Source organism: Bradyrhizobium sp. 14AA, assembly GCF_054185205.1.
On the sequence record NZ_JAVAYM010000010.1, the window covers coordinates 225,485 to 274,682 of the forward strand.

Below are 49,198 nucleotides of genomic sequence, written 5' to 3' on the forward strand. Positions count from 1 at the left end.
CAGCCTGGTAGTAGGCTTCGGGAATCGACTTCAGGCCGGCATAGCAGAGCAGCGCGACGAGGCTGGTCCAATGCCAGACGTCCATCACGATGACGGTCACCCACGCGTCGACGTCGTTGGAGACGTAATTGTAGTCGAGGCCGATATGGTTGAGGACGTACCCCATCAGACCGATGTCGGGGCGGCCAAAGATCTGCCAGATCGTGCCGACCACGTTCCACGGAATCAGAAGCGGCAGCGCGAGGATCACGAGGCAGGCCGCCACCGTCCAGCCCTGGCGCGGCATCGACAGCGCGACGACGATGCCCAGCGGCACCTCGATGGCGAGGATCACCAGCGAGAAGAACAGGTTGCGGCCGAGCGAAGCGAGAAAGCGGCCGCCGAGATCGGTCGAGGGATCGAGCAGCTCCTTGAACCAGCCGACGCCGTTCCAGAAGAACTGGTTGTTGCCGAAGGTGTCCTGCATCGAATAGTTCACCACCGTCATCAGCGGCAGCACCGCCGAGAAGGCGACGACCAGGAACACCGGCAGCACCAGGAACCAGGCTTTTTGGTTGACGGTCTTGTCCATCAGGCGGCCCCCTCCACCAGAAGGCTGTCGGCATAGACGTGCACATGCGACGGATCGAATTTCAGTCCGGCCGTGCCGTCCGAACTCGTGAATCCCGCCGGCGCGCGCGCCGCGAGCTTTGCATCACCGAGGCGCGCCCGCGCAAAACGGATGCGGCCGAGATCGTCGAGGCGTTCGATCTTCGCGGTGAGCAGGCCAGGCGTGGGAGCCACGACCTCCACGAATTCGGGACGAACGCCGATCTCGATCTTCGCGCCATCGGGCAGACGATCGTAGCTGCGGTTGAGCGCGATGACATGGCCGCCGATTCGCGCCTCGCGTCCCCTCACCTCCGCCGGCAGGATGTTCATGCCGGGCGAGCCGATGAAATAGCCGACGAAGGTATGGGCCGGCTTGTCGAACAGCTCGGCCGGCGTGCCGCTCTGCACCACGCGGCCGTCATGCATGACGACGACGGTGTCGGCGAAGGTCAGCGCCTCGGTCTGGTCGTGGGTGACATAGATCATCGTGAGGTCGAGCTCGCGATGCAACGCCTTCAGCTTGGAGCGAAGCTGCCATTTCAGCTCGGGATCGATCACGGTGAGCGGCTCGTCGAACAGGACCGCGGCGACGTCGTTGCGCACGAGGCCCCGGCCGAGCGAGATCTTCTGCTTGGCGTCGGCCGTGAGCCGCGTCGCCTTGCGGTTCAGATAGGGCTCGAGGTCGAGCAGGCGGCCGATCTCGGCGACACGCCTGTCGATATCGGCCTTCGGCACGCCGCGGTTCTTCAGCGGAAACGCCAGGTTCTCCCCCACCGTCATGGTGTCGTAGATCACCGGAAACTGGAACACCTGGGCGATGTTGCGCTTCTGGGTTGACAGCGGTGTGATGTCCACGCCGTCGAACAGGATTTTCCCCCGCGACGGCGTGATGATGCCGGAGATGACGTTGAGCAGCGTGGTCTTGCCGCAGCCGCTTGGGCCGAGCAGCGCATAGGCGCCGCCCTGCCGCCAGGTCATGGTCACCGGCTTCAGCGCAAAGGTGTCCTGCGGCGCGTCATTGCCGCCATAGGAATGGGCGAGATCGACGAGGTCAATGCGGGCCATGGCGCACCTCCCTCAGGATTGACCGGGAGCCGCGACCAAACGGTCGGCAGCATCGAACACGAAGACATCATTGGGATCGAGCACAGCGTCGATAGTCTGACCGGGCTCGAACTCGTGCACGCCGTGCAACACCGCAACCCAGTTCGATCCGTCGCGGGTCAAATGCACAAAGCTCTCCGAACCGGTGATCTCGGTCACCGTCACCGTGGCATGGAAGGCATGGCGATCGGCCTCGCCATTGGCAAGCGCAAGCTGATGGGCGCGGAATCCGACGCGATAGGTACCGTCGGCCAGCGATGAATAGAGGCCCGAGGCCGGCGACGCAGCACCACCGGCATATTGCACGGAGCCGTTCCTCTTCTCGATCCCGACGAGGTTGAGCGGCGGATCGGAAAACACCTGCGCGACCCGCAAGCTCTGCGGCCGGCGATAGACATTGGCGGTCTCGCCCATCTGGAGCGCCTGCCCCTCCCACATGCACACCGTGTTGCCGCCGAGCAAAAGTGCCTCGGTCGGCTCAGTGGTGGCATAGACGAAGATCGCGCCCGAGGCCTCGAAGATGCGCGGCAGCTCGGCGCGCAGCTCCTCGCGGAGCTTGTAGTCGAGATTGGCGAGCGGCTCGTCGAGCAGCACGAGATCGGCGCCCTTCACCAGCGCCCTCGCGATCGCGGTGCGCTGCTGCTGGCCACCGGAGAGCTGGAGCGGCGTGCGCTTGAGGAACGGCTCGAGTCGCAGCAGCTTTGCCGCTTCCGCCACGCGCGCCTCGATCTCATTGCGCGGCTTGCCCTGCACGCGCAGGGGCGAGGCGATGTTCTCGTAGACGGTGAGCGAGGGGTAGTTGATGAACTGCTGATAAACCATGGCGACGGAGCGCTGGCGGACGTCGGCGCCGGTGACGTCCTTGCCGTTGACCAAAACCTTGCCCGTCGTCGGCTTGTCGAGGCCGGCGAGCAGCCGCATGATCGAGGTCTTGCCCGACAGCGTCGGCCCGAGCAGCACATTGAGCGTGCCGCTCTCCAGCGTCAGCGAGACGTCGCGGATGTGCTCGACGCCCTCGACGGTCCGGGTCACGTGATCGAGTGTCACGGTCATGAGCGTCCTCCCGCTTCCAGCAGGCGACTTTGCGGCACGGCGTGGGTAGCAATCCAGTCGTTCAATGCAGCGATCTCATCGGCAGATAGTCGCAGGCCAAGCTTGGAACGTCGCCAGACGATGTCCTCGGCGGTGACGGCCCATTCATTGGCCATGAGGTAGCGGACCTCGCGCTCGGTCAGTGTCGCGCCGAAAGCCTGGCCGAGGTCGGCAGCGGATTTCGCGTCTCCCAGCAGCTTGATGGCGCGGGTGCCGTAGGCGCGCGCGAGGCGCCGCGCATGCTCGTGGCTGAGGAAGGGATAGCCGCGCTGGAGCTCGGCAATCAGGCCGTCGACGTCGGACACGCTCATGTCGCCGCCGGGCAGCGGCCATTTGCCGGTCCAGCCCTCGCGCGCTTTCGCGCTGCGAAGATAGGGCGCAAGCCGCTCCAGCGCCTCTTCGGCGAGGCGGCGATAGGTCGTGATCTTGCCGCCGTAGATCGAGAGCAGCGGTACGCCGCCGGGCGTGTCGAGCTCGAACACGTAGTCGCGGGTCGCGGCCTTGGCTTCGCTGGCACCGTCGTCATAGAGCGGGCGCACGCCGGAATAGGTCCAGACCACGTCCTCCGGCGTCACCGGCTTGGCCAGATATTCGCTTGCCGCGGTGCAAAGATACTCCATCTCCTCGGGCGTTGCCTTCACCTTGGAGGGATCTCCGTCATAATCGCGGTCCGTGGTGCCGATCAGCGTGAAATCGTCCTGGTACGGGATCACGAAGATGATGCGGCCGTCGGCGTTCTGGAACATGTAGGCGCGGTCGTGGTCGTAGAGCTTCTTGACCACGATATGCGAACCCTGCACCAGGCGGACCTTGGCTTTCGCGTTGACGCCGGCGCCACGGCCGAGCACCTCCTCGACCCAGGGACCGCCGGCATTGACCAATGCCCGGGCCTGGATCTGCGAGCGCGCGCCGGTCAGCGTGTCGACCATGCTCACTGTCCAGATGCCGTCGGATTGCTTGATATCCGTCGCGCGGGTGCGGGTGCGGATCTCGGCGCCCTTGTCGGCGGCGTCGCGCGCGTTGAGCACGACGAGGCGGGCGTCATCGACGAAGCAGTCAGAATATTCGAACGCGCGGCTGTAGCGGTTCGGGATCAGCGGTTTGCCGACCTCGTCGCGCTTCAGATCGACCGAGCGGGTCGCGGGCAGCAGGTGCCGGCCGCCGATATGGTCGTAGAGGAAGAGGCCGAGGCGCAGCAGCCACGCCGGTCTGAGGCCTGCGTGATGCGGCAAGACGAAACGCAAGGGGCGGATGATGTGGGGGGCGATGCCCCAGAGGATCTCGCGCTCGATCAGCGCCTCGCGGACCAGCCGAAACTCGTAATATTCGAGATAGCGCAGGCCGCCATGCACCAGCTTGGTCGACCAGGACGACGTCCCGCTCGCCAGATCGTTCATTTCGCACAGGAAAACCGTGTTGCCGCGGCCCACCGCGTCGCGCGCGATGCCGCAGCCGTTAACACCGCCTCCAATGATGGCGAGGTCGAAAATACGCTCCAACAGACGCATCCCCCGGCGACCGCCCGTTCCTCCGAGCGGTTACTTTCGTTTTTGATTAGATCACACCGAAAAACGAAAGCAAGACGAAAGAGAAGCGAAAGGAAGCGAAACCGGAACTTTTTCAACGTCAATTCGGCGGAGAAACCAGCAGCGTAACGGGCAAGTTTGAAGGCAAACGGCTCGATTACACGGCATGAGCGGTTCGGCCCGCATCGCCCAACACGCTGAAGGCTTGAATGTAGCAACATGTCTACATATTGTTTGGCCAGCAATGGCGAGGAAGCGCTGACGATGGTGACCACCCTGACCAGCCGAGAATTCAACCAGGATACGAGCGGCGCCAAGAAGGCGGCCTCGCAGGGACCCGTCTTCATTACGGATCGCGGCCGGCCGGCCCATGTCCTGCTGACGATCGAGGATTATCTCCGCCTGAGCGGCGGGCCCATGAGCCTTGCCGAAGCTCTGGCGCAGGCAGACGCAGACTTCGACTTCGATCCGCCTCGCATCGCGGGCGAAATCTCCAGGCCCGCCGATCTCGACTGATGTTTCTGCTGGACACCAATGTCATCTCAGAACTGAGGCGACCGGATAAGGCTGATCGCAACGTCCTCGCTTGGGCCAACGCGGTGCCCGCTGCGAATTTCTTCATGTCCGCCATCTCGATTCTTGAAATTGAACTTGGCGCGCGCCTGATCGAGCGCAAGGACGCGGTGCAAGGTGCGATCCTGCGCGCCTGGATCAACGATCACATTCTGGCCCGCTTCGAGGGGCGGATCCTGGCGATCGATACGGCCGTGGCGCAGCGTTGCGCTCAACTTCACGTTCCCAACCCGCGGGCTGAGCGCGACGCCCTCATTGCAGCGACCGCGCTTGTTCACGGCTTGACGGTCGTTACGCGCAATGTGGGGGATTTCGAACCGACGGGCGTCCCGCTGCTCAACCCGTGGAACGCTACATAAGCCCTATCGCAGCCGCACCACCGGCGCGGCCTCGGGCGCTGCATCCTGTGCCTCGCCCTGCACATCATCCACGTCCGCGCCCTTGGGCATGGCCTCGACCACTTCGATGCCCTTGCTGTGGCAGATGGTGGCGAGGCGCTCGGGCAGCTCCTGGTCGGTGACGAAGGTCTGGATCTGGGTCATGTGTGCGATGCGCACCGGCGCGCTGCGGCGCAGCTTGGTGGAATCCGCGACCAGCATGACGCTGCGGGCATTGGCGATGATGGCCTGCGCGACCTGCACCTCGCGATAGTCGAAATCCAGCAGCGCGCCCTCCTCGTCGATCGCGGAGGCGCCGATGATGGCGTAATCGACCTTGAACTGGCCGATCAGCTGCGTCGCGGTCGAACCGACCACCGCGCCGTCGGCGCGCCGCACCGTGCCGCCGGCGACCACCACCTCGATGCGGGGATGGCGGTAGAGCAGCATGGCGACGTTGAGATTGTTGGTGATGACGAGGAGATCCTCGTGCGAGGTCAGCGCGCTCGCGACCTCTTCCGTCGTGGTGCCGATATTGATGAAGAGCGAGCAGCCGTTCGGGATCAGCGAGGCGGCGGCCGCGCCAATGGCCTTCTTCTCATCGGCAGCGACGAAGCGGCGCGCCTCGTAGGCAAGGTTTTCCACGCCGGAAGCGATGATGGCCCCGCCATGGACGCGGGTCAGCGAACGGCGCTCGCAGAGATCGTTGAGATCCTTGCGGATGGTCTGCGCCGAGACCTCGAACCGGCGCGCGAGCTCCTCGACCATGACGCGGCCCGAGGCCCGCGCGATGTTGAGGATTTCGGCCTGGCGATGGGTTAATCCGGTCACGGCATTGGCCTCAAATCAGGAAGCTGCATGGTGCGGCGGTTCGCGCCTTCGGTCAATGCGCGCGCCGATCACGGTTAACGGATGAAGATCCTCACCACCCCATCGCGGCGGCAAGGCGCGCGAGCAGGTCCGGATCGTCGTAAGCGCCGGCGGAGGCGACCGCGCCGGCGGCAACAAGGTCAGCATGACCGAGGGTGGTGCGCATCCCGATGGTCGGAATGCCGGCGGCCGTTGCCGATTGCACGCCGGTGCGGGAATCCTCGAACGCGATCGAGGCCTCTGCGCTCGCACCGGCGAAGCGCAAGCCTTCCAGATAGGGCAGCGGATGCGGCTTGCCGTGCGGCAGCTCCTCGCCGATCACGATGGCCTTGAACCGCGCGGTGATGCCGAGGCCCGAGAGCAGCAGCTCGGCGTTGAGGCGCGGCGCGTTGGTCACGGCCACCATGGGAATGCCGGCGGCGTCGGCACGCTCGAGCAGCGCCATCAGGCCCTGTAGCGGCGCGATCTGCCCCGCCACCAGGTCGCGAAAGATCGCCTCCTTCTCGTCGAGGATCGCGACGCGCCGGTCCGGCGATTCGTCGGGCAGAAATCGCTCGCCGATCGACACGTTGGAAAAGCCCTGGAGCTCGCGCTTGAAGCGCTCGTCATCGACGACATGACCCCACGGGGCGAACACGCGATGGAACGCTTCGCGATGAAGCGGATCGGTGTCGGCCAGCGTGCCGTCGATGTCGAAAAGTAACGCCCTGCCCATCGTCCCCCTTTTCGCATCGATCATTTCCGTACTTTCCCAAATCCGCGGCGCATCGATGCGCGAGACGTATCAATATGGCCTCGATCGCGCAATGACGCATGCAGATGACGACGACGTGGCACTCGACAAAGTCGCACGCGGCTGCAACACTCGCTCCAAGATCAAAAAGGAGGAAACGATGACGATCAACCGACGCGATCTGGCTCTCTCGACCCTTGCCTCGACTCTTGCCGTCTCCGCGCTCGCTCTCGCGGCGCCGGCACTCGCCGCCGCCTCGGCGGATGAAGAGGCCGTGGCGAAGAAGGTCGAGGCCTTCCGCCTCGCCCAGATCGCGGCAGATCCCAAGGCGCTCGGCGCGCTGTGTGCGGACGAGGTGAGCTACAGCCATTCCAGCGGCAAGGTCGAGGACAAGGCGACCTTCGTCACCAACGCCACCGACGGCAAATCGAAATTCCTGTCGATCGACTATCAGGACCGGACCATCAAGGTCGTCGGCCCGGCCGCGATCGTGCGCTTCCACTGGGTGGCGGAACAGGAGATGGCGGCCGATGGGAAGAAAGTGCCGACCAACCTTCACATCCTGATGAACTGGCAGAAGCAGGGCGACGACTGGAAGCTGCTCTCGCGCGCCGCAACCAAGTTGTGATGTGACCGCTTACCCTCTCCCCTCATGTCCGCCGAAGCCTTGGCGGATGCGGGAGAGGGTGGCTTCGCGAAGCCGTGTGGGCGGCAAAAAATTCCGACCACGCTTCGCGCGTCGAAATCACGGGCGGCAGGCGCTTACGCCGCCTCCTTCACATCGCCGTTAATTAGCTTGCGCGCGGCGCGCTCGGCTTCGCGGGCGTTGCGGAAGAGCTGGCCTTCGAGACGGTTGAAGCGATGGGATGACGCGAAGAAGCAGTAGCCTCCAGAAGAGCGAACGACGATCCCCGCGGTCTGTGAATCGACTTCGATGATGTAGCTGTCCGGCATGGTCCGTGGTTTCCTCAATGCGGGCCAATAACGGCACTCCTGCCCAAAGGTTCCTGGGCATTTGAGGCCGTTTCCACCCCCGAATCGACACGCAATTGAGTACGCCGGGACCTCATCCGTTTTATGACTTGTTCTTGGCGAAGCCGCGACGCGATGACTCACGTGCGCCGCGTTTGGCAGCGCTGCACGTCTTCGTGAGATGGGGCAGAGCGTCGCGCGCGATTACGTCGCGATCCCCGTGTCGGTCGGGCGAACCGGCTGCGGCCGGCCGTGTTCGTCGATCGAGACGTAGGTGAAATTGCCGTCGGTGACGAGGAACGGATGCTGCTCCCCGCGACGCAGCGCCCACGCTTCCAGATGCACGGTGATGGAGGTGCGGCCGACGCGGACGAGGTGAGCGTGAACCGAAACGAGATCGCCGACATAAACGGCCTTGCGAAAATTCATCGCCTCGATCGCGACGGTCACGGTGCGCGACTTCGCGACTTTCGACGCGAACACACCGCCGCCGACGTCCATCTGGCTCAGCAGCCAGCCGCCGAAGATGTCGCCGTTCGCGTTGGTGTCGGCCGGCATCGCCAGCGTGCGGATGCAGAGATCGCCGCTCGGCCCGGTATTCGCCTGTTCGCTCATGCCTCTCTCACTTGAGATTGCTCACTTGAGATTGCTCACTTGAAATTGTCCCAACCCGCATCCGGCGCGAAGCGGTCGCCGAATCGCTCGGCCAGCGCGCGCAAGGTGGATACGACATTATCCACGCCGCGTGTGCGCGCATAATTCAGCGGGCCGCCGCGGAACGGTGCATAACCCGTGCCGAAGATCATGGCGCCGTCGACCGCATCGGGATCGTCCACGACGCCCTCGCGAAGCGCCGCGACGCAGACGTTGGACATCGGCAGCACCAGGCGGTCGATCATCTGATCGGTGACGCGCGGGCCGGTCTCGGGCAGCGGCGCCTTTTCCGCCTTGCCATCCTTCCAGGTGTAGAACCCCTTGCCGGTCTTGCGGCCGAGCTCACCCCTGGCGACCTTCTCGCGCAGCCAGGCCGGCGTCGGCGGCAGGAGGTCGCCGAACTTGGTGCGCAGCATGTCGCCGACATCGAGGCAGATGTCGAGCCCGACCTGATCGGCGAGCTCGATCGGCCCCATCGGCATGCCGAACTGTTCGGCGGCCGCGTCTATCAGGCGCTGATCGGTTTTCTCGTCCAGCATCACCATCGCCTCCAGCATGTAGGGCGTCAGCGCGCGGTTGACGAGGAAGCCGGGTGAACTCTTCACGGCGAGCGGCAGGCGGTCGATCGCGCCGACGAAAGCGAGCGCTTCTTTCAACACCTGCGCATCATTGCCGTCATGGCTGACGAGTTCGACCAGTTGCAGCCGTGACACCGGATTGAAGAAATGCAGACCGACCAGGCGTTCCGGCCGTGCCAAACTCGTGCGCAGATCCTGCAGCGGGATGCTGGACGTGTTGGTCGCCAGGATCGCACCCGGCTTCATCCGCGGCTCGAGCTCGGCATAGACCTTCTGTTTCAACTCCAGCTTTTCCGGCACCGCCTCGATGATGAGATCGGCGTTGCGGACGCCCTCCCCGTCCATGTCGGGGATCAGGCGATCGAGCGCGTCCCGCACCTCGGTCGGCTTGCGGATGATCTTGCCGTAGAGCTCGGCAGCGCGCTTCACCGCGCCCGCGATCGGCTCTGCCTTCATGTCGGCGAGCGAGACGCGCAGCCCCTGCCCGGCGCACCACGCCGCGATGTCGCCGCCCATGGCGCCGGCGCCGATGACGTGCACGTGCTTGATCGTATTGCCGCTGCCCGCCGTCTTCTTCATCTGCTCGCGCAGGAAGAACACCCGGATCAGGTTCTGCGCGGTCGGCGTCACCATCAGCTTGGCGAACGAGGCCTGCTCGGCCTTCAGCATCGCGGCCTTGCTGCCGCCATGGGTCTCCCAGAGATCAATCAGCGCGTAAGGCGCGGGATAGTGCTCGCGGGGCGCAGCTTTCGCCGCCTCCGCGCGCATGCGCTTTGCGAGCAGCCCGCGCACAGGACCCAGATTGGCCGCACGCGCGAGCAGGCCGGGTTTGGCCCGCTTCAGCCTGCCGAACAGCACGTCCTTCACGGCGTTACGGACATGGCGCTCCTGCGTCACGGTATCGACGAGGCCGAGCGATTTGGCGCGGCGCGCATCGATGGTGCGGCCGGTCAACATCAGCGCCATCGACTGGGTCGGATTGACCAGCGCGGTGAAACGCGCGGTACCGCCGAGGCCGGGATGCAAGCCCAGCATCACCTCCGGGAAGCCGAAGCGCGCACCGTCGATGGCAATGCGTGCCTGGCAGGCCAGCGCAACCTCGAGCCCGCCGCCGAGGCAGAAGCCGTGGATGACGGCGACCGTCGGCAGCCTCAAGGCCTCCAGGTGGTCGACCACCGCATGCGCGGCGCGGATGCGCGTCTCCACCATCTCGGGATCGCTGGCGCCGCGGAATTCATTGACGTCGGCGCCGGCGATGAAGCCCGACGGTTTTGCTGAGCGGATCACGAGGCCTGCGGGACGCTCGGTCTCGATCGCCGCGAGCGCGGCGTCGAACTCCTCCATCACGTCCGAGGAGAGCGTGTTGGCGCTTGTCTCGGCGCGGTCGAACAGCAGCCAGGCGACACCGTCGGCATCGCGCGTCAGTTTGAAGTGCTTATAGGGACCGTCGGTCGCCGGCTGAGGCCCGAGCGAGAGCACGCGGTCGCCGAGCGCGGTCATGATCTTCGAATCCATGGTCACACCGCCTCGATCAGCATGGCGCCGCCGAGCCCGCCGCCGATGCATTCGGTGGCAATTCCGCGCCGCGTGCCGAGCCGTTTCATCGCATTGACGAGATGCAGCACGATGCGGTTGCCGGAGGTGCCGACGGGATGACCGAGCGAGATCGCGCCGCCATCGACGTTGAGCCGCTCGCGATCAATCTCGCCGGCGGCGCCATCGAGCCCGAGAATCTCGCGGCAGAATTTGTCGTCGTTCCAGGCAGCGAGGCAGCCGAGCACCTGCGTCGCAAAGGCCTCGTTCAGCTCCCAGGTCTCGACATCCTTGATGGTGAGGTCGTTGCGCTGGAGCAGCGGCGTCGCCGACATCACCGGACCGAGCCCCATGATGCTGGGATCAAGCGCGGCCCAGTGGCTGTCGACGATCACGGCCTTCGGCATCAGCCTGTGCTTTGCGACCGCCGCATCAGACGCCAGGATCACCCAGGACGCTCCGTCGGTGATCTGCGAGGAATTGCCGGCGGTGACCTGGCCCCAGGGGCGCTCGAACACCGGCCGGAGCTTTGCCAGCGTCTCGGCCGTCGAGTCCGGACGCACGCCGTCATCATGCTCGAAGAACTTGCCGTCGCGCGAGAATGCGGTCTCGACCTCGCCCTTGAGAAAACCCGCGCCTTGCGCATGGGCGAGCCGGCGATGGCTCTCGGCAGCGTAAGCATCGGACTGTGCGCGGGTGATGCCGAAGAGATGGCCAACCACTTCGGCGGTCTGTCCCATGTTCAGATCGGTGACGGGATCGGTCAGCCCGCGCTCGAGACCGATGATCGGCTTGAGATCGCGCGGGCGAAGCTTGAACGCGGCGGCTAGCTTCGCGGCCACGCCCTTGGCGGTGGCAAGACCGGCGAACCAGCGCACACCGGAATTCGGCCAGACCAGCGGCGCGTGGCTCAATGCTTCGGTGCCGCCGGCCAGTATCATGTCGGCATGACCTTCGCGGATGTAGCGGTAGGCAGTGTCGATCGACTGCATGCCGGAGCCGCAATTGATCTGCACGGTGAAGGCGACCATGTCCTCGCCCATGCCGAGCCGGAGCGCCGCGACGCGGGCCGGGTTCATCTCGTCCGCGATGACGTTGACGCAACCCAGTATGATTTGGTCGAAGCTTTCAGGCGAGAACGGTTGGCGCGCCAGCAGCGGCCGTCCGCATTGCACGGCGAGATCGACCGGCGTGAACGGCCCCGGCCCGGAGCGCGCTTTCAGAAACGGCGTCCGGCTGCCGTCGACGATGAATACCGGTCGTGCCATCAGCTCGCCGCCCTTTGTTCACCGAGTTCCTGGAAGAACTGATGCACGTCGCCGGTTTTCTTGTAAATCGGCGACAGCACGTCCGGCGCAAAATCGTCGACTTCGATCACTTTTGTGACGGCTTCGCGGGCCGCGGCAAGCTGCTCGCCTTCCGCCTGCGTGATCACGCCCTTGGCGACGGCGTCCTTACAGTCGCTTATATGTGCGGCCCGCATGCGCTTGGCGATCGCATCGGTGCCCGCCACCAGCTTGAACGCGCGCTCCAGCCGGGCAAAGCCGCCGTCGTCGTCGACATGGGCAAGATCCGGCGTGAGGCGCTCGCGTGCCGCCGACGGCTCCAGCACGAGACCTGCGCATTGATGCACGACGCGGTCGGACGGACCGAGCACGCGGGCGCCGAAGGGCTGGACCACGAGCTTGAGGAAGCCTGCGACGAAGCGGTTCGGCAGATTGGCGAGGATTTCGGCAAGCCGGTTCTCGATGGTCCTGAAACCGGTCGCCATGCACCATTCCAGCGCCGCAAAATCCTCCTTCTGCCGGCCCTCGTCCTGCCAGCGCTTCAGCGCGGCCGAGAGCAGATAGAGCTCGGACAGGATGTCGCCGAAGCGCGCGGACAGCATCTCCTTGCGCTTGAGCGCGCCGCCGAGCGTCAACAGCGCCATGTCGGCGCAGAGCGCGAAGGCCGCGGAATAGCGCGAGAGCTGGCGATAGAACGGCGTGGCGTCGCCCGCATCAGGCGCCAGCGCGAAAGCGCCGAAGGTCCAGCTCAGGCCGAAGGCGCGGAACAGCGTCCGGAAGCTGTGGCCGACATGTTTCCAGAACGCCGTGTCGAACGCGGTGAGCCCGCGCTCGCGATCGGTATCGGCGAGCGCATTCATCTCGTCGAGCAGATAGGGATGGGCGCGGATCGCGCCCTGCCCGAACACGATGAGGTTGCGGGTGAGGATGTTGGCGCCCTCGACCGTGATGCCGACCGGCACGGCGCGGTGCAGATTGCCGAGATAGTTTTGCGGGCCGTCGATCACGGCCTTGCCGCCGTGGATGTCCATGGCGTCGTCGACCGCGGTGCGCATCCGCTCGGTCGCGTGCAGCTTCATGATGCCGGAGATGACGGCAGGATGAACACCGGCATTCAAGGCAGCGCAGGTGAGCCGCCTTGCCGCGTCGAGCTGATAGGCGGTGGCGACGATGCGCGCGAGCGGCTCCTCGACGCCTTCGAACTTGGAGATCGAGATGCCGAACTGCTCGCGGATGCGGGCATAGGCGCCGGTGGTGCGCGCGGCATAGGCGGCACCGGCCGCCGACAGCGACGGCAGCGAGATGCCGCGGCCGGCGGCCAGCGCGGTCATTAGCATCTTCCAGCCCTGCCCAAGGCGGGCCTCGCCGCCGATGACATAGTCGAGCGGAATGAAGACGTCGCGGCCCCAATTCGGGCCGTTCTGGAACACCTGCATCGACGGCAGATGGCGCTGGCCGATCTCGACACCGGGCAGATTGGTCGGGATCAGTGCCACGGTGATGCCGAGCTCTTCCTGGGGGCCGACGAGATGATCGGGGTCATAGGCCTTGAAGGCGAGGCCGAGCAGCGTGGCGACGGGGCCGAGCGTGATGTAGCGCTTGTGCCAGTTGAGCCTGAGGCCGATGACCTCGCGGCCCTCGAAATTGCCCTTGCAGATGATACCGGTGTCGACCATCGAGGCGGCGTCGGAGCCGGCTTCCGGACTGGTGAGGCCGAAGCAGGGAATGTCGCGGCCGTCGGCAAGGCGCGGCAGCCAGCGCTGCTGCTGCTCCTTCGTGCCGAAGCGCATCAAGAGCTCGCCGGGTCCGAGCGAGTTCGGCACCATCACTGTCACCGCAGCAGCGATCGAGCGGGTCGAGATCTTGCGCACGACTTCCGAATGCGCGTAAGGCGAGAAGCCGAGGCCGCCAAACTCCTTCGGGATGATCATGCCGAAGAACTTTTCGCGCTTGACGAAGTGCCAGACGTCCGGCGGCAGGTCGCGCCATTCCCAGAAGATCTTCCACTCGTCGAGCATGGCGCAGAGCTCGTCGACGGGACCGCTCAGGAACGCCTGCTCCTCGTCGGTCAACTTGGCCGGCGCGATTTTCAGCAGCTTCGTCCAGTCGGGATTGCCGGTGAAGAGATCGGCGTCCCACCAGACGTCGCCCGCCTCCAGCGCCTCACGCTCGGTGTCGGACATCGCCGGCAGCACGCCGCGTGCCCAGGAGAAGATCGGCTTTGTGATGTTGTCGCGGCGGAAGCTCATGGCGGACCTCATGCATCGGCGCGGTTACAGGGCATTTTAGCGGAAAGTGGCCGGCGGCGGTGAAGAGTTCGGCGGCGACATTGACGCGGCCGGGCGGCCCCGGACCATAACGGCCGGGGCGCGGGGGCAGTTCCGGGAGGGGGAAGGTAGCGGGAGGAGGCCGTAGCCCGGATCAGTCCGGCCGGATCATCTCGAACATGTTTTCCGGCTTGATCTCGAAGTAGTCGCCGCGGCGCCCCGCACGCACGATCGGGCGGGCGGCGGCGGTCTGGTAGACGCCGTCCTTGATCATGGCCCTGTCGATGTGGACGGCGACGACCTCGCCCAGCGTCAGCCAGGCGTCGGCCGCCTTGCCGTCGGCGCCCTTGAGGCGGACGATGTCGGACACCTTGCACTCGAAGGCGACCGGGCTTTCGCCGACGCGCGGCACGTTGACGAGCTTGCCCGGCACAGCGGTCAGGCCAGCGAGCTTGAACTCGTCGACCTCGGGGCCGACATGCGCGGCGGTCGCGTTCATGTGCTTGGCGAGATCCATGGTGGTGAGATTCCAGACGAACTCCCTAGTCTGCTCCATATTCGACACCGTGTCCTTCCAGTTGGTGGAGGAGAAGCCGATGATCGGCGGCACGTAGCAGAAGGCGTTGAAGAAGCTGTAGGGCGCGAGGTTGACGTGGCCCTTGGTGTCGCGGGAGGAGATCCAGCCGATCGGCCGCGGCGCAATGATGGCGTTGAAGGGATCGTGCTTGAGGCCGTGGCCCTTGGAGGGCTCGTAGAAGTACAGGTCTTTGTCGGTCACGCTGGCGCTCCACTCTCCGTCATTCCGGGACGATGGGTCAGGACCGCGAAGCGCGGCCTGGAGCATCGAACCCGGATCTCGAGATTCTCAGGTGCGCAATTGCGCACCGGAGTTCGATGCTTCGCATCGCCCCGGAATGACGGCAGGTGGGCTTATAAAAGAAAACCGCCCGCCCCGTCAGTGGCGCGGGGACAATCCCGCGATGACGAAATCGATCATCTGGTCGATGGTCGGGCCCGGCTTGGTGGCACACTGGGCGATCATCTGGGGATGGAAGAAGCGTATCATCGCGGTGCAGGCGCACAGCGAGGCCAGCTGCAGGTCGGGCGCCTCGAACTCGCCGGAGGCCGTGCCTTGCGCGATCATCTGGCCGATCACCCCGGCAACGCACTCCATATGGGCGACGCAGACGTCCCAGTCCTCCTCCATCGCGATCGCGACCATCTCGTGCAGCTTGTTATCGCCGACATAGCGCTCGGTGTTCATGCGGTGGATGGTGGTGAGCAGCTCGCGGAAGCGCGGGAGTACCGGACCGGGCCGCGCCACGATCGCTTGCGCCTCCAGCTCGACCTCGCCCATCAGGCCCCGCGCCACCGACTGGTGGATCGCCTTCTTCGATTCGAAGAAGCGATAGACGTTGGCGGGGCTCATCCTGAGCTCCTTGGCGATGTCCCCCACCGTGGTCTTCTGGTAGCCGATCTGGCGGAACAGCCGCTCGGCCACCTCGAGAATACGATCCCGGGTGTCGCCTTCGATATGTTCGGCAACCAGTGTCATCTGTCAGGACTCGTCAATCAGCACTTCTTCTCACTTATTCAGCCGCTTCAGCAAGCGGAATTGCATGCGGGTCATCGCTCCCATGCTGCGGCGCGGCAGGCTGCTCGGGGGTGCCGGCCTCGTCCAGGCTCTTGCGGAACCAGAGGGCGTAGAGGCCCGGCAGGTACAGCAGCGTCAGGAAGGTCGCGACAAACAGGCCTCCCATGATCGTGATCGCCATCGGGCCCCAGAAGGCCGAGCGTGACAGCGGGATCATGGCCAGGATGGCGGCGAGCGCCGTCAGCACCACCGGACGGGCGCGGCGGACGGTTGCCTCCACGATCGCCTCGCGCCGGGTCAGGCCGTGCGAGACATCGGTCTCGATCTGGTCGACCAGGATGACGGCGTTGCGCATGATCATGCCGGCGAGCGCGATCAGGCCGAGCAGCGCCACGAAGCCGAACGGCGCGTTGGCGACGTTGAGGCCGAAGGAGGCGCCGACGATGCCGAGCGGCGCGGTCAGGAACACCAGGATCAGGCGTGAGAAGCTCTGAAGCTGGATCATCAGCAGCGTCAGCATCACCATGACCATCAACGGGAAGAGGATGAAGATCGAGGCGTTGCCCTTGGCGGATTCCTCGAAGGCGCCGCCCGGCTCGATGCGGTAGGCCGGCTCGAGGTGGTCCTTGATCGCCTTCAGCTTCGGCGTGATCTGGTTGGTGATGTCGGGCGCCTGCACGCCGTCGACCACGTCGGAGCGCACGGTGATCGCCATGTCGCGGTTACGCCGCCACATAATCGGCTCCTCGTGGGCATATTCGATCTTGGCGATCTGCTGCAGCGGCACGGCCACGCCATTGCGCGAGGTGATGGTGAGGTCGCCGACGCCGCCGAGGTCGAGGCGTTCGGACGGGATCGCACGGGCGACCACGCCGACCTTCTCGATGCCGTCGCGCACGGTCGTGACCTGCGAGCCCGAGATCAGCATGGACAGCGCCTGCGACACGTCCTGCGGGGTCAGGCCCATGGCGCGGGCACGGTCCTGGTCGACGACGAGCTTGAGGTAGGGCGACTGCTCGTTCCAGTCGAGCTGGACATCCTTGACGCTCTTGTTCTGCCGCATGACGTCGCGGACCTGGTAGGCGATCTCGCGCACCTTGTTGGCATCAGGGCCGATCACGCGGAACTGCACGGGGAAGCCGACCGGGGGGCCGAAGTTGAAGCGGTCGACGCGGACGCGCGCCTCGGACAGCATGCCGTCGGCAACCGCGTTCTCGATCTTGGCCTTGACGCGCTCGCGCCCCTCGACGCCCTTGGCGACGATGACGATCTCGGCAAAGGCCTCGTTCGGAAGCTGCGGATTGAGGCCGAGCCAGAAGCGCGGCGAACCCTGGCCGACATAAGCGGTATAGGTATCGATGTCCTTGTCGTCCTTCAGCAGGGTCTCGGCCTTCTTCACCGCCTTTTCAGTGACGTTGAAGGCGGTGCCTTCCGGCAGACGCAGCTGGAGGAACAGCTCGGGCCGCTCCGACAGCGGGAAGAACTGCTGCTGGACATGGCCGAAGCCGACGACCGAGGCGACGAAGATTCCGACGGTCGCGACCACCACGGTGATGCGGTGGTTGACGCACCATTGCACGATGGCGCGCAGGCCGCGATACATGCGGGTCTCGTACACCGCGTGCGGATCGTGGTTGTGATGGGCCTTCATCTCCGGCAGCAGCTTGACGCCGATATAGGGCGTGAAGATCACCGCCACGAACCAGGAGGCGACCAGCGCGATCGCCACGATCCAGAAGATGCTGCCGGCATATTCGCCGACCGCCGAATTGGCAAAGCCGATGGGGAGGAAGCCAGCGGCCGTGACCAGCGTTCCCGTGAGCATCGGAAACGCGGTGGATTCCCAGGCAAAGGACGCCGCGCGCATGCGGTCCCAGCCCTGCTCCATCTTCACCACCATCATCTCGACCGCGATGATGGCATCGTCCACCAGCAGGCCGAGGGCGATGATCAGCGCGCCGAGCGTGATGCGGTGCAGGTCGAGCGACATCATGTTCATGACGATGAAGACGATGCCGAGCACCAGCGGCACGGACAGCGCGACCACGATGCCGGTGCGCCAGCCGAGCGCCAGGAACGAGACGAACAGCACGATGACGAGCGCTTCCATGAAGGAGTGCACGAACTCGCCGACGGCGTGCTCGACCACCTTGGGCTGGTCGGCGATCAGCCGGACGTCGACGCCCTGCGGCACCGCCTTCATGAATTCAGCCGTGGCCTTCTCGACCTCCTTGCCGAGCTCGAGGATGTTGGCGCCCTTGGCGGTGACGACGCCGATGCCGATCGCGGCCTTGCCTTCCTGGCGGACGACGAAGCTCGGCGGATCGACATAGCCGTGGGTGACGGTGGCGATGTCGCCGAGGCGGAACACGCGGCCGTTGCTCTCGACCGGCGTCTCGGCGACGGCCTTGGCGCCGTCGAGCGCGCCGGTGACGCGCAGCGGCACGCGCTGCGAGGAGGTTTCGACCGTGCCGGCCGGCGTCACGTTGTTCTGCTTGGCGAGCGAATCGAACAGCGCCTGCGGCGTGATGCCGAGGGTGGCGAGCTTGGCGTGGCTGAACTCGACGAAGATGCGCTCGTCCTGGTTGCCGTAGACGTCGACCTTGGTCACGCCGGGCACCTTCAGGAGGCGCTGGCGGAAGCCTTCGGAGACCTTCTTGAGCTGGGCATAGTCGGCGCCGTCGCCGGTCATCATGTAGAGGATGGAATCGACGTCGGAGAACTCGTCGTTGACGACGGGTCCGAGGATGCCCGAGGGCAGCTGGCCCTGCACGTCGACCAGCTTCTTGCGCAGGAGATAGAAGAGATAGGGCACGTCCTTCGGCGGCGTGGAATCGCGGAAGGTGACCTGGAGCGCGGTGAAGGCCGGCTTGGAATAGGTCTGCACCTTCTCGAAGTAAGGCAGCTCCTGGATCTTCTTCTCGATGGGATCGGCGACCTGGGTCTGCATCTCCTGCGCGGTCGCGCCCGGCCAGATGACGGAGACGTTGACCACCTTCACCGTGAAGAACGGGTCCTCGGCGCGGCCGAGCTTCTCATAGGAGAAGAAGCCGGCGACGCCGAGCACGAGCATCAGGAAGAGAACCAGCGTCGGATGGCTGACGGCCCAGGCCGAAAGATTGAAGCGCTTCATCGCTCTCTCCGAAAGACGATCCAGTTGCAAAAAACGACAGCCACCCGTTCAAACCGTCCTTGCGAGGCAGCGAAGCAATCCAGGGGGCTGGGCAGGTTCTGGATCGCTTCGCCGCTTCAGCCCCAGCATTTGCGCTTGGGCCGAAACTCACTTCGCAGGGATGGAACTCGTAAACTCTAGAAAGACAGTGACGAGACGATCCGCACCCGCTGGCCCGGATCGAGCTTCTGCACGCCGAGGGCGACGATCTTGGCGCCCTCTTCGACACCACTGGCAATGACGACGTCGTTGCTCTCGTAGGACTTCACCACGACCGGCTTCAGCGTGACCGAGCCATTGTCGTCGACGACGTAGAAGGAGGGCTTGCCGCCTTCGTTGAACAGCGCCGACAGCGGCAACCGCGCGACTCGCTCGGTGGCGGCATCGGAGAGTGTCAGCGTCGCGGTCATGCCGAGCGCGACCTTGTCGTCGGCCTCGGGCAGCGAGAACTTTGCCAGATAGGTGCGGGTGGCTGCATCGGCGGCCGGCGCGATTTCGCGCAGCTTCGCGACATATTTCTTGCCCGGCTCCGACCAAAGGGTGACGCTGGCGACGCCCGACTTGGCGCGTCCGACCAGCGTCTCAGGGATCGCGACGACCGCTTCCTTCTCGGCAAAGCGGGCGACGCGGATCGAGGCCTGGCCCGCGGCGACCACCTGGCCGGGCTCGATCAGCGTTGCGGTGACGACGCCACGGGCGTCGGCGTTGAGCGTCGCGTAGGAAAGGGAATTCTTGCTCAATTCGAGCGCGCGCTCGGCGCGGTTCAGGCGGGCGCGGGCTTCGTCGGCGGAAGCGCGGCTCGAATCCATCTGCGCGTCCGTGGTCCAGCCCTTGGCCTTCAGATCCTTGGCGCGCTGCTCGGCGGCGGCCGCCTGGGCCAGCACGCCGGTCGCGGCGGTCTGCTCCGCCAGCGCCTGCTCGGCCTGGAGCTTCAAATCGATCTCGTCGAGGGTGGCAAGCGGCTGGCCGATCTCGACGGTCTGGCCGACCTCGACCAGGCGCTTGGCAACCTTGCCGGCAACGCGGAAGCCGAGGTCGCTCTCGATCCGGGGCCTGATGGTGCCGACGAAGCTGCGCTCCGGCGTCTCGGCATCATAATGCGCGGTCGCGACCAGAACCGGCCGCGGCGGCTCGGCCTTTTCAGCGACGGTGTCATTGCACCCGGCCAGGGCGGCGGCCATCAGGGCCAGCGACACACCCGCCAAAAGCTTGGAATAGCTGGACAAAACCGACCTGACGAACATCGGAGGACACTCCTGGGGCTGCAATGAGAGGAATGTCGACTAATCACTGATAAAAGTCAATAATCGTCAGTCATCAGGAAAGCGTGATCGTTAAGGGGTGGTAAGGATTGAGATAAGCGGTGCTACGGAGGTGCTATTGTAGGGGGAGGCAAAGCGACTTGTCCGCCGAAGCCCAGAGGGCGAAGGCGGAAGCGTGCCCACAGCGTCTGTCACTGCCAGGAAATTTGGTGGGCACGGCGCGCGAAGGGCGCGCCTTTGCCCACCCTACGAAGATACCCTCACCGCCCCTGCTCGCCAAACTCATGCTTGCTGTCGTGGCCGCCGATAAAGACGAGGATGCCGGCGATCAACGGCAGGACGGCGAGCACGAGGAGACCGTTCGAGGTCTGGCCTGTGGTTTCCTTGACCCAGCCGATGAGGTACGGCCCGCCGAAGCCGGCGAGGTTGCCGATCGAGTTGATCAGGGCGATGGCGCCCGCCGCCGCCGTGCCGGAGAGCCAGGCGGTCGGCAGCGTCCAGAACACGCCGAAGCAGCAGAACACGCCGATCGCGGCCACGGTCAGAACCACCATCGTCATCGTCGGGTCGGTCAGATAGCTGGAGACGGCGAGCGCGACCGCCGTTAGCAGCAGCGGCGCGCCGACATGCATCACGCGTTCGCGGGTCGCATCGGAATGCCGCGCCCACAGGATCATGGCGATGGTGCCGAACAGATACGGGATCGCGGTGACGAAGCCGGTCTGGGCGTTGGTGAGGCCGAACGCCTTGACGATCTGTGGCAACCAGAACTGCATGCCGTAGAGCGCGCCGACGAAGCCGAAATAGATCAGGCTGAGCGCGATCACCTTCGGCGACGACAGCGCCTCGCCGAGCGAGAGGTGCTTCACCGCCTGCTTGGCGGCGATCTCGGAATCGAGCCTCGCCTTCAGCCAGGCCTTCTGATCGGCCGAGAGCCAGTCCGCCTTCTCCGGCTTGTCGGTGAGGTAGAACCAGGTGACGATGCCGAGCAGCACCGAGGGGATGCCCTCGATGATGAACAGCCACTGCCAGCCCTTCAGTCCCATCGCGCCGTCGAGCCCGAGCAAGAGGCCCGAGATCGGCGCGCCGATCACGGTCGAGACCGGCACGGCGATGGCAAAGGCCGCAAGGAAGCGGGCGCGATATTCGGCCGGATACCAATAGGTGAGATAGAGGATGATGCCGGGAAAGAAGCCGGCCTCGGCGACGCCGAGCAGGAAGCGCAGGACGTAGAAGCTCGTGACGCCGCTCGTGAGCGCCATCAGCGCCGAGATGATGCCCCAGGTCACCATGATGCGGGCGATCCAGCGGCTCGCGCCGAACTTCTCCAGCGCGAGATTGCTCGGCACCTCGAAGATGAAATAGCCGATGAAGAAGATGCCGGCGCCCCAGGAGAAGATCAGCGGCGTGAACTTCAGCTCGGCGTTCATGGTCAGCGCGGCGAAGCCGAGATTGACGCGGTCGAGATAGGAGAAGAAGTAGGCCAGCACCAGGAACGGAATCAGGCGCCAGGAGATGGCGCGGATCGTCGAGGTCTCGATTTCCGACTTGGCCGCGCCGGCGGAACCGGCATAGGTCGTGGTCTGGCTCATGGCTTCCCCCCAGGGTTGTTGCTTTTATGGGCTAGAGCATTGCCGTTCCGATAGATCGGAACGGCAATGCTCTAGATTGTAGTTTTGACGCGTTTTCTTTACGCGAACCGGTATCCACTTCGCTCGAAAACGCTCTGGTAGGCGGTTTTCAGCATCGCAGGCAAAGAGTCAATGGAGCAAGCAATGCACGGGGCGCAGGCGGTCAACTCCATTGCACCGCTCCGAACATCGATGACCCGCGCCGCCCTCGCGCTGGTCGTGATCACCTGCGGGCTGTGCTTGCGCCGGTACGGCTTTCCGCTCGGGCTTCCCGCCTTCGTGGTGAAGTATGGCGGCTCGCTGCTGTGGGCCACGATGGTGTTTCTGCTGGTCGGGGTTTTGCTGCCGCGGCTGCCACGCAGCCAGTTGGCAGCGATCGCCGTCGTCATCGCGGTCGTCGTCGAGTTCTCCCGCCTGGTGCACGCGCCGTGGCTCGATGCGTTCCGACTGACCACGGCCGGCGCGCTGCTGCTCGGCCGCATCTTCTCGCTGTGGAATCTGGTGGCCTATGCGATCGGGATTGCATTCGGCGTCTGGATTGATCGGCTGGTTCAACTGCGTAGGGTGGGTTAGCCCTGGGCTGCGCGAAGCGCAGCCCAGGGCTAACCCACCCTACGAAGACACCTCACTCCGCCAATTGAAACCGCTCGAAACGATCGAGCTCTTCCTCGATCACGCGCTTCAACTCCTTGCGCCCCGCCGTCTTCTTGCCCGGCCCGACCCAGGTCCATTTCTGCATCAACAGTTTCTTCGCCTGCCGGTCGGTCTTCAGATCAAGCGCGGCGACGATTTCGTCGCCGACCAGCACCGGCAGCGCGAAATAGCCGAGCTTCCGTTTCGCCTTCGGCACGTAGGCCTCGAACAGATGATTGTAGCCGAAGAAGAGGCTGGTGCGCTTGCGCTGGATGATCAGCGGGTCGAACGGCGACAGGATGTGGACGAGATCGGGCGAAATCCCCTTGCCGCTCGCCTCGAGCGAGGCCGGTGCCGTCCAATGCTCCTGCTTGCCGGCCCCCTCGATCGCGACAGGCACGAGCTCGCCGCGACGGACGCGCGCGGCGATCAGGCCCGCCACCGCCTTCTTGCGCGGCGCATCCAGATGGCAGATCGAATCCAGACTCACCGCGCCTTGCGAACGCAGCGCGCGGTCGAGCAGGTAGGTCGTGATGTCCCTTGCCGATGCCGGCCTGGGCAGCTTGTCCCAGCCGAAATGACGCGTCATCAGCTCGTAGGTCTTGAGCATACCCAGGCGCTCGCTGATCGTCACGGCGCCGGTATAGAAGGCGAGCTGCAACGCCCGCTTCGAGGGCTTGCGGCTCTGCCACAGATGCTCCTTCTCGGTGAGCACGTCGTCCTCGATGTCGCGGATCGTCAGCGGCCCGGCGCGCACCAGCCGCATCACCTTACGCGTATCGGCCGGCTTCACCGAGGCGAACCATTTGTGCCCCTCGCGCTTGTGTTCGCGCATCGCCGGCAGGAAGAAGCGGAAGTCGCCGGCCGGCACGTAAGACAGCGCATGCGTCCAGTATTCGAACACGCTTCTGTCGACGCTCTGGGCGTGGCGCAGATCGGCGCGGCGGTAGGACGGGATGCGGCTGAACAGGATGTGGTGGTGGCAGCGCTCGATCACGTTGATGGTGTCGATCTGCACGTAGCCGAGATGGGCGACCGCGTCCGCGACGGCCTGAGCCCCCTCGCCGAACGGGGCACGCTCATCCAGCCGCTGGGCATGCAGCCAGATCTGCCGGGCCTGTGTCGTCGTGAGTGGAAGCGGTGTTGGCGCGCGTGACATTGCGGAAAGGAATGTAGCGGGATTCGCGCCAGGAAAAAGCAGACGGCAAAGAAGCGGCCACAAGAAAAGGCCGCGCTGCCATCTGCTGACAGCGCGGCCGGACGGTGCGGCCGAAGCCTATTTCATCGACATCGCCTTCTGCGACTTCATGTAGTGCATGCAGGCGCTCTTCATCTTGCCGTTGCTCATGTCCGTGTTGGCCATGGCCATTTCCTTGTTCGACGCCATCTTCGCCGGCGTGTCGGGAGTGCCGCCCATCATGGCGGCGGATTTCATCATGTTGTCCTTGGTGCACGCCATCATCGCGGCGGATGCGGGCGACAGCGAAAGAATGAACGCGACAAAGGTTGCGGCGGTGAGCAAGATTTTCATCGAAAAGTCTCCTCCGTAAAACGAAACCGGCGTCATGCCGGCCTCCGCAATTACGTATTTTCCAGCAGAGACGTTTCGTGGAGAAGACAATTTTCTTGCTGCAGTGCGAAGGCGGAGACCTTCAGCGGCCCTCAATCGGCGTTTTGGGCCGGCTACCGAGGCTCCCTGTGGCGACATCCGGCTCGCACATCGCCCTACCGCGTCCTTCCGCCTGGCAGCGATAGACGCTGCCGGTCATCCGATCGACCAGCCACATGTTCTCGTCGGTCGGCGCTTCGAGGCCGACATAGCGCGAGGTGAGCCCCGTGATCAGGGTCGACAGCAGGATCGCCACCGCGATCATCGCCGCGCCGATATAGATGGGCATGGAATTCAGGGACACTGTCCGATCCGGCGGGCCACTGCGATAGTCGCGCTGATAGTCGTTTGGCCTCGGCACTGGATGGAACTCGGCTCCGTTCATTTGCGCCTGTCGGATACAGCGTCCTGCTAGGCGTGCATCTTGCCGAAAAATTGTTCGCAGACTGGCCATCGCGCGACGGCTTTGCGACGATCGGTGAGCACAGGTTTCCACATGTGAACCCGTCCTCGCGGTCCGCGCCACGCGGCCTGCAGCGGTCCTTGGTGATCTGGATCACGCCAGGATTACCGCGGCTCGAACCCGCGCCGGGACGGATGCGACCACTGCTTTCGCGCGATCGCGCCCGTCCCTGGACCTGACCGCACGGCGGGGCCGTCATGCGCCGGCAACCCGCAAATCGCGCCAGGATGACCTCGGAAACCCCTGATGCCACCGTGACCAGGATCACACCCGGTCTTTTGAACCTTCCCTATGCTCGCAGCATCAAATCGCCATCAGGCGTAACAGCGAGGATACGACAATGACCCGTTTTGATAAGTTTTTTGGACTGAAGGCGATTACGATCTCGGCAGCGCTGTCGATGACGGCGGGCCTGGCACTGGCCGGCGACGGTAACGTCTCCACCAACCAGATCCTGGACGCGCTGAAGCCGAAGCCCGCGACCCGCGGCCTGTCGGCCGGGCCGCAGGCCGACCCGGCAGTGCAGGCCAAGGAATCGACCTTCCTGAACACGGTGCGCAACCGTTCGACCCGATCGCTCTCGACGGGCGAGCGCGAGCAGATCGCCGAACTGGCCGCCACCAAGCCGAAGATCGATCTGGAGATCCAGTTCGACTACAACTCGGCCGACATCGCCAGGACTTCGGTTCCCTCGGTGCAGGCGCTCGGCAAGGCGCTGTCCGATCCTTCGCTGAAGGGCTCGACCTTCGTGGTCGCGGGCCACACCGACGCCGTCGGCGGCGAAGAGTACAATCAGGGGCTCTCCGAGCGCCGCGCCGACACCATCAAGAAGTATCTGGTCCAGAACTACGGCCTCACCGGCACCGATCTCGTCACCGTCGGCTACGGCAAGACCAAGCTGAAGGATACCGCCAACGGTGCCGACCCGATCAACCGCCGCGTCCAGGTCGTGAACATGGACACCAAGACCGCGTCGAAATGATCCGATGACGCCCGCCGCCTGCCGCCCATGCGGCAGGCGGCGATGTCATATCCAGCTCTGGAACAGCATCAACCGGCCGAAGGTTCGCATCGAGGTGCCGATGAAGGCCGCCGAGATCGGCAGCATGATCGCAAAGCCAAGCGCGGCGATGCCGACATAGGCCCAGAGCAGCCAGCGCGGCAGGCCGTCCCGGCGCAGCGCGTAGACGAGCGCGAGCGAGGCCGCAGTCGCGGCCGGCAGATAATAGTAGATGAAACCGAGCGTACGCGGCAGCAGCGCCCAGGCGAGCCAGGGACCGAAATAGAACGCAGCGATCAGGAACGCATCCCAGCGGCGCGCGACGATGAAATCACGCAGCACCACGGCAAGCGCGAGCAGCGCCGGCCACAGCACCAGGGGATTGCCGAGGAAGACGATCGCCGAGACGTTGTCCTCGGCGGTCTTGTCGAACAGGAACCAGACCGGACGGGCGAGCAGCGGCCAGGACGGCCATGAGCTCATATAGGTATGTCCGGCGATCGCGGTGGTGGTGTTGTCGGCAAAGATCCGACGCTGCGCCTCGACCAGATCCGGCAGCGAGGCGCCGTAGAGCGGAACGAAAGCGGCGAGATATGTCATCGCCGGCAGCACGGCGAAGCAGAGCACGACATGCTGCAGGCGAAGATCGGGCCAGAGGTCGGGTCGGTACCAGTCACTCGGCTTCGCGTCGGCGAACAGCGTGCGCCACCCCTGCATCAGACGGATCACCGCGACGATGACGATGCAGACGCCGAGTGGAAACAGGCCGCTCCATTTGCACGCCGCGGCACAGCCGAACAGGCCGCCCGCGACCGCGAACAGCGCATGCGGCCGCTCGCGTCGAAAACCGTGCATGAAGGCGGCGGTCGCGAGCAGACCGAGGCCGAGCGCAAAGATGTCGAGCATGGCAATGCGCGCCTGCACGTACAGCATCTGGTTGAAACCGGCGATCAGCGCCGCGGCGATTGCGGGCCCTTGCGCGGAGAACAGCGCAAGCCCGCACAGATAGATCGCGGCGACCGCGAGGGCGCCGAACAATGTCCCGGGATAGCGCCAGCCTAGCGCGTTGTCGCCAAAGGCCGCGATCGATGCCGCGATCAGCTCCTTGGCCAGCGGCGGATGCATCGGATTGAGCATCGGCTGCGACAGCACGGGCGCCAGCATCTGCCGCGCCGCCGGCACATAGTGCACTTCGTCGAAGACAAGCTTCTCCGGCGTCGCAATGCCGATCAGCAGCGCGAGATGGGTAGCTAGGAAAATCGCGACAGCGATCACTGCGCTCCGCGACAGCTTCGGAACCGCGGGCAATTCGAGCGGCTGCCGTGGGGCTATTTTGCGTGGCAAATTTGCGTCACCGCGGACAAAAAGAAAGATCGCTGTTTTCATTGAACGCATTCTGCGGCAACTGTCACTAAGCATAACGCACGTACCGCGCCGCTTGTGATAATTCCGCCACATCGCAAGCGCGCGCGATCCGGTACGATCAGGGACACATCGATCGGTTGCGAAATGAATTTGCGTTTCTGGCTTTTCCCCACACTGTTCTCGGCCGCATTGTACGCGGCGCCTTGCGCGCAGGCGCAGACGCGCGTCGGCGAAGCCGTCGTGATCCAGAACGAAGTGGTGCGCGTGGCTGCGGCCACGACGCCGATCAGCGTCGGCGACAGCATGCTGCGCGACGAGACGGTGCGCACCGGCGCCGACAGCGCTGCCCGCTTCGTGATGGCCGACAGCACCAATCTGTCGCTCGGGCCCAGCGCCACGCTGAAGCTCGACCGCACCGTCTTCAACGACGAGCACAGCTACCGCGACGTCGCGATCCGCATGACGACAGGCGCATTCCGCTTCGTCACCGGTCATTCCGCCAAGACCGCCTACAAGATCACGACACCGCTCGCGACCATCGGCGTGCGCGGCACCACGCTCGACATCCTGTCGCAGCGCGGCCGCTCCGTCGTCGTGCTTCAGGACGGCGCGGCCAGCGTCTGCACGCTGAGTTTCCAGTGCGTGCAGCTCACCCAGCCCGGCGACACCGCGATCATCACCTCGACCGGCGGCAAGGTCAGCATCACCAAGGCCAATTCGCCGCCCTGGACCTTTGCCGCGACCTGCGCCGCCAATGCCGGGCTGTGCGCGGTCAACCAGTATGCGGACGCCGCGCCGACCATCACGCCCGCCGTCCAGGACGACGGCATGCTGTGCGGGCGCTGATGATGGCGAGGTTCGACTTCCGGCGCATCATCCTCACCGGCGTGCTGACCGCTGCGGCGGTGCTCGCGTTCGTGGCGCGAGATGTCCGTCCGGCGGCCGCCCAGTCGTTTTGCGAGTCCGAGTGTCCGATCCCCACCTCAACCTTCACGCCGACGCCCACGCCCACGTCGACCGGCACGTCGTCGACCACGCCGAACCCCAATCCGTCGCCTTATCCGAACCCAAGCCCGACCGGCGCCGATTCCAGCGGCAATTCGGTCGGCGGCCTCGCCAACCAGCGCTTCAACCAGATGGTCACCAACCGGGTGCTCGGCACGGTGCTGCTCGGCGTCAACGAGCAGGTCAATTGCAGTGACTGCGTCAGCGCATTCGGCTCGGCCGGCTCGTTCTCGGCCGGTATCCACGGCCGCAAGGAGCTAACCAACAATCTGTCGCTGCTCGCCGGCATCGCCTACACGCAATACAACGAGGGCGGCTACAAGATCACCAGCGCGCCGATCGGCGCCTTCGCGCTGCGCTACGACTTCACCGACTGGGGCTCCTCGCGCCCGTTCTTCGACGTCGGCACGATCCTGACGCCGTGGGAGAAGGCACGCTACACCCGCAGCTACAACACCAGTCTCGGCCCGGTGAGCGTCACGGGCTCGACCAATGCCTCGAACTACGCCGTCTACGGCCGCGCCGGCTGGATGAGCCGAATATCACCGCGCGACGAGGTCGCCGCCTCGATCGAGATCTGGCAACTCTGGCAGCGCGTGTCCGGCTATAGCGACAGCGCGGTCGCGTTCAACCCGTTCGATGCCACGATCGCGACCGGCACCGATCGCGCCAACCTCGTCAAGATCGGCGGCCAGTGGACCCATCTCTACGGCAGCAACGTCGAGGCCAACATCAATGGCGGCTGGGTGCAGTCCTTCGCCAGCCATAGCGGCATCGTCGCCACCGTGACCGGCAACGGCATGGTGGTGCCGACGATGGGCAACCAGGGCTGGTTCGAATATGGCGGCCGGCTCGGCTTCCGCGTGCAGAAGGGCTGGGTCGTGGATCTCTTCGCCAACGGCACGCTCGGTCCGCAGCCCGTCGGCAACACCATCCACGGCGGCCTGGGGCTGCGGATCAATTATTAGCCGGCGAGCACGGTCTCGTAGGGTGGGCAAAGCGAAAGCGTGCCCACCACTTCTTTCTAAGTCACGAAAAGACGGTGGGCACGGTGCAAGCGCGCCTTTGCCCACCCTACGACACCTGTGTTGACGTCACGCCGCCGATTTGCCCTCGAACGCCCGGCGCAAGGCATCCGCATCCAGCTTCACCATCTTCATCATGGCCTGCATCGCGCGGGCGGCCGCCGCCTTGTCGGGGCTCGTGAGAAAATCGAACATCACCTTCGGCACCACCTGCCAGGACACGCCCCAGCGATCTTTCAGCCAGCCGCATTGCTCTTCCTTGCCGCCATCGGCGAGCAGTGCGTTCCAGACGCTGTCGACCTGGGCCTGATCGTCGCAATGGATCATCAACGAGATGGCGTGGGTGTATTCCATCTTCATGCCGCCGTTGAGTGCGACCAGGGGCTGTCCCGCCACCGTGAACTCGACGACCAGCACGGAGCCTGCCTTGCCGGACGGATTGTCCGAAACGTTGCGCTGAACGTGCGTGATCTCCGAATTCGGCACGAGCGAGACGTAGAGTTTTGCGGCTTCCTCGGCATCGCCGTTGAACCACATACATGGCACGACCTTGGACATGGAGAACGCTCCTCTTCAGGTTATCAATGTTCGCAGGCTTCGATCAGGCGTTCGCCATGGCGGGCTGCGCAGGGACGGCCGCCATGTCCATCCAGTTCACACCCCACATGTGACCGTCCGGATCCTCGAAGCTGCGGCCGTACATGAAGCTGTATTCGTCCTTCGGGCTGGGATCGGCGACCCCGCCCGCGGCCTCGGCTTTGCCGACGATGGCGTCGACGTCGGCGCGGCTGTCGGCCGACAGGCAGAGCAACACCTGGTTCGAGGTCTTGGCATCCGCGATCGGCTTCGGCGTGAACTGGCGGAACTTGTCGTGGGTCAAGAGCATAGCGAAAATGGTCTCGGAGAAGACCATGCAGCTCGCCGTATCGTCGCTGAATTGCGGGTTCCTGACCGCGCCGACCGCCTCGTAAAAGGCCGTCGCGCGCTTGAGGTCGGTCACCGGCAAACTGACGAAAATCATCCTGGGCATCGGAAGCTCCTTGGGCGGGGTTCTGCCCAAGGACGGACGGCCTGACTGCCATCCGACACGGCTTCCAGATATTTTTTCAGGCCGCACCTGCGTGGTTCTGACCCACAGGACCAGCAGGCGTTCAGGCAGGCCCTACTTCTTCTCGTTCGGATCCCGGTGGATGGGGTCGACCCACAGCACGGTCTCGGGCTTCTCGACCGGCTCGATGTCGAGGTTGATCGCCACGGCCTCGCCGTCACTGCGCACCAGCACGCATTCCAGCACCTCGTCGGGGCTGGCATTGATCTCCTGGTGCGGCACATAGGGCGGGACGAAAATGAAATCGCCGGGGCCAGCCTCCGCGGTGAATTGCAGGCTCTCGCCCCAGCGCATCCGCGCCTTGCCCTTCACCACGTAGATGACGCTTTCGAGATGGCCATGGTGATGCGCGCCGGTCTTGGCGTCGGGCCTGATGCTGACGGTACCCGCCCACAATTTCTGCGCGCCGACGCGTGCGAAATTGATCGCGGCCGCGCGATCCATGCCTGCCGTCGATGGCACGTTCGTATCGAGCTGGTTGCCGGGAATGACGCGCACGCCGTCATGTTTCCAGCGATCGTCGTGATCGTGGTCATGGTGGGAATGCGAATGGTCATGGCCGGTCATGGGACTTGCTTTCTGTTGGTTCCGTGCGCGGCAAACTAACCCGAAGCCGCGTCGGCGAGCCATACCAAAATCGGAACCCTCATAGCTGCGGGACGTTGCCTTTGCGAGCAAAATGGAAGGAGGGTTTCATGGGTAGCACGACCGACAAGATCAAGGGCAACGCCAACGAGGCGATCGGCAAGGCCAAGCAGGGCATCGGCGAAGCCACCGGTTCCGACCGCATGAAGGGCGAAGGCGCGGTTCAGGAAGTGAAGGGCAAGGGCCAGCAGGCCATGGGCGATGCCAAGGACGCCGCGAAGGACGCGATCGATCGCGCCGCGGCTGCGGCACGCCGCGCGGCGGAGTGACGCGCAAGATTGAAAATGAAAAGACCGGCCTTACGGCCGGTCTTTTTCGCGCAATCATTCCGGCGCGGCGAAGAGCCAACCCGGAATCTCGAGATTCCGGGCCTGGTCCTGCGGACCATCCCGGAATGACGGCAAAGCCGCTATTTCACCGCGAGCAATTCCACGTCGAACATCAGCGTTGCGTTCGGCGGGATCACGCCACCGGCACCGCGGGCGCCGTAGCCGAGCTGCGGCGGAATGATCAGCGTGCGCTTGCCGCCGACCTTCATCGTGGCAACGCCCTCGTCCCAGCCGGCGATGACGCGGCCCTTGCCGATCGGGAATTCGAACGGCTCCTTGCGATCGACGGACGAGTCGAATTTCTTGCCCTTCTGGCCGTTCTCATAGAGCCAGCCGGTGTAGTGCATCACGCAGATCTGGCCGGACTTCGGCGAAGCACCTTCGCCGGTGACGGTGTCGATGATCTGCAAGCCTGAAGCTGTGGTCATGGTCTTTCCTGCGGTCTGGGCCGAGGCCGTGGTGGAAACGAAATGCGACACGCTGGCGATCACGGTGATCGCAAGTGCCGACATCAGGGCGAGGAGCATGCGCTGGAAACGCTGCATAAGACACCTTCCGTTTGAGGCGGGAGGTGTCTAGCGCACCGCGGGCGCCGTTTCCACCCCTCACACCTCGATATTTTCCAGCCGCACCGGCAGCTTGCGGATGCGCTGGCCGGTCGCGTGATGGATCGCGTTGCAGATCGCCGCGTTGGTGCCGACATTGGCAAGCTCGCCCAGCCCCTTCGCACCGGCGGGGTTGATGTGATCGTCCTGCTCGGACAGCAGGATCACCTCGACGCCCTCTACATCCGCATTCACGGGCACGAGATAGTCGGCAAGATTGTCGTTGACGTAGCGTGCGTAGCGCTCGTCGATCTCGGTGGCCTCCAGCAGCGCCGAAGACATGCCCCAGATCAGACCGCCCATCAGCTGGCTGCGCGCCGTGCGCGGGTTCATGATCCTGCCCGCCGCAAACGCGCCGACCAGGCGCGGCGTTCGGATCTCATGCGTGAAGCGGTTGACCCGGACCTCGACGAACTCGGCACCGAACGCGTAGGCGATCTTGTCCTTCATGGTGTGACCGCCGACGAGCCGCACCTGCCCACTGTGCATGGCGCGGAATGAATCCAGCGGCGCGCCTTCCGGCTTCCATTCGCCATACTCCTCGACGACGCCGACGCCGAGCGCGTCGAAAGCCTTCTCGATATCCAGCGCGCGGTCGCTCTTTGCTGCCTGCGTGCTCGGCGTCCGACCGATGCCGACGGTCTCCTTGGCCTTGTCGGCAAGGCTATCGCCCGGCATCACCGCCTTGAACAGCCTCTGGCGAATCTGGTCGCACACCATCATTACCGCCGAGCAGGTGCTGGCGGTCGAGTTCGAGCCTCCGGCAACCGGTGCAGGCGGCAGGTCGCTGTCACCGATGAAGACTGCAACCTGTTCAAGCGGCACACCGAGCCGTTCGGCCGCGGTCTGGGCGATGACCGTGTACGCGCCGGTCCCGATCTCATGGCCGGCGATCTCGACCCGGGTCCGGCCGTCACGCTGAAGGCGCACGCGGGCGGCCGCCGGCCCCATCTGCGTCGGATAGCAGGTGGCCGCGCAGCCGTAGCCGATCAACCAGTCACCCTCCGACATCGATTTCGGCTGCGGCGACCGCTGCGACCAGCCGAACGCTTTCGCGGCCTCGTCGAAGCAGGCCATCAGCGAGCGCGACGTGTAGGGCTTGCCGCCGATCGGCTCGACGGTGGTGTCGTTGATGCGACGAAGTTCGACCGGATCCATGTTGAGTTTGACTGCGAGCTCGTCCAGCGCGCTCTCCAGCGCGAACAGATATGGCACCTCCGGCGGCGAGCGCATGAAGCCCGGCGTGTTGCGGTCGGCGCGCACGATCGAGACCAGGCTCTCGACGTTGGGGCAGGCATAGAGCCGCGTCGTCGTCTTGGTGCCGCCGACGCAATAGGCGTCGGCACGCGAAGAGACTTCGGCGCCCTCATGCCTCAAGGCCACCAGTTTGCCGTCCCGGCTCGCCCCAAGCCTGATCTGATGGCGCGTCTCGGCGCGGTGGGTCGTGATCGTAAAGCCCTGGTCGCGAGTCGCGACCAGCTTGATCGGCCGATTCAGGCGCTTGGCAATGCCGGCGATGATGGCGGTCCGTGGCGTCATCGAGCCGCGCGAACCGAAGCCGCCGCCGACATAGGGATTGACCACGCGGACCTTGTCGGCGTCGATGCCGAGCTGCTCCGCGACGCCACTCTTCAGGCCATGGACATACTGGCTGCCCTCGTAGATGACGAGGTTGTCGCCCATCCAGACGCAGCTGGTGGTGAACAGCTCCATTGGATTGTGGTGCTGCGTCGGCGTGCCGTAGGAGGCGGTGAACTTGACCTCGGCCGCGTCGAACGCCTTGGCGAAGTCGCCGACCTCAGGGTCTTCCTTGAACTGCGCATTCTGTCCCTTCGCGGCGGCCGTGGTCGTCCCCGGCGAGTCGAAGCTCGCACTCGGTGTCATGGCCGTATAGCTGACCTTGACACGGTTGGCGGCCTCGCGTGCGGCCTCGTAGGTTTCCGCGATGACGATCGCGATGATCTGGCCGTCATGGGAGATGTCGGCCGATTTCAGCGGCTGGATCGTGGTGCCGGCATAGCCGCCATTGCTGAAGAGTTTCGACTCCTTCAGCTTCGGTGCGTTCTCGTGCGTGACGATGTCGATCACGCCGCGGGCACGCCTGGCATCGTCGAGATCGAAACCGTCGATGCGGCCTTTGGCGATGGCGCTGGTGACCAGGAAGGCATAAGCCGGATTGTCCAGCGGCATGTCGGAGGCGTAGGTCGCCCGGCCCGTGACCTTTGCGGTCCCATCGTAGCGCGGCGCCGGCTTGCCCATGTTGGCCTTCGGCTCGGGAGCTGCAGCGGTCATGATCGGATCTCCATCGTTACGGCCTGCTGGAGCGCGCGTGCCACCACGCGCTTGCCGAGCGCGATCTTGAAGCTGTTGTGCCGGCGTCCCCGGGCGTCTGCAAACGCGGCATCCGCAACGCGCTGCGCCAGCGCTTCGTCGAACTTCTGTCCCTTCAGCAGCGCCTCCGCCTCGCGCGCCCGCCACGGCACCGTGGCAACACCGCCCAGCGCGACACGCGCGTCCTTGATCGTGCCATCCTGCACGTCGAGCGCGACCGCAGCCGACGACAGCGCGAATTCATAGGACTGCCGGTCGCGTGCCTTGAGGTACACCGAACGCGGCCAGCGGCCGGGAACGGAAAAGGCCGAGATCAACTCACCCGCCTGCAGCGCGGTCTCGATGTCGGGCGTGTTGCCCGGCGCCTTGTGCAGCTCTGTGAACGGCATGTTGCGCGTGCCGGACCTGCCGGTGATCTCGACCATGGCATCCAGCGCGATCAGCGCCTGAGCGAAATCGCCGGGATAGGTCGCGATGCACTGATCGGAGGTGCCGAGCACGGCGTGCATGCGGTTGACGCCGTCCATGGCGGCGCAGCCGGAGCCGGGATTGCGCTTGTTGCAATTCTCATAGGAGACATCGCGGAAATAGCTGCAGCGCGTCCGCTGCATCACGTTGCCGCCGAGCGTCGCCATGTTGCGCAGCTGGGCGCTGGCCGCCAGCTTCAGTGCATTCGCGATCACGGGATAACTGCGCTGGATCTCGACATGTGCCGCAACGTCGGACATCTTTGCCAGCGCGCCGAGCCGCAAGGCCTCGCTGCCCGGCTCGATCGCCGACCAGCCGCGGGCAAGCGGATTGATGTCGACGATCGCGGCGGGCCGCATCACATCCAGCTTCATCAGATCGATCAGCGTGGTGCCGCCGGCAAGCGGCTGTGCTGTCGCCTTCGTCAGCGGATTGTTAGCCGCCGCGGCGGCGCTGAGCGCCTGCAGGGCCATGTCGGGGTCGGTCGCCCTCTGGTACGAAAAAGGTCGCATGCGACTAGCCCTTCATGATCTCGGGCGCCGCCTGCTTCACAGCCGCGACGATGTTGGGATAGGCCGCGCAGCGGCAGATGTTGCCGCTCATATATTCGCGGATGTCGGCCTCGCTGCCCGCGTGCCCCTCCTTGACGCAGGCGACCGCCGACATGATCTGGCCAGGCGTGCAGTAGCCGCACTGAAACGCGTCGTTGTCGATGAAGGCCTGCTGCATCGGATGCAGGCGATCGTCGGTGGCAAGCCCCTCGATCGTCGTGATCTCCTGCCCTTCGGCGGCGACCGCAAGCGTCAGGCACGACACGACGCGCCGATCGTCGATCAGCACCGTGCAGGCGCCACACTGACCGTGATCGCAGCCCTTCTTGCTGCCGGTGAGCTTGAGATGGTCGCGCAGCGCATCGAGCACGGTGGTGCGGGCATCGATCCACAGGCGCTTGTCCTTGCCGTTGACCTGCAGCGTGACGTCGACGGGAAGCGACGGATCCTGCACGACCGACGTGCTCGCATCCTGCGCGGCCGCACGCGCGGTCATTGGCACCAGCGCACTGCCGGCAGCACCCGCCATGAAGGCGCGCCGGTCGAATCCGGATGGTCTGGAACTTGATTTATCGGACATGGACGGCCTCCGCCGCTTCAAGCAAAGCAGCGCACGCCTGCGCCGCTCACCGCCCACCAACTTGGGGCCATGAGCTCCGTTCCGAACGAGAAAGGGCGACGCAGCAGATGCCGCGTCGCCCTTCGTCAACTTTTTCTGATCCTGCGCGAGGAACCTCGCGCGCCGATCAATAGCCGAGCGCGCAGCCATCCTTGCGCGGATCGGAACCGCCGGTCAGCGTGCCCTTGTCCCAGTCGATCCAGATCGCCTGGGCGCCGCCGAGCGGACCGACCACGCTGGCGGTCTTGTGGCCGATCTTCTTCAGGCCTTCGACGATGTCGGCCGGCACGCTGTCCTCGAGCTGATACTGGCCCTCGTAGTGCAGGCCGCGCGGCATGTCGATCGCCTCCTGCACGTCGCAGCCATAGTCGAGGATGTTGGTCAGGAGATGGGTCTGGCCGGTCGGCTGGTACTGTCCGCCCATCACGGCGAACGACATCGTGGAACGGCCGCCCTTGGTGAGCAGACCCGGCATGATCGTGTGCAGCGGGCGCTTGCCGCCCTCGATGCAGTTGGGATGGCCCGGCTGGATGCGGAAGCCGCCGGCGCGATTCTGGAACAGCACGCCCGTCTTGTTGGAGACGATGGCCGAGCCGAAGGAATGCGCGACCGAGTTGATGAACGAGCAGACGTTGCGGTCCTTGTCCACCACCGTGATGTAGATGGTCGACGGGTTCATCGGCGGCGCGACGTTCGGCAGGTCGAGCATGCCGTCCATGCGGATCTTGCTGATGTACTCGTCGGCAAAACCCTTTTCGAGCATCTCGGCGACGTTGATCTTCATGTGATCGGGGGAGGCGACATGCATCTCGCGATTCATGTAGGCGATGCGCGCGGCTTCCGCCTCGAGATGGAAGCGCTCGACGCTCAGCGGCGCATACTTCGTCAGGTCGAAGCGCGACAGGATGTTGAGCATCAACAGCGCGGTGACGCCCGGGCCGTTCGGCGGGCATTGCCAGACGTCGTAGCCCTTGTACATGGTGCCGATCGGCGTCGTCGTCTCGGTGGTGTGCGCGGCAAAATCGTCGAGCGTGTGCAGACCGCCGATGCCGCGCAGGGTCTCGACCATGTCTTCGGCGATGGCGCCCTTGTAGAAGGCGTCGCGGCCGTCCTTGGCGATCGCCCGCAGCGTCTTGCCGAGCTCGGCCTGGCGGATGACGTCGCCGGCGACCGGCGGCTTGCCGCCCGGCAGCAGATAGCGCTGGGTGTTGGTGCCGTTCTTCAGCTTCTCGAACTGGTTCTTCCAGTCGAAGGCGATGCGCGGGGCGACGACGTAGCCCTCTTCCGCCGCCTTGATCGCAGGCTGGAGCAGCCGGTCGAAGCCGAACTTGCCGTGATCCCGCAGCACGGTCGCAAAGGCGTCGATCACGCCGGGGATCGAGACCGCATGCGCCGAGGTCAGCGGCACGGAAGTGATCTTGCGCTCAAGATACCAGTCGGCGTTCGCCGCCTTCGGCGCCCGGCCGGAGCCGTTATAGGCGAGGATCTTGCCCTCGCCGCGCGGCTGGATCAGCGCAAAACAGTCACCGCCGATGCCGGTCGATTGCGGCTCGATCACGCCGAGCACGGCCGACCCCGCGACCGCCGCGTCGACCGCCGTGCCGCCCTCGCGCAGCACCTCGATCGCAGCGAGCGACGCCTGCGGATGCGAGGTCGCCACCATCGCGTTGGTGGCGTGGACCGTGGACCTGCCGGGGAAATGGAAGTTTCTCATCGAATTCTTGCTCTCGTTAGGCTGTCTTGGGCCGTGTACGCGGATGGCGCGCCATCCCGGAAAAAACCGGGCCTACATGACACATTCCGGCCCGCCGGGGCAATGCTGGCATACCAGGGAAATGGCAGCCATCCGCTGTTAGTCCTTTCGCGATCCGCAGCCATGCGGGTTTTCTGGGCGGCGGCCGCCTGCTAAACGAGCCGCATGCTGACCAAGGTCGCCGCCTTCTACCAATTCGCCGCCCTGCCCGATTACCGCGAGCTGCGCGAGCCGCTGCGCGCGTTCTGCGCTGGTCTCGCGCTGAGGGGCAGCGTGTTGCTGGCACAGGAGGGCATCAACGGCACGGTCGCGGGCGCGCCGGAGGCGATCGACACCCTCGCCCATGAGCTTGCACACGGCAGCATGTTCGGCGGCAGGCTGAACAATCTCGAATTGAAGTTCTCGACCGCCGCAGCGATGCCGTTTGGCCGCCTCAAGGTGCGGCTCAAGAAGGAGATCGTCACGCTCGGCGACGCGGCCGCCGATCCGACACGCCAGGTCGGCACCTATGTCGATGCAGCCGAATGGAACGCCTTGATCGCGGCGCCCGATACGCTGGTGCTCGACACCCGCAACGCCTTCGAGGTAGCGATGGGCACGTTCAAGAGCGCGGTCGATCCCGGCATCAGGAGCTTTGGCCAGTTCAAGGACTTTGCCGCCGAGCAGCTCGATCCGGCAAAACATCGCAAGATCGCGATGTTCTGCACGGGCGGCATCCGCTGCGAGAAGGCGAGCGCACATCTGCTCGCACGTGGCTTTGCCGAGGTCTACCACCTCAAGGGCGGCATCCTGAAATATCTGGAAGAGGTGCCGGAGGCGCAGAGCCGCTGGCGTGGCGAATGCTTCGTGTTCGACGAGCGCGTCGCGCTCGGCCATGGTCTGCGCGAACGGAGCTCGCTCGAACAAGACATGGGGCACGACCGTGACGAATGAGATCAAGACGCTCGCCGAGCGCATCGACGCGCTGGAGATGCGCATCGCCTATCAGGACGACACCATCGAGACGCTGAACCAGACGATTACCGCGCAGTGGAAGCAGATCGACGTGCTGACGCGGAAGATCACAGAGCTCGGCGAGCGGCTTCAGGAAGCCGAAGCGAACGCGCCGGGCCCCGCCAACGAGCCCCCGCCGCATTATTGAGCGATCTTACTCGCCGACCGCCCTGGGCAACAGGTTCATGACCTCGCCCGACATCATCAGGCGGTCGCGGCCTGCGTCCTTGGCGGCATAGAGCGCGCGGTCCGCGGCCTCCACCAGTGAAGCCGTTCCCGCGGTGCGCTCGAACGAAGGGCGGCAGGCAGCGCCGCCGAGCGAGGCGCTCACGCATCCCGAACTCGGGCTCGAGGCGTGGACGAGGCCGGCCTCGTGAATGGCCTGGCGGATCCGCTCGCCGATCCGGGCGCAGCCGGCAGCATCGGTATTCGGTAGCAGCATCGCGAATTCCTCGCCGCCGTAGCGCGCCGCCAGATCGCCGGCGCGCTGCATCTCCGCCGCGAGGATCTTGGCGATCACGCGCAGGCAGGCATCGCCCGCGGGATGGCCGTATTCGTCGTTGTAGGCCTTGAAGTGGTCGACGTCGATCATCAGCAGAGCGAGGCTGGAACGGTCGCGATAGGCGCGCGCCCATTCTTCCTTCAACCGCTCGTCGAAGCGGCGGCGGTTGGCAAGCCCGGTGAGGCTGTCCTCGATCGCAAGCGTCTCGAGCCTGGTTTCCAGCTGCTTGTGCTCGGTGATGTCGCGCGAGATCGCGACCACGCCGTCGACGCGGCCATTGTCCTTCCGCGTCACCCGCATGGTCGATTCGAGCCAGACTTCGCCCTTCTGCCGGTGCGAGCTGCGGTAGGTGACGCGCGCCTCCTCTTTCTCGCCACGCTTCATGGCGTCGACGATCGCCTGGACCCGCGGCAGGTCGTCCGCATGAACGCCGGCGAGTGCCGGCGTTCCGATCAGCTGATTGGCGCGCCAGCCGACGACGCGCGCCGACGACGGCGAGACGTAGCGCAGCCGCTCGTCGAGCCCGATGCGGGTCACCATGTCGCTGGAGCCTTCGGCAAGCAGCCGGAAATGGGCTTCCTTCTCGACCAGCGCGGCCGCCATGCGCTGGCCCCGCTGCAGCTGCCGCACCAGCACCGCGCCGATGATCGCGATCAGCATGACCAGCGCGAGCACGTAGAGCATGCGGGAGATCGCCGCGGCGCGCCAGGGCGCCAGCAGCTCGTCCCTGTCGACGGTGGCGAGCAGGAAGAACGGATAGCGGTTGCTGCGCTTGAAGAAGCTGACTCGTTCGGCGCCGTCCAGCGGCGACTTGAAGTGATAGGCGCCGCTCGGCCCCTGCAGGCTCGGGTTGCGAAACAGCGGCTTGTCGGCGACGCTGCGTCCGACGAATTTCTCGTTGCTCGGATAGCGCGCGACGATCAGGCCGTCGCCATGTGTCAGCGCCACGGAGCTGTTGCGGCCGATCTCGAACTGCTCGTAGAAACGCGACAGATATCCGGAACTGATGGTCGCGAGCACCACGCCGCCGAAGCTGCCGTCCGGCTTGTTGAAGCGGCGCGACAGGGTGATGACCCATTCGCCATCGAGCAGGCTCTTCACGGGACGGCCGAGATGAGCCTCACGTTTCGGGGACAGCTGGTGCTGGCGGAAGAACGCGTCGTCGCTGAACGTCGAGCCGATCGTGCCCGGCGAGGTCAGCCAGTTGCCGTGGTCGTCGATGATGGCGAGGCTGTGGACCCGCTCCATCGCCTTCTTGCGCGCCTCCAGGAGGGTTCTGAGCTTGGCGATCGTAGCCGGTTCGGTGCCGTCCATCTCCAGCCGGCTGACGACGCCGACGACGCCGGAATCCAGGAGGTCGAGGCTGTCCTCGGCGTGCTGCGTCAGCGAGCGCGCAACATTGGCCATCTCGGTCTCGGCACCTCTGAGCACCGCCTCGCGTGCCGCCCATTCGCGCCAGCCGCTGACGCCGAGGATGGTCGCGCAGGTGAGAACGACGAATGCCGCCGCGCGCAGCGGCAGGCGGCTCCATCCGGCTCTGAGGGTCACAACGTTCATGCGGCAGAATATCTCCGATCGTTTTCGGAACCTCTGCCGCTTCTATTATTGAACTCTGAAATCACTACCGGAATACGCGGCGATCTCCCCGGTTTCCAGTAGTCCTACGGACGCAAGGATTCGCGCATCGCTAACAAGACATTAGCAAACCTGTCGGAATCCGGCCTTCCCGCCGCTAGCTGAAGAGCGCCTTAACCTTGTCCCAGAGCGAAGGATGGTCGGCATCCGCATCGGCCCTGGAGGGCGTCGGCTGGGTGGCGCTCACGGGATCGGAAGCGGGGAAGGTATCTTTCAGCCCGGCGTCGAGCTTGGTATGGCGGTCGGCAGTGAGCGCCTCGCGCAGATCGTCGGCATGCTTGTCGTGCGGCGCGGGATTGAATGTCTCAGCCATGATCTCCTCCATTGGCTGGTCAACGCGGTCCAATTGCGCTGGTTCCCCTGTTCCGCTGAGGACCGGGGCGGTGTATCAGGGGCCATAACCTTGTGCAGGACCATTCGTGCCCCAGTCTGCGACGAAACCTTTCATCGACGTGCTCTCCGGCCAGCGCCAGACCATCCCGCCCATGTGGATGATGCGGCAGGCCGGTCGTTACCTGCCGGAATATCGCGAGGTGCGCGCCAAGGCCGGCGGCTTCCTCGATCTCTGCTTCAATCCAGAGCTTGCGGCCGAGGTGACGCTGCAACCGATCCGCAGGTTCGGCTTCGACGCCGCGATCATCTTCTCCGACATTCTCGTGATCCCTTACGCGCTCGGCCGCTCGGTGCGCTTCGAGGTCGGCGAGGGTCCGCGGCTCGAGCCGCTGGACGATCCCGCCAAGGTCGCGACGCTCGCCGCGCGCGCCGATTTCGGTAAGCTCGCGCCGGTGTTCGAGGCACTCAAGATCGTGCGCGCCGCGCTCGATCCGAAGACCGCGCTGATCGGCTTCTGCGGGGCACCGTGGACGGTCGCGACCTACATGGTCGCCGGCCAGGGCACGCCGGACCAGGCGCCGGCGCGGATGATGGCCTACCGGCATCCGGAGGCGTTTGCGAAAATCATCGACGTGCTGGTGGAGAACTCGATCGAATATCTGCTGGCCCAGCTCGCTGCCGGCGCCAATGCCTTGCAGATCTTCGACACCTGGGCGGGCGTGCTGCCGCCGGCCGAGTTCGCGCGCTGGTCGGTCGAGCCGACGCGGCGCATCGTCGAAGGCGTGCGCGCAAAAGTGCCGGATGCGAAGATCATCGGCTTCCCGCGCGGCGCCGGCGCGCAATTGCCTGGTTACGTCGAGGCGACCGGCGTGAATGCCGTGAGCATCGACTGGACCGCGGAGCCCGCCTTCATCCGCGAGCGCGTCCAAAGCAAGGTCGCCGTGCAGGGCAATCTCGATCCGCTGGCGCTGATTACCGGTGGCGCAGCCCTCGACCGCGCGGTCGACAACGTGCTGGCGAATTTTGCGCAGGGCCGGCTGATCTTCAACCTCGGCCACGGCATCCAGCCGGAGACTCCGATCGCCCATGTCGAGCAGATGCTGAAGCGCGTGCGGGGGTGAATGGCGACCGGCCTCTCCACATCGTCATGGCCGGGCTCGTCCCGGCCATCCACGCCTAACCACGCAGCACGAAGAACGTGGATGCCCGGGACAAGCCCGGGCATGACGACCTCTTATGGCCGGCTCAACAAAAAAAACGCGAAAACAACCCCATGCACAGTACAAATCATTGAAGAATTTCGCGCGACGCACTCATTCGCTTTTTCAGAATATGATTTGACCCGTCGGGCAAAACAGGGCATACTGCCATCATCGCCCCAACGCCATTTTGCCGAGAGCAGATCGGACGTGCATACCCATGATCGACGAACCGAGCGAGCACTCTGGCACTGCTGAGGCCAGATTGGCTGAGGCAGTGTCGGCATTCCGGAATTGGGCTGATTGCTACCCGGTTGGCGAGCGATCTGGTGAGTGGGAATGCGACTACGATCAATGGCCATCGATCACGAGTGCCTTCACCGCATTTTTGGATTCAGGCGTCCCGCAGCGTTGGAACGCTTCGGTCATCGAGATGCTGCTTTACATCCTTGCCCGCGACAATGAAATGGAGATGCTCAAGGAAGAGCTGATCACCAGGCCTGCTCATCTCGTGGTTTTGGCGAGGGCCGCCCTCCGTTCAACGGAACAAGACGCCCGATGGCAGCTTGCAGATGCCCTTGGGAGCATTGAGCTTCCCGCCAATGAAGTTGAACCGCTGCTGGTGCAACTTTTTCACGATCGGGATGAGTACGTAAGCCGGCGGGCGCTTCTTGCTCTCGCTCGCAGACAGACAAGTGAGGCAGAGGCGCTTGCGCTTCGCGCGTGGAGCACCGAGCACGAATATCAGCGCATGGCCGCGCTCGAAGCACTTTTCGCCTGTCGCTCGCCATTGCTCCAGTCGCATCTGGATCTCGCTGAGCGCGACGGGCGGCAACATCTCGTCAATGCTGCCAACAAGCTCCGCTCGAAGTAGGCTTACAAGGAAAGCCAGTAAAGGGGCGATCTTCCAGACACTCGTCTCGCACTGGCGCACAAGTGCTCGTCAGGTACAAATGTCCGTCGTCTGGAAGAAAGCTTTTCTACCGCGGCCGGCTGCGCTCGATGATTTCAGCGGCGCCCTTACCAAGCAAATCGAGACCCACCGCACGGCCGAGTTCACGCGGCCGGTTGGCGGGGCCTTCGCGCGAGGCTTCGATGATGGTGTTGCCGGAGAGGTCGAGCACGGACGCGGTGAGCGACATCCGATCGCCTGTGATGGTCGAGAAGCCGGCCACCGGCGAATTGCAGTGGCCGTTCAGCACCCACAGCACTTCGCGTTCGGCATCGGCACAAGCATGCGCTGAGGGATCGTCGATCGATGCGAGGATGCGCCGCGTCTGCCAGTCCTGCGCTGCGCATTCGACCGCGACAATGCCCTGCCCTGCCGCCGGCAGCATCTCAGCCGCGGTGAATTCGTAGGCGATACGGCCGGCGAGACCGACGCGGTCGAGGCCGGAACGCGCCATGATCAGCGCATCGGCCGGGCCCACGGCGCCGCCATCCGGCAGGCGCTGCTTCTCGCCATTGTCGAGCTTGCGCACACGCGTGTCGGCGGCGCCGCGGAAGTGGATGACTTCCACGTCCGGAAACAGCCGCCGCGCATAGGCCGCCCGGCGCACCGCATTGGTGCCGATTTTAAAGCCCTTGCCGCGGGACTGGCGCAGCGCCTCGATCGTTACGCCCTCGCGCAGCACCAGCGCGTCGTTCGGCGGATCGCGCGACAGCGTCGCGCCGATGACGAGGCCGGGCGTGTCCTCGTTGCCCGGCATGTCCTTCAGCGAGTGCATCGCCGCCTGCAACTCGCCCGAGAGTACGGCGGCGCGGATCTGCGCGACGAAGGCGCCGCCCTTGCCGCCATGCGGCAGCAGCTTGCTGGTCTGGTCGAGATCGCCCGTGGTGTCGAACTTGACGATCTCGACGTCGAGACCCGGCACGGCGGCGGTCAGGCGGCGCGCGATCTCTTCCGTCTGTGCCAGCGCCATCGCGCTCTTGCGGGTGCCGATCTTCAGTCGCGTAGCCAAGCCGTTCTCCATCAGTCGCGCGGGTTAGCGCGCATCCTCCAATATCATGTCGGAGGCCTTTTCGGCGATCATGATGATCGGCGCGTTGGTGTTCCCCGACACGAGGTCCGGCATGACCGAGCCGTCGACGACGCGAAGGCCTTCGAGCCCCCTCACCTTCAGCCGCTGGTCGACCACCGCGAGCGCGTCATTGCCCATACGACAGGTCGAGGTCGGATGGTAGATGGTGCTGCCGCGCTCGCGGCAATAATCGAGCAGCTCGGCGTCCGTGGATACCTTCGCGCCGGGATCGTACTCACCAGCCACGAACGGCTTCAGCGCCGGCGCGCTCAATATCCTGCGCAGGATCTTCAGGCCTTCGACGTTGGTAGTGCGGTCGGTCTCGGTCGACATGTAGTTGATGCGGATCTCCGGCGGCACGGTCGGGTCCGCGCTTCTGATGCGCAGGGAGCCGCGGCTTTCGGGACGGAGCTGGCACACCGACGCGGTGAAGCCGGAGAAATCGTGCAGCTTCTCGCCCATCTTGTCGGTCGAGAACGGCAGGAAGTGGACCTGGATGTCGGGCGAAGCCAGCCGCGGGCTGGTCTTGAAGAACGCGCCCGCCGTGCCGGCCGCGATCGTCAGCCAGCCCTTGCGGAACAGCGCATAGCGCGCGCCGGCGAGCGTGCGGCGGAGCGGATTGTTGACGGTGTCGTTGAGCGTGATCTTCTGCGAGCAGCGCATCACGATGCGGACCTGCATGTGGTCCTGGAGATCGTGGCCGACGCCTTGCGCGTCGAGCACGACGTCGATGCCATGCTTGCGCAGGAGATCCGCAGGGCCGACGCCGGAGAGCTGCAAGAGCTGCGGCGAGTTGTAGGCGCCGCTCGACAGCACGACCTCCTTGCGCGCGCGGGCGCGGCGCACATTTGCGCCTTGGCGATATTCAACGCCGACCGCACGGCGTCCCTCGAACAGCACGCGCTGGCCGAGCGCGGAGGTTTCGACCTTGAGATTGCCGCGGGTCTTCGCGGGGCCGAGATAGGCCACCGCCGTCGAGGCGCGGCGGCCATTGCGCGTCGTGGTCTGGAACAGGCCGACGCCCTCCTGCGTGGCGCCGTTGAAATCGGGATTGTAGGGCAGACCGGTCTCGACCGCAGCGTCCATGAACGCCTTCGACAGCGGATCGGTCACGACCATGTTGGAGACCGGCAGCGGACCGCCGCTGCCGTGATATTGATCGGCGCCGCGCGTCTGGTTCTCGGCCTTCTTGAAATATGGCAGCACGTCGTCATAGCCCCAGCCGGCATTGCCGTGCTGGCGCCAGCGGTCGTAATCCTCGTGCTGGCCGCGCACGTAAAGCAGGCCGTTGATCGAGCTCGATCCGCCCAGCGTTTTTCCGCGCGGCTGGAACACTTGCCGTCCCTTCAATTCGGGCTCCGGCTCGGTCTGGTACATCCAGTTGACCGTCTTCTCCTTGAACAGCTTGCCATAGCCGAGCGGCACGTGGATCCAGATGTTGGAATCCTTCGGGCCGGCCTCGAGCAGCAGCACGCTGTGCTTGCCGTTCGCCGACAACCGGTTGGCGAGCACGCAGCCGGCCGAGCCGGCGCCGACGATGACATAGTCGAATTCGGGATCAGTGGATGCGAGAGAGGAATTTGCGTTCATGCGCTAGTCTTCTTGTTGTGTGGGCGTTTCCGGTTCGTCACTAGCACAATCATGCAGCGACGCGCAGCGCCTCGACCAGCGACTTGAACGCACGGGCATATTCCGCGCCCGCCCTTGCGATATCGGCGCGTCCGGCGCAGGCGACCGCGGCCTCCGTCACCGCGCCGAGCAGCAGCCGCGCCAGCGGCTCGACCGGCTGCTTTGCGATCAGGCCGGCTTCCATGGCAGTCGCAATCGCACGCGGCAGCTTGCCGCCAAAATGCTGCGCGTCGATCGCGCGCCAGCGCTCCCAGCCGAGCACGGCGGGGCCGTCGCGCAGGATGATCTGGCCGGTCGGGCCCTTGGCGGTCGCGGCGAAGTAATGCTGGGTGCCGGCGACCATCGCGGCGAGCACGTCCTTCTCGGCGCGGGCGGCGCTGTCGATCTCGACGACAAGATCGCGCGAGACCAGATCGAACACGGCTTCGAATACCGCCTCCTTGGTCTTGAAGTGATGATAGACCGCGCCCTTGGCGATGCGCGCGTCTTCCGCGATCTCGTCCATGGTGGTGGCGGCAAAGCCTTGCGTGCCGAACAGCCGGCGCGCCACCGTCAGGATCGCCTCGATCGTCGCCGCGCGCCGCTCCGCCTGCTTTGCCATGCTGTTCCGTTCTAGTCCAATTCGGCGGACGCGGCCAGTTGACTTTTCGACTACCGGTCGGTATTTACCGACCAGTGGTCGGTTTTATCGTGAGGTGGATCATGCCCAGCCTTGATGTCGTCGAAGCGTTTGCCAAGCGCCTGGAGGACGGGGATTTCGTCGGCGCGATAGAACAATTCTATACGCCCGACGCCGCGACCTATGAGAACAACGCCGCGCCGACGGTCGGGCGCGACAAGCTGGTCGCGAAGGAGCGCGGCGTGCTGGCCGCGACCAAGGAGGTCAAGGCCGTGCGCATCGGGCCGAGCCTGATCGAAGGCGATCATGTCGCGACCCGCTGGGTTTTCACCTTCACCAATGCGGAAGGAGTGACGCGGACGCTGGACGAGATCGCGTGGCAAACCTGGCGGGGCGATCAGCTGGTCGAGGAGCGGTTCTATTACGATCCGAAGCAGATGGGGCGGTGACTGCGAGCCTAGACACTGCTGTCATCGCCCGGCTTGACCGGGCGATCCAGTACGCCGAGACAGTTGAGGCTCAATCGAGACGCCGCGGCGTACTGGATGCCCCGCCTTCGCGGGGCATGACGGCGGAGTTTTTTGCGGCCCCTCCCTTTTCCAACACCGCGCATTTGTATCGATTTGTTATCGATACGAGGACTGGAACACGCAGAAGTGGTCGAGCCGATCGCCGCAAGCGGCGATAATTCATAGTTCCTCAAAGGTTTGCGGCGAATTGTCCAGGCCTAGCCGGACCAACGTCCGATGCTGCCAGGCTCTCGAATGCGGACTCAAACGACCAGCTATGTCGCGCGGCTGTTCGCCGGTGATCTGTCGGCCTTTGGCGGTCCCGCAACCGACGAGGCCGTCGCCGGCCATATCCGGGCCGAGCAGATGTCCCTGGTGCTCGGCTATTCGGTCGGCATCATGCTTGCCAATGCCTGCAACGCCATCGTGCTGGCGATCGCGCTGTGGCAGTCGCCGGACGGGATGTTCGCCCTGATCTGGGCGGTTGCCGTGGCCGGCGGCGCGATCGCATTCGGCCTGCAATCCCACGCCGCGCGCCGCATCACCAAGCCGCAATTCGTCTCCCGCCGCGCCATGCACCGGCTGGTGCGCAATGCCTTTCTGCTCGGCGCGGCATGGGGCATCGTCCCGGTCGCCTTCTTCGCCAACGCCTCGACCGGCGGCCAGCTCGTCATCACCTGTCTGTGCTCGGGAATGCTGGCGGGCGGCGCGCTTGCCTTCGCCACGATCCCGATCGCGGCCATTGCCTTCACGGCGCCGATCTTCATCGGGATCGCCATCTGCCTCGGCAGGAACGGCGATCTGGCCTTTCTGCTGATTGCCTTCCTCGTCGTGGTCTACGGAAGCGTGCTGCTGCGCGGCGTGTTCGTCAACTCGTTCTCGTTCGCGCGCCGGGTGATGCGGCAGATCGAGGCCGAGCGCACGGTGCGGCAGGATTCGCTGACGCAGCTGCCCAACCGCTTCGCCTTCAACGAGACGCTCGACGCCGCCTTGAAGCGGCTGGCCTTGTCCGGCGAGGAATTCGCCGTGCTGCTGCTCGACCTCGATCGCTTCAAGGAGGTCAACGACAAATTCGGCCACCCCGCCGGCGACGAATTCCTGGTCCAGGTCGCGAGCCGCCTGCAGCGCTGCACGCGCGCGGCCGAGCATGTCGCGCGCATCGGCGGCGACGAGTTCGCGCTGGTGATGGCCAACCTGGCGCGGCCCGAGGATGCGCTCGAGATCGCCGAGCGCTTCGTCACAGCCTTCGACGAGCCGTTCCGGATCGAGGGGCGCCAGATCGTCGGCGCGACCAGCGTCGGCATCGTGCTGGCGCCGCGCGACGGCAACACGCCGCTCGACGTCATGAAGAACGCGGATGCCGCGCTCTATCGCGCCAAGAAGGCGGGACCCGGCACGGTCCGCTTCTTCGAGGAAGCCGACGACAGGGTCTCCCGCGACCGCAAGGCGCTGCAAGCGGATCTGGAAGGTGCGGTCGGGCGAGACGAGCTGTTTCTGGTGTTCCAGCCGTTCTTCGACCTCGGCAACAATCGCATCACCGGCTTCGAGGCGCTGTTGCGCTGGCAGCATCCCTCGCGCGGACTGGTGCCGCCGAGCGAGTTCATTCCGATCGCCGAGGAAACCGGGCTGATCCACGAGATCGGCGAATGGGTCATCCGCCGCGCCTGCGCGACGGTTGCGCAGTGGCCGGACGGGATCAGGGTCGCGGTGAATTTCTCCGCGGCGCAGTTTCACAACACCGGCATTCTCCAGATCATCGTGCAGGCGCTTGCCGACGCCAAGATCGCCCCGCACCGGCTCGAGATCGAGATCACGGAATCGATGCTGCTGTCGAAATACGGCTCGGCGGAGTCAGTGCTGAACGCGCTGCTGGAGCTCGGCGTCACCGTGGCGCTCGACGATTTCGGCACCGGCTTCTCCTCGCTCACCTATCTGCGCAAGCTGCCGTTCAGCCGGATCAAGATCGACCAGTCCTTCATTCGCGACATGCTGGTGCAGCCGGACTGCGCCGCGATCGTGAAGTCGGTGATCTCGCTCGCGCGCGACCTCAACATCGGCGTGGTCGCCGAAGGCGTCGAGACCGCCGATCAGCTCGAATATCTGCGCCAGATCAGTTGCGACGAAGTGCAGGGTTATCTGATCAGCCGGCCGGTGTCGGCGGACGGCGTGCTGGCGCTGCTCGACACGAAGAAGCGGGCAACCTACGCAGCGTAGGGCGCCAACACTTTCCACGAGCGTCATGGCCGGGCTTGTCCCGGCCATCCACGTCTTACTCGGCGGCACGAAGAACGTGGATGCCCGGGACAAGCCCACGGCTGTCCGGTTCAAAATTATTGGACAGAGCGCATGGCGTTGATTCTACTCGATCCTGGACGTCTGCAAGCGTTCCGGGACACGAATGGAGATCAGCGCCATGCCGCACCACAATACAGTA

At 65.0% G+C, this 49,198-nt stretch carries 47 protein-coding genes (1 of these 47 only partly in view); 14 read left to right on the forward strand and 33 right to left on the reverse strand.

The genetic code is table 11. The features are described from left to right. The 4 genes in view from RAD15_RS20180 to glpD are tightly spaced (at most 12 nt apart) and all read right to left on the reverse strand, a layout consistent with a single transcriptional unit that may run on beyond the window. On the reverse strand, positions 1-571 hold the 5' portion of the coding sequence (locus RAD15_RS20180; protein WP_458179879.1) for a carbohydrate ABC transporter permease. 404 nt of this gene lie to the left of the window's left edge; only the first 571 of its 975 coding nucleotides appear in the window; its start codon is at positions 569-571; the stop codon falls past the left edge of the window. After that, positions 571-1,656 (reverse strand): ABC transporter ATP-binding protein, encoded by a 1,086-nt coding sequence (locus RAD15_RS20185; RefSeq protein WP_458179880.1) that lies wholly within the window; start codon positions 1,654-1,656, stop codon positions 571-573. The genes RAD15_RS20180 and RAD15_RS20185 overlap by 1 nt, the downstream gene beginning before the upstream one ends. Positions 1,657-1,668: 12 nt before the next feature. Beyond that, on the reverse strand, positions 1,669-2,748 hold the full coding sequence (locus RAD15_RS20190; RefSeq protein ID WP_458179881.1) for an ABC transporter ATP-binding protein: 1,080 nt from the start codon (positions 2,746-2,748) through the stop codon (positions 1,669-1,671). After that, on the reverse strand, positions 2,745-4,295 hold the full coding sequence (gene glpD, locus RAD15_RS20195; protein ID WP_458179882.1) for a glycerol-3-phosphate dehydrogenase: 1,551 nt from the start codon (positions 4,293-4,295) through the stop codon (positions 2,745-2,747). The genes RAD15_RS20190 and glpD overlap by 4 nt, the downstream gene beginning before the upstream one ends. A 282-nt stretch (positions 4,296-4,577) precedes the next feature. Between glpD and RAD15_RS20200 the strand changes: the two genes are divergently transcribed. Both RAD15_RS20200 and RAD15_RS20205 read left to right on the forward strand, forming a co-directional pair. Further along, the gene (locus RAD15_RS20200; protein ID WP_458179939.1) at positions 4,578-4,829 is read left to right on the forward strand and encodes a type II toxin-antitoxin system prevent-host-death family antitoxin; all 252 of its coding nucleotides are present in this window, start codon (positions 4,578-4,580) and stop codon (positions 4,827-4,829) included. After that, positions 4,829-5,245 (forward strand): PIN domain-containing protein, encoded by a 417-nt coding sequence (locus tag RAD15_RS20205; protein WP_458179883.1) that lies wholly within the window; start codon positions 4,829-4,831, stop codon positions 5,243-5,245. The genes RAD15_RS20200 and RAD15_RS20205 overlap by 1 nt, the downstream gene beginning before the upstream one ends. Before the next feature lie 3 nt (positions 5,246-5,248). On the opposite strand, the gene RAD15_RS20210 is transcribed toward RAD15_RS20205, so the two are convergent. Both RAD15_RS20210 and RAD15_RS20215 read right to left on the reverse strand, forming a co-directional pair. After that, on the reverse strand, positions 5,249-6,094 hold the full coding sequence (locus RAD15_RS20210; RefSeq protein ID WP_458179884.1) for a DeoR/GlpR family DNA-binding transcription regulator: 846 nt from the start codon (positions 6,092-6,094) through the stop codon (positions 5,249-5,251). 91 nt (positions 6,095-6,185) lie between these two features. Next, on the reverse strand, positions 6,186-6,872 hold the full coding sequence (locus tag RAD15_RS20215) for an HAD family hydrolase (RefSeq protein ID WP_458179885.1): 687 nt from the start codon (positions 6,870-6,872) through the stop codon (positions 6,186-6,188). 154 nt (positions 6,873-7,026) lie between these two features. Between RAD15_RS20215 and RAD15_RS20220 the strand changes: the two genes are divergently transcribed. After that, positions 7,027-7,494: a nuclear transport factor 2 family protein gene (locus tag RAD15_RS20220; protein ID WP_458179886.1), complete on the forward strand. Its 468-nt coding sequence runs from the start codon at positions 7,027-7,029 to the stop codon at positions 7,492-7,494. A gap of 134 nt (positions 7,495-7,628) precedes the next feature. Here the strand turns inward: RAD15_RS20220 and RAD15_RS20225 are convergent, their stop codons facing one another. From RAD15_RS20225 to RAD15_RS20270, 10 genes are all read right to left on the reverse strand, one after another. After that, positions 7,629-7,820 carry a hypothetical protein gene (locus RAD15_RS20225; protein ID WP_200453552.1) on the reverse strand — a complete coding sequence of 64 codons (192 nt, stop codon included), beginning with the start codon at positions 7,818-7,820 and terminating at the stop codon, positions 7,629-7,631. A 222-nt stretch (positions 7,821-8,042) separates the two neighbouring features. Further along, entirely contained in the window at positions 8,043-8,453 is a 411-nt protein-coding gene (locus RAD15_RS20230) for an acyl-CoA thioesterase (protein ID WP_458179887.1), read from the reverse strand. Positions 8,454-8,488: 35 nt separating this feature from the next. Next, on the reverse strand, positions 8,489-10,585 hold the full coding sequence (locus RAD15_RS20235; protein ID WP_458179888.1) for a 3-hydroxyacyl-CoA dehydrogenase NAD-binding domain-containing protein: 2,097 nt from the start codon (positions 10,583-10,585) through the stop codon (positions 8,489-8,491). 2 nt (positions 10,586-10,587) lie between these two features. Next, on the reverse strand, positions 10,588-11,871 hold the full coding sequence (locus RAD15_RS20240) for an acetyl-CoA C-acetyltransferase (RefSeq protein ID WP_458179889.1): 1,284 nt from the start codon (positions 11,869-11,871) through the stop codon (positions 10,588-10,590). Beyond that, a complete protein-coding gene (locus tag RAD15_RS20245; protein ID WP_458179890.1) occupies positions 11,871-14,138 on the reverse strand; it encodes an acyl-CoA dehydrogenase in 2,268 nt (755 codons plus the stop codon). The genes RAD15_RS20240 and RAD15_RS20245 overlap by 1 nt, the downstream gene beginning before the upstream one ends. 172 nt (positions 14,139-14,310) lie before the next feature. Then, a complete protein-coding gene (locus RAD15_RS20250; RefSeq protein ID WP_458179891.1) occupies positions 14,311-14,934 on the reverse strand; it encodes a flavin reductase family protein in 624 nt (207 codons plus the stop codon). Positions 14,935-15,111: 177 nt separating this feature from the next. Next, on the reverse strand, positions 15,112-15,711 hold the full coding sequence (locus RAD15_RS20255; protein WP_458179892.1) for a TetR/AcrR family transcriptional regulator: 600 nt from the start codon (positions 15,709-15,711) through the stop codon (positions 15,112-15,114). 34 nt (positions 15,712-15,745) lie between these two features. After that, on the reverse strand, positions 15,746-18,883 hold the full coding sequence (locus RAD15_RS20260; protein ID WP_458179893.1) for an efflux RND transporter permease subunit: 3,138 nt from the start codon (positions 18,881-18,883) through the stop codon (positions 15,746-15,748). Between the two features lie 176 nt (positions 18,884-19,059). Further along, the gene (locus RAD15_RS20265; protein ID WP_458179894.1) at positions 19,060-20,166 is read right to left on the reverse strand and encodes an efflux RND transporter periplasmic adaptor subunit; all 1,107 of its coding nucleotides are present in this window, start codon (positions 20,164-20,166) and stop codon (positions 19,060-19,062) included. 278 nt (positions 20,167-20,444) lie between these two features. Further along, a complete protein-coding gene (locus RAD15_RS20270) occupies positions 20,445-21,776 on the reverse strand; it encodes an MFS transporter (protein ID WP_458179895.1) in 1,332 nt (443 codons plus the stop codon). A 183-nt stretch (positions 21,777-21,959) separates the two neighbouring features. On the opposite strand from RAD15_RS20270, the gene RAD15_RS20275 reads away from it, so the two are divergent. Further along, complete coding sequence (locus RAD15_RS20275) at positions 21,960-22,388, forward strand: ribosomal maturation YjgA family protein (RefSeq protein ID WP_458179896.1); 429 nt, start codon at positions 21,960-21,962, stop codon at positions 22,386-22,388. A gap of 52 nt (positions 22,389-22,440) precedes the next feature. On the opposite strand, the gene RAD15_RS20280 is transcribed toward RAD15_RS20275, so the two are convergent. The 3 genes from RAD15_RS20280 to RAD15_RS20290 form a co-directional block, all read right to left on the reverse strand. Continuing rightward, positions 22,441-23,607, reverse strand: a complete 1,167-nt coding sequence (locus RAD15_RS20280; protein ID WP_458179897.1) for a winged helix-turn-helix domain-containing protein — start codon at positions 23,605-23,607, stop codon at positions 22,441-22,443. Between the two features lie 117 nt (positions 23,608-23,724). Further along, positions 23,725-23,979, reverse strand: coding sequence for a hypothetical protein (locus RAD15_RS20285; protein ID WP_458179898.1), 255 nt, complete (start codon positions 23,977-23,979; stop codon positions 23,725-23,727). A 121-nt stretch (positions 23,980-24,100) separates the two neighbouring features. Continuing rightward, positions 24,101-24,346 (reverse strand): hypothetical protein, encoded by a 246-nt coding sequence (locus tag RAD15_RS20290; RefSeq protein ID WP_458179940.1) that lies wholly within the window; start codon positions 24,344-24,346, stop codon positions 24,101-24,103. A gap of 514 nt (positions 24,347-24,860) precedes the next feature. On the opposite strand from RAD15_RS20290, the gene RAD15_RS20295 reads away from it, so the two are divergent. Beyond that, a complete protein-coding gene (locus RAD15_RS20295) occupies positions 24,861-25,502 on the forward strand; it encodes an OmpA family protein (protein WP_458179899.1) in 642 nt (213 codons plus the stop codon). A 45-nt stretch (positions 25,503-25,547) separates the two neighbouring features. On the opposite strand, the gene RAD15_RS20300 is transcribed toward RAD15_RS20295, so the two are convergent. Further along, positions 25,548-26,978, reverse strand: coding sequence for a phospholipid carrier-dependent glycosyltransferase (locus RAD15_RS20300; RefSeq protein WP_458179900.1), 1,431 nt, complete (start codon positions 26,976-26,978; stop codon positions 25,548-25,550). Positions 26,979-27,029: 51 nt separating this feature from the next. Between RAD15_RS20300 and RAD15_RS20305 the strand changes: the two genes are divergently transcribed. Together RAD15_RS20305 and RAD15_RS20310 are read left to right on the forward strand one after the other, a co-directional pair. After that, positions 27,030-27,731, forward strand: a complete 702-nt coding sequence (locus tag RAD15_RS20305) for a FecR family protein (RefSeq protein ID WP_458179901.1) — start codon at positions 27,030-27,032, stop codon at positions 27,729-27,731. A 2-nt stretch (positions 27,732-27,733) separates the two neighbouring features. Continuing rightward, a complete protein-coding gene (locus tag RAD15_RS20310) occupies positions 27,734-28,858 on the forward strand; it encodes a hypothetical protein (RefSeq protein ID WP_458179902.1) in 1,125 nt (374 codons plus the stop codon). Between the two features lie 126 nt (positions 28,859-28,984). On the opposite strand, the gene RAD15_RS20315 is transcribed toward RAD15_RS20310, so the two are convergent. The 3 genes from RAD15_RS20315 to RAD15_RS20325 form a co-directional block, all read right to left on the reverse strand. After that, positions 28,985-29,473, reverse strand: a complete 489-nt coding sequence (locus tag RAD15_RS20315) for a VOC family protein (protein WP_458179903.1) — start codon at positions 29,471-29,473, stop codon at positions 28,985-28,987. Between the two features lie 43 nt (positions 29,474-29,516). Beyond that, a complete protein-coding gene (locus RAD15_RS20320; protein WP_458179905.1) occupies positions 29,517-29,945 on the reverse strand; it encodes a VOC family protein in 429 nt (142 codons plus the stop codon). A gap of 132 nt (positions 29,946-30,077) precedes the next feature. Beyond that, entirely contained in the window at positions 30,078-30,590 is a 513-nt protein-coding gene (locus tag RAD15_RS20325; RefSeq protein ID WP_458179906.1) for a cupin domain-containing protein, read from the reverse strand. Positions 30,591-30,718: 128 nt separating this feature from the next. Here RAD15_RS20325 and RAD15_RS20330 point away from each other — a divergent pair, with 128 nt between their 5' ends. Continuing rightward, complete coding sequence (locus RAD15_RS20330; protein WP_458179907.1) at positions 30,719-30,937, forward strand: CsbD family protein; 219 nt, start codon at positions 30,719-30,721, stop codon at positions 30,935-30,937. Positions 30,938-31,077: 140 nt separating this feature from the next. On the opposite strand, the gene RAD15_RS20335 is transcribed toward RAD15_RS20330, so the two are convergent. From RAD15_RS20335 to ggt, 5 genes are all read right to left on the reverse strand, one after another. After that, positions 31,078-31,542 carry an FKBP-type peptidyl-prolyl cis-trans isomerase gene (locus RAD15_RS20335; protein ID WP_458179908.1) on the reverse strand — a complete coding sequence of 155 codons (465 nt, stop codon included), beginning with the start codon at positions 31,540-31,542 and terminating at the stop codon, positions 31,078-31,080. 60 nt (positions 31,543-31,602) lie between these two features. Then, complete coding sequence (locus RAD15_RS20340) at positions 31,603-33,894, reverse strand: xanthine dehydrogenase family protein molybdopterin-binding subunit (RefSeq protein WP_458179909.1); 2,292 nt, start codon at positions 33,892-33,894, stop codon at positions 31,603-31,605. Beyond that, positions 33,891-34,913, reverse strand: a complete 1,023-nt coding sequence (locus RAD15_RS20345; protein WP_458179911.1) for an FAD binding domain-containing protein — start codon at positions 34,911-34,913, stop codon at positions 33,891-33,893. The genes RAD15_RS20340 and RAD15_RS20345 overlap by 4 nt, the downstream gene beginning before the upstream one ends. 4 nt (positions 34,914-34,917) lie before the next feature. After that, positions 34,918-35,532, reverse strand: a complete 615-nt coding sequence (locus tag RAD15_RS20350; protein ID WP_458179913.1) for a (2Fe-2S)-binding protein — start codon at positions 35,530-35,532, stop codon at positions 34,918-34,920. Between the two features lie 166 nt (positions 35,533-35,698). Continuing rightward, positions 35,699-37,285 carry a gamma-glutamyltransferase gene (gene ggt / locus RAD15_RS20355; RefSeq protein WP_458179914.1) on the reverse strand — a complete coding sequence of 529 codons (1,587 nt, stop codon included), beginning with the start codon at positions 37,283-37,285 and terminating at the stop codon, positions 35,699-35,701. A 204-nt stretch (positions 37,286-37,489) separates the two neighbouring features. Between ggt and trhO the strand changes: the two genes are divergently transcribed. After that, on the forward strand, positions 37,490-38,257 hold the full coding sequence (trhO, locus tag RAD15_RS20360) for an oxygen-dependent tRNA uridine(34) hydroxylase TrhO (RefSeq protein WP_458179915.1): 768 nt from the start codon (positions 37,490-37,492) through the stop codon (positions 38,255-38,257). Further along, the gene (locus tag RAD15_RS20365; protein ID WP_458179916.1) at positions 38,247-38,465 is read left to right on the forward strand and encodes a SlyX family protein; all 219 of its coding nucleotides are present in this window, start codon (positions 38,247-38,249) and stop codon (positions 38,463-38,465) included. Before trhO ends, RAD15_RS20365 begins: the two co-directional genes overlap by 11 nt. A gap of 6 nt (positions 38,466-38,471) precedes the next feature. On the opposite strand, the gene RAD15_RS20370 is transcribed toward RAD15_RS20365, so the two are convergent. Continuing rightward, positions 38,472-40,376, reverse strand: a complete 1,905-nt coding sequence (locus tag RAD15_RS20370) for a sensor domain-containing diguanylate cyclase (protein WP_458179917.1) — start codon at positions 40,374-40,376, stop codon at positions 38,472-38,474. 175 nt (positions 40,377-40,551) lie between these two features. Continuing rightward, positions 40,552-40,767 carry a hypothetical protein gene (locus RAD15_RS20375; RefSeq protein ID WP_458179918.1) on the reverse strand — a complete coding sequence of 72 codons (216 nt, stop codon included), beginning with the start codon at positions 40,765-40,767 and terminating at the stop codon, positions 40,552-40,554. A 106-nt stretch (positions 40,768-40,873) separates the two neighbouring features. Here RAD15_RS20375 and hemE point away from each other — a divergent pair, with 106 nt between their 5' ends. Both hemE and RAD15_RS20385 read left to right on the forward strand, forming a co-directional pair. Beyond that, complete coding sequence (gene hemE / locus RAD15_RS20380) at positions 40,874-41,908, forward strand: uroporphyrinogen decarboxylase (RefSeq protein ID WP_458179919.1); 1,035 nt, start codon at positions 40,874-40,876, stop codon at positions 41,906-41,908. 298 nt (positions 41,909-42,206) lie between these two features. Next, a complete protein-coding gene (locus tag RAD15_RS20385; RefSeq protein WP_458179920.1) occupies positions 42,207-42,860 on the forward strand; it encodes a HEAT repeat domain-containing protein in 654 nt (217 codons plus the stop codon). Positions 42,861-42,966: 106 nt separating this feature from the next. On the opposite strand, the gene hemC is transcribed toward RAD15_RS20385, so the two are convergent. Genes hemC through RAD15_RS20400 form a run of 3 tightly spaced genes read right to left on the reverse strand, consistent with a single transcriptional unit; the run spans position 42,967 to position 46,237 of the window. Continuing rightward, on the reverse strand, positions 42,967-43,947 hold the full coding sequence (gene hemC, locus RAD15_RS20390; RefSeq protein ID WP_458179921.1) for a hydroxymethylbilane synthase: 981 nt from the start codon (positions 43,945-43,947) through the stop codon (positions 42,967-42,969). A 24-nt stretch (positions 43,948-43,971) separates the two neighbouring features. Next, a complete protein-coding gene (locus RAD15_RS20395; RefSeq protein ID WP_458179922.1) occupies positions 43,972-45,597 on the reverse strand; it encodes a GMC family oxidoreductase in 1,626 nt (541 codons plus the stop codon). A 49-nt stretch (positions 45,598-45,646) separates the two neighbouring features. Next, positions 45,647-46,237, reverse strand: coding sequence for a TetR/AcrR family transcriptional regulator (locus tag RAD15_RS20400; protein ID WP_458179923.1), 591 nt, complete (start codon positions 46,235-46,237; stop codon positions 45,647-45,649). A gap of 101 nt (positions 46,238-46,338) precedes the next feature. Between RAD15_RS20400 and RAD15_RS20405 the strand changes: the two genes are divergently transcribed. Both RAD15_RS20405 and RAD15_RS20410 read left to right on the forward strand, forming a co-directional pair. Then, the gene (locus RAD15_RS20405; protein ID WP_458179924.1) at positions 46,339-46,704 is read left to right on the forward strand and encodes a nuclear transport factor 2 family protein; all 366 of its coding nucleotides are present in this window, start codon (positions 46,339-46,341) and stop codon (positions 46,702-46,704) included. Positions 46,705-47,019: 315 nt separating this feature from the next. Next, complete coding sequence (locus RAD15_RS20410; protein WP_458179925.1) at positions 47,020-48,978, forward strand: putative bifunctional diguanylate cyclase/phosphodiesterase; 1,959 nt, start codon at positions 47,020-47,022, stop codon at positions 48,976-48,978. Positions 48,979-49,198 lie beyond the last annotated feature (220 nt).

What these genes read in the sequence shown, in the direction of transcription:
- RAD15_RS20185 (WP_458179880.1), bottom strand. Translation starts at nt 1,656, where the DNA reads ATGGCCCGCATTGACCTCGTCGATCTCGCCCATTCCTATGGCGGCAAT.
- RAD15_RS20190 (WP_458179881.1), bottom strand. Translation starts at nt 2,748, where the DNA reads ATGACCGTGACACTCGATCACGTGACCCGGACCGTCGAGGGCGTCGAG.
- glpD (WP_458179882.1), bottom strand. Translation starts at nt 4,295, where the DNA reads ATGCGTCTGTTGGAGCGTATTTTCGACCTCGCCATCATTGGAGGCGGT.
- RAD15_RS20200 (WP_458179939.1), top strand. Translation starts at nt 4,578, where the DNA reads ATGGTGACCACCCTGACCAGCCGAGAATTCAACCAGGATACGAGCGGC.
- RAD15_RS20205 (WP_458179883.1), top strand. Translation starts at nt 4,829, where the DNA reads ATGTTTCTGCTGGACACCAATGTCATCTCAGAACTGAGGCGACCGGAT.
- RAD15_RS20215 (WP_458179885.1), bottom strand. Translation starts at nt 6,872, where the DNA reads ATGATCGATGCGAAAAGGGGGACGATGGGCAGGGCGTTACTTTTCGAC.
- RAD15_RS20220 (WP_458179886.1), top strand. Translation starts at nt 7,027, where the DNA reads ATGACGATCAACCGACGCGATCTGGCTCTCTCGACCCTTGCCTCGACT.
- RAD15_RS20225 (WP_200453552.1), bottom strand. Translation starts at nt 7,820, where the DNA reads ATGCCGGACAGCTACATCATCGAAGTCGATTCACAGACCGCGGGGATC.
- RAD15_RS20230 (WP_458179887.1), bottom strand. Translation starts at nt 8,453, where the DNA reads ATGAGCGAACAGGCGAATACCGGGCCGAGCGGCGATCTCTGCATCCGC.
- RAD15_RS20235 (WP_458179888.1), bottom strand. Translation starts at nt 10,585, where the DNA reads ATGGATTCGAAGATCATGACCGCGCTCGGCGACCGCGTGCTCTCGCTC.
- RAD15_RS20240 (WP_458179889.1), bottom strand. Translation starts at nt 11,871, where the DNA reads ATGGCACGACCGGTATTCATCGTCGACGGCAGCCGGACGCCGTTTCTG.
- RAD15_RS20245 (WP_458179890.1), bottom strand. Translation starts at nt 14,138, where the DNA reads ATGAGCTTCCGCCGCGACAACATCACAAAGCCGATCTTCTCCTGGGCA.
- RAD15_RS20255 (WP_458179892.1), bottom strand. Translation starts at nt 15,711, where the DNA reads ATGACACTGGTTGCCGAACATATCGAAGGCGACACCCGGGATCGTATT.
- RAD15_RS20260 (WP_458179893.1), bottom strand. Translation starts at nt 18,883, where the DNA reads ATGAAGCGCTTCAATCTTTCGGCCTGGGCCGTCAGCCATCCGACGCTG.
- RAD15_RS20265 (WP_458179894.1), bottom strand. Translation starts at nt 20,166, where the DNA reads ATGTTCGTCAGGTCGGTTTTGTCCAGCTATTCCAAGCTTTTGGCGGGT.
- RAD15_RS20270 (WP_458179895.1), bottom strand. Translation starts at nt 21,776, where the DNA reads ATGAGCCAGACCACGACCTATGCCGGTTCCGCCGGCGCGGCCAAGTCG.
- RAD15_RS20275 (WP_458179896.1), top strand. Translation starts at nt 21,960, where the DNA reads ATGCACGGGGCGCAGGCGGTCAACTCCATTGCACCGCTCCGAACATCG.
- RAD15_RS20280 (WP_458179897.1), bottom strand. Translation starts at nt 23,607, where the DNA reads ATGTCACGCGCGCCAACACCGCTTCCACTCACGACGACACAGGCCCGG.
- RAD15_RS20285 (WP_458179898.1), bottom strand. Translation starts at nt 23,979, where the DNA reads ATGAAAATCTTGCTCACCGCCGCAACCTTTGTCGCGTTCATTCTTTCG.
- RAD15_RS20290 (WP_458179940.1), bottom strand. Translation starts at nt 24,346, where the DNA reads ATGCCCATCTATATCGGCGCGGCGATGATCGCGGTGGCGATCCTGCTG.
- RAD15_RS20295 (WP_458179899.1), top strand. Translation starts at nt 24,861, where the DNA reads ATGACCCGTTTTGATAAGTTTTTTGGACTGAAGGCGATTACGATCTCG.
- RAD15_RS20300 (WP_458179900.1), bottom strand. Translation starts at nt 26,978, where the DNA reads ATGTGGCGGAATTATCACAAGCGGCGCGGTACGTGCGTTATGCTTAGT.
- RAD15_RS20305 (WP_458179901.1), top strand. Translation starts at nt 27,030, where the DNA reads ATGAATTTGCGTTTCTGGCTTTTCCCCACACTGTTCTCGGCCGCATTG.
- RAD15_RS20310 (WP_458179902.1), top strand. Translation starts at nt 27,734, where the DNA reads ATGGCGAGGTTCGACTTCCGGCGCATCATCCTCACCGGCGTGCTGACC.
- RAD15_RS20315 (WP_458179903.1), bottom strand. Translation starts at nt 29,473, where the DNA reads ATGTCCAAGGTCGTGCCATGTATGTGGTTCAACGGCGATGCCGAGGAA.
- RAD15_RS20320 (WP_458179905.1), bottom strand. Translation starts at nt 29,945, where the DNA reads ATGCCCAGGATGATTTTCGTCAGTTTGCCGGTGACCGACCTCAAGCGC.
- RAD15_RS20325 (WP_458179906.1), bottom strand. Translation starts at nt 30,590, where the DNA reads ATGACCGGCCATGACCATTCGCATTCCCACCATGACCACGATCACGAC.
- RAD15_RS20330 (WP_458179907.1), top strand. Translation starts at nt 30,719, where the DNA reads ATGGGTAGCACGACCGACAAGATCAAGGGCAACGCCAACGAGGCGATC.
- RAD15_RS20335 (WP_458179908.1), bottom strand. Translation starts at nt 31,542, where the DNA reads ATGCAGCGTTTCCAGCGCATGCTCCTCGCCCTGATGTCGGCACTTGCG.
- RAD15_RS20340 (WP_458179909.1), bottom strand. Translation starts at nt 33,894, where the DNA reads ATGACCGCTGCAGCTCCCGAGCCGAAGGCCAACATGGGCAAGCCGGCG.
- RAD15_RS20345 (WP_458179911.1), bottom strand. Translation starts at nt 34,913, where the DNA reads ATGCGACCTTTTTCGTACCAGAGGGCGACCGACCCCGACATGGCCCTG.
- RAD15_RS20350 (WP_458179913.1), bottom strand. Translation starts at nt 35,532, where the DNA reads ATGTCCGATAAATCAAGTTCCAGACCATCCGGATTCGACCGGCGCGCC.
- ggt (WP_458179914.1), bottom strand. Translation starts at nt 37,285, where the DNA reads ATGAGAAACTTCCATTTCCCCGGCAGGTCCACGGTCCACGCCACCAAC.
- trhO (WP_458179915.1), top strand. Translation starts at nt 37,490, where the DNA reads ATGCTGACCAAGGTCGCCGCCTTCTACCAATTCGCCGCCCTGCCCGAT.
- RAD15_RS20370 (WP_458179917.1), bottom strand. Translation starts at nt 40,376, where the DNA reads ATGAACGTTGTGACCCTCAGAGCCGGATGGAGCCGCCTGCCGCTGCGC.
- RAD15_RS20375 (WP_458179918.1), bottom strand. Translation starts at nt 40,767, where the DNA reads ATGGCTGAGACATTCAATCCCGCGCCGCACGACAAGCATGCCGACGAT.
- RAD15_RS20385 (WP_458179920.1), top strand. Translation starts at nt 42,207, where the DNA reads ATGATCGACGAACCGAGCGAGCACTCTGGCACTGCTGAGGCCAGATTG.
- RAD15_RS20395 (WP_458179922.1), bottom strand. Translation starts at nt 45,597, where the DNA reads ATGAACGCAAATTCCTCTCTCGCATCCACTGATCCCGAATTCGACTAT.
- RAD15_RS20400 (WP_458179923.1), bottom strand. Translation starts at nt 46,237, where the DNA reads ATGGCAAAGCAGGCGGAGCGGCGCGCGGCGACGATCGAGGCGATCCTG.
- RAD15_RS20405 (WP_458179924.1), top strand. Translation starts at nt 46,339, where the DNA reads ATGCCCAGCCTTGATGTCGTCGAAGCGTTTGCCAAGCGCCTGGAGGAC.
- RAD15_RS20410 (WP_458179925.1), top strand. Translation starts at nt 47,020, where the DNA reads ATGCGGACTCAAACGACCAGCTATGTCGCGCGGCTGTTCGCCGGTGAT.